Below are 57,671 nucleotides of genomic sequence, written 5' to 3' on the forward strand. Positions count from 1 at the left end.
TCTCATCTGGTATTTTATTACTATTGTTAAATAACTTAAAATGGATGAAAATAAAAAAATCCATAATAAATATCAATAAAAACAACGTAATAAATATCGGAGAGAATTATTCATTTATTGTTTTTTATAAAAAAACATTCAAAGAGTGGGTACAATACTTACGCAGCATAGTTAAGGAGAATAATAAACTTCACATACTCACGCCAATCGTTTACTCATTATGCATTTACATTATTAACTTTTTCACTCTTAAATTAAATATCATTATAACTTCACTTTTTATATTAGGAAGTGTTATATATCTTCAATTGAAGTTATCAAGAAAGAGACATCATTCTCTTTTTAAAAAAGATTTCCCAGAGGTTCTATTAATGATAAATATGGCATCAGGTAGCGGAGCCAGTATTAATCATGTACTAGAACGCTGCGGGCAAGAAGTTAGTGGACCATTAGGACATGAGCTCGTTCTTATTTGTCGCAGACTTAATCTTGGTGAGTCACCAGAAACTGTTTTTTATGATGCCTATCAACGTTTCAATTATCCTGAATTCTACTTTCTCATTACAATTATTTTGCTTAATATTCAACAAGGTGGACAATTAAAAGAATTAACGAGTAGATTATCCCAAGTGATATCAAAAAATAAAACCACTGAGCAGAAAAAATCTGTACTGACCGCTCAAACTCGGATGTCAGTCAATATTATATCTGCCATGCCCGTTGCATTCTCACTTTTACTCTATTTTATTGATGCCAAAAACATAGAATCAATGTGGGATAACCCTATAGGAAGAATGATCTTTTTTTATATAATCACCAGTGAGGCCATTGGTATTTACGTAATAAGAAAAATGCTTAGGAAAACACTATGAGTATATTTTTTATTTCATTATCAATTTTGGGAGTGGCTATTTTCCTTACAACTAAGTCCAGAGAAAACAAAATATTAATATATAATCGAATAAACAATAAATCACAAGAAGAAAGAGACAGTAAAAATGAAAAAAACAGCAATGAAAAAAATATTTCTTATCTTATAACAATACCATTAATTCTAGACAAGGCTATTTACTCTAAATTAATTATTATATTAACTAGTTTTATCATAGTAATCCCATTACTATTAACAAATATAATAGAAACTAACATTGACACTTTTATCATCATTGGATTAATAACCTTGATGACTACTTTATATCTACCAAAAGTACTTATAAATAAAGTTATCATCAGAAGAACTGAGTCTGTACTTAAATCACTACCTTTCTTTATTGATATTACTGCAGCATGCGTTCAGTCTGGCATGACAATCGATAATTCTCTAAGTTATGCAGCGAAAAAGTTTGAATTGATAAATCATGACTTAAGTCTGATCATGATTAGAATGATAAAGAGAGCCGAAATAAATGGACTGGAATCAGCAATAAAAGAACTTCATCACTCTTCTAACGCCCTGGAAATAAAAATGTTTTGTAGCGCTCTTCAATACAGCATTAGTTTTGGATCAAGTGTTTATGATCAGCTGATTAACTTATCTCAAGATATGAGAGAAATGCAATTATTGGTCACAGAGGAGAGAATTAGCAAATTATCAGCAAAATTAACCTTCCCACTATTTTTATTTATTCTCATTCCATTTGTCGTTTTAGTTATATCCCCCAGCGTATTGGAGATACTCGCATATGTACAAAAAATTTAATACGTCCATTATTGTTTCAACTTTCATACTGCTAATAAGTGGTTGTTCTTGGAATGATAAGACGAGTAAGGACGAATTTACTTATCGTGAAAGTATTTTAACTAAAGCAAATAACCATAGTGGCTTAATTACCTTATATCGTGATAAATTAAAAATAAAAGAAGATGATAACATCAGATTAAAATTAGCAAACTCTTATTATCTATCAGGTGATAGTAAGTCCTCTCTATATTATCTCAAACCAATAGCGCATAAGCAGAGCGAATCTATCTATTTATTGCAAGCCAAGAGCCTTATTAAGGAGGGTAATAATACAGATGCACGCATTATTGTAAATAAACTATTGAAAATCTCACCTAACAGTGCTGAAGCACATAATATTAATGGTATTATTTTAGCCAATAGTGGTGAAATGGCTAAAGCTGAGAATGCTATTGAGAGATCACGCGCTTTATTTATCTCCGATGAAACCGCGATGAATAATCTTGCCGTTATCGCCATACTCGATAACCGTTATGCAGATGCAGTAAGAATATTATTACCGAGTTACCTTGCCGGTAAAAGGAACAGTTTAATGTTACATAACTTAGTTTTTTCACTAATTAAACTTGGTGATAAAAAATACGCGAAAAAAATAATTACTGCTGAAAAAATCTCGAAAGAACCCGATGAGTTGATATTAGCCATTAGTCAGATTAGCAGCCCATATCAAGATAAATTATCCGACGGAATAGAATAATGCGTAATTTAACCATTCGCCTTGTTAACTCGAATAAAGGGTCTATTACTATAGAGTTTTCAATAACGTCTCTTATATTTATATTTACACTGCTATTTAGTGCGGAAATTTCACGTCTATTTTATATTTCTGCCAGTTTAGATTTAGCTTTTTCTGAGGCTGTAAAATCAGCTAAAAATAAGCAAAGAAATGAGAATAGCCGTTATAACACTGTATTGAAGGCAAAGTTACTCACACAACAAGGGGTGTTAGGCTCTTTTATCACAAAGACTAACTCAGTAAAAACAAGTGTTAAATTTAGTCAAGATATACATGATATTATTAATAATAACATGTCAAATGACGATACACTGCCACTGGCAAAATATACTGTCCGTTATTCATATCAGCCCATTTTTTTTCCTATTCCATCTTATTGGGGTAAGACTCTACTCTCACGAGAGGTTATTTTTGTACAGGAAAATTAGTCAAAAAAATATCATTGCAGATACTCGCGGTGCAGTAATTATTGAGTTTATCTTTGTTTTTTTAATCATCGCTCTTTTTATAAAGTTAATCATCTCGATGGCTGAACATTACTCAACTATGGGGAAACTAGATCGAACTTCATATTCATTAGCCGGAATTATTCGTGAAAGATCACAATTATATGATGGTGATAATATATTATCCCAAGAGCAAGTTAATCAATTAAAGAGGCTTGCAGACAATATGTTACTTAGCGCCGGTAATTCTAATCGTGATTTTGCAATAAAAGTAGAAACCGTACATTTCAATCCAACAGGATCATCTGCTATTGAAAATAAAATAATAGATAATACGAAAAGTTTATCATTTGGTGTCGGTGCTTGTGAGCCGAAAAAACCACTTAGAGAGTTAATACAATTATCAACTTTCAGTAATGCAGGTAGATGGATACCTCTCTATCGGGTCACACTATGCTCTCTTAATACATCTTGGTACAACAGACTATTAAACCAAGAAGGATCCGATAGTGCCATAAAATCATCTTCTATCACAGTGGAAAGGTGACTCAGTCATATTTCATATACACAGCGTAATAATAAAGGCTCTTTATGTTAAAAAATAAGACTCACTATCTAAGTTTCAATAAACTATTTATTTTCATAAAAAATGAGAATGGCGCTATATTGTTATCATTTATTTTCATTCTACCTATTTTTATTGGGTTGGTTTTTTTATCTTTTGAAATTTCTCATTTTATACAAAAAAAAGCTCGACTCTCTGATGCCATTGAGCAAGCAACATTAGCGCTAACAGTTGATAATGATGAATCGCCAGATGACGATAATATAAAGAAAGAAAAAAATAGCAAATTTATCATTAATTATGCAAAAGCATATTTACCCAATGAGAAATTTTCAAAACCAGTAATAAATATAACCAGTCATTCAGACTATATTAATTACCAGGTAGATATGACGATATATTATCCCACAAAAATATTAAATAAAATATTTCAAACAGTCTCTCCAGAGGTTAGTATCAGTGATAATGCCAGGGCCTTAAAATATACCACTACGGATTCAAAACCCACAGACGTGGTATTTGTCGCTGATTACTCAGGTTCAATGAATGAATATTTCGATGAAAGTGATGAAAGTGATGAAAAGAAAATTGTGGCATTAAGACGGATATTTAAAGATATACAAAATGAAATTAAATATAATAACGTAAATATTGACATTATTGGTTTTGTACCTTTTTCTTGGGGAACTAAAAATTTTTATAGCAGTACTTTGGCGAATATGGAAAAAGAATCATTTTGTCACTTCCCATTTGTCCCAAACCAGTTTAGTCCCAGCAGCGACTACTTAGCAAAATATAACTTTTCAGAGAAATATAACATTTCTGATTTAAAAAAATTCCCAGAATTAAAAAATCTTGATATCGTTGACAGAATTAAAAATGGTGAATGTACTTACAATAATTACAGAAAAATCATCAATGAGATAAATGATAAATTACATTATGAAGTGGATTTAGATGAATCTTATGTTAATGAAATTTACGACTCCCTTGATCTCGCCTGTAATATGGCTTATTTTGATGAAATAGCTGATATAGTTGAGAGTAATATTGACTATACGAAAACTCTTGAGTCAATAAATAAAGCAGATAATACCATTAACATAAAAATGGTAGACATGCCTAACAACAGTATATGTCTAAGGGGGTCAAAGGCTTTTACTTTTGATAGACATAATCGTAATAATACATCGATATCCAAAATATTAGGCACCAGGGCTACTGGAGGAACATTAATAAGTTCAGGTATATTAACAGGGAATAATATATTCTTAGAAACAGACAATAGCTATAATAAATTAATGATTATTATTTCTGACGGGGATGATTCTAGACAAACAGATAAAGAGAAAAGGTATTATAATATTAGTAAGAATCTTATTAAAGATGGAATGTGTGAGAAAATTAAAGACAATGGCATAAAAATGGCATTTATCGCTATTGGATATGTACCAAGAGAAGATATTGATTGGAGAAGGTGCGTAGGAGAAGAGAATTTCTATTTCGCTAAAAATGCACATGAGCTGGAACTAGATATTCGCCAGGCATTAGTAGGTGTTGATTCTGAAGTAGGCCGTAATATACCGAAAAAATGATATCAGGCGCGGTAATCTTCGCCGCGCCTGCAATTGACTATTTTGTACCGCCCGCTTCCATACCAACTAACCCGACCTTGAGATAACCTGATTGACGCAGTGCATCCATCACACTCATCAAGGTTTCATAATCCACCACTTTATCCGCCTGGAAGAAAATAGTAGTTTCTTTGTTAGATTGGGTCACGTTATCCAGCGCTGCCGCCAATGTATCGCGGTCAACCTGCTGGTCACCAACATAAAGCTGGTTATCCGCTTTGACGGTCAGAAATACCGGTTTCTCTGGTCGTGGCTGCGGTACTGCTGAAGATGCCGGTAAATCGACTTTGATATCAACAGTTGCCAATGGTGCAGCCACCATGAAGATAATCAGTAATACCAGCATGACATCAATAAAGGGCGTCACGTTAATTTCGTGCAGCTCACTACTTTCATCAAGGTTATCGTTCATCCGCATGGCCATAAATCACCCCGCACGCAATTGGTGAGGTAACTTAGATGACTTTGCTTCAGCAGTGCTGCTCAAATCAAGATCACGGCTTAACAATAGCAGAACCTGCGCGGCAACATCTCCAACCTGAGCACGGTAAGAACCTATCAGACGAGCGAAAATATTATAGATGACCACTGCCGGGATGGCTGCCACTAAGCCCAGCGCTGTCGCCAGTAAAGCTTCAGCGATGCCCGGTGCAACAACCGCCAAATTGGTGGTCTGTGAATGAGCGATGCCGATGAAGCTGTTCATGATGCCCCAAACCGTACCGAACAACCCGACAAAGGGTGAGATTGCCCCGATGGTTGCCAGGAAGCCATTACCTTTACCCATTTGGCGACTGATTGCAGCAACACGGCGCTCGAGGCGAAAAGCGGTACGCTCTTTAATGCCATTATTGTCGTTTGATTCCGCAGATAGCAGGCGCTCGTTTTGTGCTTCACGCAGCAATAGGCCGCTGATACTGTCTGTGGAGAAGGCCTCTGCCCGCTCAGATGCAGTATCTAGATCCGTAACCGCACCGATAACTTCATGCTCTTGCTGTAAGCGACGACGTGCGCGGAATAACTCGGTGCCTTTGGAGAACAAAATGGTCCAGGTCACAATTGATGCCAATACCAGACCAATCATGACACCTTTAACCACTACGTCAGCATGCTGATACATGCCCCAGACAGAGAGGTCCATCGCCAGCCCTTCTGGTGCAGGGGCCGGCAGTGGCTGAATCCTAGGTGCAGATGTGGCTGCTTCTGTATTGGCAGGAGTGGCCGCTACTGGAGTAATTTCCGGCGTTGGTAACGGTGTTGATGTTGCAGTTGTTGGTGTCGCAACAGATGCAGCAACTGCGCCACTGTTGCCAGGTGCTGCGAATGCATGGCCGGTTAATCCTGCTACCAGCAATAATGCCATCGCACTTTTCATCACTCGGCCTTGCGCGAATGATTTATCTTTAATCTCTTTGCCAGCTGTTTTCACGCTGTGCCTCCACCCAATATGCATATCAATTTAAGGACGAAATCAGCTGCCGATCATATCAAACAAACGGGGGATTGATAGTAATTATCATTAGTATTTGAGCCTATTCTTTGAGAAAAAATAAGAATTCCCCTGATATCAGGGACTACAAGGCATGACAATCGGATTACTATTCTTGGCTGTACAGCCTGAGTGACATGAAATGTAAAGTTAGAGGAGGTTAATCTCTAATTATAATTCCTTAATAAATACCCTATTTCGCCACTTACACAGCATTTTGCCATGGCAAACCCACAGAAAACAGCGGGTCACCCTCTTGAGTTATTTTCATGGTGAAAGCTGCTCTCACACCACAATCATCATGCTAACGTAAGGAATACATTCCAATAATGAATGCTATCCAAAGAATAACTGGCTCAGATTATAAAAAGGTGGCAACGCAATCATGTCTGCAAATAAACCAACGACAGAAAAACTGGAAACAACCTTAGTTAGTGCTGGCAGGAGTAAGAAATTTACCCAAGGCTCGGTCAATACCGTTATCCAGCGAGCCTCTTCGCTGGTTTTTGACTCAGTGAAAGCGAAAAAACATGCCACTATTAATCGCGGAAATGGCGAGCTATTTTATGGCCGTAGAGGCACGCTGACCCATTTCTCCCTGCAAGAAGCAATGACAGAATTGGAGGGTGGCGCAGGTTGTGTGCTTTATCCTTGTGGTGCCGCGGCTATCAGTAATGCCATTTTGTCATTTGTCTCAACCGGCGATCATGTGCTGATGACCGGTTCTGCTTATGAACCCGCGCAGAGTTTTTGCGATAAAATTTTATCGCGCATGAATGTGACCACCACCTATTTTGATCCCATGATAGGGGCCAAGATAGCCTCGCTGATTACTCCACAAACAAAAGTGGTGTTCCTCGAATCACCTGGCTCTATCACCATGGAAATACAAGATATTCCCGCTATTGTAAAAGCCATTCGGGCGGTATCTCCTGAGATGATTATCATGATGGATAATACTTGGGCGGCTGGTGTGCTGTTTAAAGCATTGGATTTTGATATTGATATCTCCATCCAGTCAGGTACCAAATACATTATTGGTCATTCCGATGCGATGCTGGGGATTGCTGTTGCCAATGCTCGCTGTTGGGAACAGCTGCGGGAAGACTCTTATCTGATGGGACAAATGGTTGATGCCGATACCGCCTATCTTGCCAGCCGTGGTTTACGCACTCTCGGTGTACGCTTAAAACAACATGAAAAAAACAGTATTGAAATTGCGAACTGGCTGACTCAGCGCCCAGAAGTTGCTGTGGTTTATCACCCGGCGCTACCGGGCTGTAAAGGCCATGAATTCTACAAACGGGATTTCACCGGCTGCAATGGTTTGTTTTCTTTTGAATTAAAAGAAGAACTCACTCAGGAGCAATTAGAGGCTTATCTTGACCACTTTACCCATTTCAGTATGGCTTTCTCATGGGGCGGTTTTGAATCTTTGATTCTGGGTTATCAACCCAAAGATATTCGTGCAATCCGTAAGTTCGAAGCAGAAGGCATAAAAGGGACACTGTTTCGCCTTCACATTGGCTTGGAAAATGTGCAAGACTTGCAGAACGATTTGGTGGCGGGGTTTGAACGCATTAAAGCAGTGAAGTAATCGCTACCGCACGACATAATTTGTTAATGCGCGGTGATAATAACCGCGCATTAATCCTCTCTTACACAAATAGTGTCAACGACACGTATATACCTACCCAAAAATTTAGTTATTGAGGATAAGATCAATGTGGGTCTGTGCCATTACGGATACACTATGCAAGACCTCACAACAATATCCTCACACGATAGGCAAACAGGAACAGAAATGGATGTATTACGCGAAATCCTTCATGCCTTATGGCAGCAGGATTTTAGTAAACTTGCCGACCCGAATGTGATTTGGGTTATTTACGGCATTCTCTTTACCACCCTCTTTTTAGAAAATGGTTTACTGCCAGCTTCTTTCCTCCCTGGTGATAGCTTGTTGCTATTGGCAGGTGCATTAATTGCCAAGGGTGTTATGGGGTTCTTACCCACAATGATAATTTTGACCGTTGCCGCCAGTCTGGGTTGTTGGCTAAGTTACCTACAAGGGCTGTGGCTCGGTGATACTAAAGTGGTAAAAAGATGGTTGTTACAGTTGCCTGTTCATTATCGACAGCGCGCGCATAATTTGTTTGTTCGCCACGGTTTAGCGGCCCTCATTATTGGCCGGTTCTTAGCTTTTGTGCGGACTTTATTGCCAACATTGGCAGGTATTTCCGGTCTGAACAGCGCACGTTTTCAATTCTTTAACTGGCTCAGTGGGCTGCTCTGGGTGGGCAGTGTCGTGGGGCTGGGCTTTGCTCTTAGCCAGATTCCATTGGTTAAGCATTATGAAAATCAGGTCATGACGGCACTGATGATTCTGCCCATTGTCTTGCTACTGTTGGGGCTGGTTGGCACGCTGGTTTTAGTCTGGTGTAAACGTAAAAGTGTGACTGAGTAGCGGCCCTGCTCTGGGCTCGCTGTCTCTATCACTTAACGGTGCGCTATGCGCCGTTTTTTGTCGATGTAAAAGCTGGCGCTAAGTCAACCGGCGCGCAGTTTGGCAAGCTCTTCACTGGGAGTCACGCCAAAATAGCGTTTAAACTCACGGCTAAATTGCGAGGCACTTTCATACCCCACTTTATTGGCTGCTGTGCTGGCTTTTAGCCCATCGTGCAACATCATCATTCTTGCACGGTGCAGTCGGTAAGATTTCAGATATTGTAGGGGCGAGGTATTGGTAACGGCTTTAAAATTATGATGAAACGCCGAGATGCTCATATTCACATCTGCAGCTAATTGTTCAACATTCAAGTTCTCGGCAAACTGATTTTCGATGCGCCGTAGTGTCTTGGTAATTTGGTTGAAGTGCCCATGGCGGTTAACCAATGCCTGCAATGCCCCACCACACTGACCGCACAGCACATAGTAGATAATTTCCCGAACAATTTGTGGGCCAAGAACTCTGGCATCACGTGGGTTGGACATCACATCCATCAGGCGTTCAGTTGCGCACAGCATCTCTTCAGTCAATGCCGATGAGTTGACGCCGGATGTATTACTGAACGGTTTATCCAGCTCGTCATCACCGATATCTATAATAAGGTCCTGTAGCATCTGATTATCTATATGAATATAAATCCCAGCCAACGGTATTTCAGGGCTGGCAAAGGTTTCACATTCAAAAGGGAGAGGTACAGTCAGAATAAGGTAGTTTTTCGGATCGTACTGAAACACTTTACTGCCCAGATAACCGATTTTATGCCCCTGAAATATAATCACCACACTGGGAGTGTACATTACAGGGGTGCGCGGCTGGTGAACGGTGGAGTATAGAATGCTCACCTTAGGTACAGCGGAAGGTGTTAAACCATTGCCCTGAGCCAGATGAGCAATTTTCCCCGCCATCTGCGCCTGAATATCAGTAACCTCAACCATGGTGCCTCGCCTGCTTCTGTTATCTAAAATAATCTGACATAAATTATGCAGAATTTTGCACATTTTCTACAGTGGTTTGGAGAAATAGGCAAGAGCTAGGCAGAAATGTGCATTGAGGTATAGCATCAGGTTACCGACAATAGCTACCAATAAAATTAGCAGCGTAGTCACTGCTGTTTGTTCATCACCCATAAGCTGGAAGATAAATCATCATGCAAAATTTTACCCTTCATACCCCAACAAAAATCCTGTTTGGTACTGGTCAGATAGCGCAACTGAGTAAAGAAATTCCTGCAGATGCACGTATTTTAATCACCTATGGTGGCGGCAGCATCAAACAAAATGGCGTGCTTGATCAAGTTCATCAGGCACTAAAAGGCTTTGATTTTATTGAGTTTGGTGGTATTGAACCCAATCCTACCTACGAAACCCTGATGCAAGCTATTGAGGTTTGCCGCAAAGAAAAAATTAACTTTTTGTTAGCTGTGGGTGGCGGTTCAGTGTTGGATGGCACCAAATTCATTGCGGCTGGCGTCAATTATCCACAAGACCCATGGCATATTCTGGAAACCATGGGCAGAAATATTACCGAAGCCATCCCTATGGGCTCAGTACTGACGTTGCCTGCTACTGGCTCTGAAGCTAATAATGGTGCAGTTATCAGCCGTCGTAGCACTGGTGATAAACAGCATTTCTTCTCACCACATGTGCAGCCACTGTTTGCTGTGTTGGACCCTGAGGTCACTTATACCTTGCCGCCGCGCCAGGTTGCCAACGGTGTGGTCGATGCTTTTGTTCATACTATTGAGCAATATCTGACTTACCCGGTAGATGCAAAAGTACAGGATCGTTTTGCTGAAGGTTTGCTGTTAACACTGATTGAAGACGGCCCGAAAGCCTTGAGTGACCCGAAAAATTACAATGTGCGAGCCAATATCATGTGGAGCGCCACTATGGCATTAAACGGTCTGATTGGTGCTGGTGTCCCGCAAGACTGGGCAACCCATATGCTTGGCCACGAACTGACAGCACGCCACGGGCTGGATCATGCCCAAACCTTAGCGGTGGTATTGCCTGCACTGTTGGTTGCCAAAAAGCAGCAAAAACACGCTAAATTACTGCAATATGCAGAGCGCGTCTGGGGCCTGCATGAAGGAACTGAAGAGCAACGTATTGATGCAGCCATTGAAGCGACCCGCCATTTCTTTGAAAGCATGGGCGTGGCAACTCACCTGTCCGCCTACAAACTCGATGGCAGCTCAATTCCAGACCTTATCAAAAAATTGGAAGAGCACGGCATGACGGCGCTGGGTGAACACGGTGATATCACTTTAGCCGATAGCAAACGTATCTACGAAGCTGCGGTCTAATAAACAGAGCTACAGCGACTAAACTTACCTCATTGGTCACGCAAATAGGCTGATACAGCCCAAATCTATACCCAAAAAATGACGTTGCAGGGAGCTAATTTCCTGCAACGTCAAGTACCAAGGGTATTCAGCTAAGGAGATAAACATGGCAACGCAACCCATTATCAAACTGCACGATGGAAATCTGATGCCACAACTCGGCCTTGGCGTTTGGCAAGCAAGTATTGAAGAAACACAGCTTGCTGTCAGCAAAGCGCTGGAAGTGGGCTATCGTTCAATTGATACGGCGGCTATTTATAAGAATGAAGTCGGTGTTGGTCAGGCGCTGAAAACAGCTAACATTCCCCGTGATGAGATATTCATTACCACGAAACTGTGGAATGACAGCCAGCGTAATCCAAAACAAGCTCTGGAAGAGAGTCTAGAGAAACTGCAGCTCGATTATGTCGATCTCTATTTGATTCATTGGCCGGATCCGACACAGGATCGCTATGTCAGTGCCTGGCGCGAGCTGATAGCACTGAAAGAACAAGGTTTGATCCGCAGTGTCGGGGTCTGTAACTTCACAATTCCTCATCTGCAACGGCTAATTGATGAAACCGGCATAGCCCCGACCGTCAATCAGATTGAGCTACATCCACTACTACAGCAGCGGCAGATTCATGCCTGGAATGCCACACATCACATTGCTACCGAATCCTGGAGCCCGCTGGCACAAGGTGGCGATGGGGTGTTTGATCAGGCTGTTATTCGTCAACTCGCCCAGAAATACAGCAAAACGCCAGCACAGATAGTCATCCGTTGGCATCTGGACAGTGGGCTGATTGTTATCCCAAAATCAGTTACCCCCGTACGTATCAGAGAAAACTTTGAAGTGTTTGATTTTAAACTGCACAAAGATGAACTGACGGCCATTTCAAAGCTGGATAGCGGGAAACGCTTAGGGCCAGACCCGGATGTTTTCGGGTCTGACAGCTAATTCATTCAGCTTAATGATGCTTAGTTTTCCCTCTGGCAGTGCCAGCAGGTTTATTTACCGGCGCTCTGTTTGTGCCGGTTTTGTTTGCACCCGTATTGTTTGCACCAGTTGGTTTAACTGCCGCTTTAGCCGCAGACGCGCTATTAGCCGCTAGCGGTTTTTTACCTGCAGATGTGGCATTTGCTCGCCCAACAGGCTGGCGCTGACGAGTGATTGGGGTGTGCTTGGTCAGTGCCGGAGTATGCTGACGGAATGCACGGCGTGCCTCACGCTGCTCTTCCAGAGTTGGAGCCGGAACCAAGCATTCACGGCGACTGCCAATCAAATGTTGCAGCCCCATATCTTCTAATGCCGCACGAATCATCGGCCAGTTAGCCGGATCATGATAACGCAGCAATGCTTTATGTAACCGCCGTTGGCGATCACCTTTAGGAACAACCACATCCTCACTCTTGTAATCCACTTTCCCCAACGGGTTCTTACCGGTGTAATACATGGTGGTGGAGTTAGCCAGCGGTGATGGATAGAAGTTCTGCACCTGATCCAAACGGAAGCGGTTTTTCTTCAGCCAGAGGGCCAAATTAACCATATCTTTATCTTCAGTCCCCGGATGGGCGGAGATGAAATATGGAATCAGATACTGCTCTTTACCTGCCTGCTTAGAATAGGTATCGAACAGCTCTTTAAAACGCTGATAACTCCCCATTCCCGGCTTCATCATCTTGGAAAGTGGCCCTTCCTCGGTATGCTCCGGGGCTATTTTCAAATAACCGCCCACATGGTGGCTAGCCAATTCTTTGATATAGCGCGGATCTTCTACCGCCAGATCATAGCGAACACCAGATGCAATCAGGATTTTTTTGATCCCTTTCAAATCACGTGCGCGTCGATATAAAGAGATGGTCGGCTGATGGTTGGTGTCCATATGTGGGCAAATTTCAGGATAGACACAAGAGGCACGGCGACAGGTTTGTTCGGCGCGTGGCGACTGGCAACGCAGCATATACATGTTTGCCGTCGGGCCACCAAGATCAGAGATAATACCGGTAAAACCAGGCACTTTATCGCGAATTTCTTCGATTTCACGAATGATAGAATCTTCGGAACGGCTTTGAATAATGCGCCCTTCGTGTTCGGTAATCGAACAGAATGAACAGCCGCCATAGCAACCACGCATAATATTGATGGAAAAACGAATCATGTCGTAGGCTGGAATCGGTGACTTCCCATAAGCCGGATGCGGTACTCGCTGGTAAGGCAACGCAAAAACACTGTCCATCTCTTCAGTGCTGAGCGGAATCGCTGGTGGGTTGATCCAAATATAGCGATCGCCGTGTTTTTGCATCAAAGCCCGCGCACAGCCAGGGTTGGTTTCATGATGTAAAATCCGCGATGTATGGGCATACAACACTTTGTCTGCTTTCACTTTTTCATAGGATGGCAGCAAGACATAGGTCTTCTCCCACGGCTTTGGCTTAGCGGCTCGTACAGTCACTGGCTTAGCTTCTGGCTCCGGTACGGTATCCGTAGCACAGGGCAGATCATCACCATAAGGGTTGGGAATAGCTTCAATACGGCCCGGTTTATCCAAACGAGTAGAATCTACCCCGCTCCAGCCCGGCAATGCGTTTTTGCGCATCACAACGGTGTTTCGCACATCCTGAATATCTGCAATTTTCTCACCATTGGCCAAGCGATGAGCCACTTCAACCAGCGGCCGCTCACCATTGCCATACACCAGCATGTCAGCTTTCGCATCCACGATAACCGAGCGGCGCACGGTATCTGACCAATAATCATAGTGAGCAATGCGGCGCAAGCTGGCTTCAATACCGCCGAGTAATACTGGCACATGGCTGTAAGCTTCTTTGCAGCGCTGGCTATACACTAAGGTGGCACGGTCTGGCCGCTTGCCACTCTGATTATCCGGCGTATAAGCATCGTCATGGCGCAATTTGCGGTCAGCAGTGTAACGGTTAATCATCGAGTCCATATTACCCGCAGTGACGCCAAAGAATAGATTCGGCTCACCCAACCGCATGAAATCGTTCTTATTTGTCCAATCTGGCTGAGCAATGATGCCCACGCGGAAACCTTGGGCTTCCAACATGCGGCCAATAATGGCCATGCCAAAACTTGGATGGTCAACATAGGCATCCCCAGTGATGACAATGATGTCACAGCTATCCCAGCCTAATATGTCCATTTCTGCGCGAGACATCGGTAAAAATGGCGCAGTGCCATAACATTCAGCCCAATAAGGCTGATAAGAAAACAGGTCACGCTCTGGCTGGATCAGGCTGGTACTCATGGCAACACTCTTTGAATTGGGGAAAGTTGAGGTGGTTCGGGTTAAGAAATCATCACCGGGCGGCGATTATACGCATTTATCCATGAAAAGAGGAAGGATATCTATTTTGAATGTGGGGATCCGTTGATGGGGGCCGAATTATGTTTCGGTTTATAATCGTATAATAATATGGTTCGGTTGACATGAGATTAGTGGCTACCTTACCTCCGATGCCTCACCCGTCAAAGGGGTGAGTCCCAAGGATGGGACGAATATCCGGCGAAAGGGGCTACCGAGCTGGGAGCGAGTCATCGATTAGCCTGCAAACTGCCGGAGGGTACTGTGTTTCGCGCAAGCCGCAGGTGCAGGAGGGCCGGCTTACCCTCCTGCTCGGTTGAGGTGGCGGAGATAAGTTGATCACTAAACGAATATCAACCGAAACCAAATCCGGTTGAGGGCAGTGAAACTTTAACAACCAAACTTACCCACCCAAACCTTAACCGACTGTCGGTGCTGCCTGCGTCACTAACTGCCCTGCTGAACCGCGGTCTGCCATCTCAAGGGTCTGGCTGTGGAACAAGAACGGGAAATGCTCGGAGGAAACCTGATTGAAATACACCAGTAACTCTACGTCACCATCCACCCAAACCGTGTCTTTCCAACCACGATCCTCCGCCATTGCTGGTGCACCATTCACATTTTTTACCAGGAATGAAACGCCCTGAATATGGAAAGCTTGTGGCATATCCGCATGCAACGTCCAACGCTCCCAAGTGCCTTGCTGAGCTTGAGCATCAACCCGGTTCATATCCCAGATAACACCATTAATACCAGGCAAGTCATCACCCAAGCGGAATTCACGGGAACGCACCACACTGCCGTCTAAAATCTGATCAGATAGCAAACGCATTGGCAGATTATCAGTCACCAGTGGCAATAAACCGGTCGGTTTTAGTGTCAGCACCAAGGTAGAAATCAAAATACTTGATGGCTCAAATAACCCACGCAGACGGTCCATAATCCCGGCGGACTCGCCCGCTGTAATGGACACTTCGTTACCCTGCGACATATCAATCACCACTTCACGTCGCTCACCCGGCGCCAGTGAGAGTTGCTGCACTGCAACCGGGGCAGGCAAGAAACCCTGATCACTGGCAACAACATGAAGTGGACGCCCATCACTGAGCTGCAAGGTATAGCGACGAGCATTGGAAGCATTCAGTAAACGTAAGCGCACCCAACCACGAGAAACTTCAACAAACGGGCTTTGCACACCATTTACCAACAATGTATCCCCAATAAAACCGCCTTTAGCGGGTGGGTCATATTGTGGGACGCCAAAGTTATCTAGCCGTTTATCCTGAATAATAATAGGGAAATCATCCACACCATAGTGGCTCGGTAGCGGCATCGCTTTGCTGATTTCATCTTCCACCAGCCACATACCGGCCAGCCCGTTATAGACATGAGGTGCCATACGGTTCGGGGTATTGGCATGATACCAACAGGTGGCGGCGGGTTGTCGCACCGGCAAGACTGGCGACCAATCGCTCCCCGGGGAGATCATGCGCGCAGCACCGCCCATCAAGGTACCAGGCACTTGCAGCCCACTGATCGTCATGGATACCGGTTCAGTCAAACGGTTGCTGTAAATGAGCTTAACATCATCACCGCTGAACACCCTGACTGTCGGCCCCAGATACATCCCGTTGATACCCCATACCGCAGCTTTTTGCCCACCACTGAAGGCCCAATGTGCCCGCTGTAAAGTCAAAAACAGCGGTTGACCACGACGAGACTCAAGTAAGGGGGGGACAGGTAAAGAGGGTTGTTGGGTACTATTAGCCTGTGCCCTCAATGGCAACGAGCCTGCGCCTAGCGCTAAACCCGTAGCCTGAATGAACTGGCGACGACTGAGTGACATATCTTCTCCGTGAAAACCACAATCAAACCTACTGCAATATTTTGCCTGACTGCGAATAACGCTGAAGGACGGCAAAACGCTCACGACCAGAGTCGTTTAAATGAAAAAACACAATTTACTTCAAGCCAAATAATCAGCGCAGAATAACGGATTCGTGTACGCGGATAGATTATTTTTTTGTTGCAGCCTCTTGGGCTATTTCCGCATCAAGCTGTTCAATTTTAGCCAGCATCAAATTGCGGCAATGCTCCGACAACTCGCGAACACGTTCTTTGCCATAGCCACTGGTATCTACTGGCGGCATGATTTCTACAATAACTTTGCCATTTGACCAACGGTTTAAGTTGATATGGTTAGTACTGGAAACACAGATTGGTACAATCGGCACTCCAGCGGCGATAGCAGCATGAAAAGCGCCCGTCTTAAACGGCAATAAACCACGGCCACGGCTGCGAGTCCCTTCTGGGAACATCCAGATAGAAACATTTCTTTTTTTAACCTGTTCAACTACTTGAGCAATAGTACCATGCGCCTTAGCACGGTTATCACGATCGATTAGTAGGTTGCCGGTCAGCCAATATAATGGGCCAAACAAAGGTACCCACAGCAGGCTCTTTTTACCCACAGTGACGGTACCTGACTGAACCACATTCGACATCGTGACCATATCGTAATTATTTTGATGGTTAGCGATGTAAATGCAAGTTCCATAATTTGCCGCTTCTGGGGGAATTCTCTGTTCAACGGTAATCCCAAATAGCACTGACATCCGGCCAAAGAGATGAGCAAACGTCGCCAGATTGCGCGGGTTTCGTGGACTAAACAGGCAATAAATTGAGCCAAAAACACACACTAGAAAACAATATAAAACAGCCAGCACAGTGCGCAAAATTAATAACATAACAACCTCTTAAACACTTACTTATAGACACCTAATCGGCGCTAGTATAACGGCTTCCAGGCAAAACACCGCGCAGATTCCTAACCATAATGATGTTACGCGACAGCGCACGCAAATTGCGTACGCCGCCGGTTACATTGACTCGCTGTGATGCTAATGACGCTGAATATTACTCTTCATTGTCGGTAGGTATTGCCCGCTCAGGTGCATCAACATCTACACGATCAATACGTTGCAAACCACGAGGTAGCGGTGAGCCTTTCCGGCCACGTTCAGCACGGAATTTCTGCAAATCCTCTGGCCGCAAGGTTAGCTTACGTTTACCGAAATGAAGTGTAATTGACGTTTGAGGCGGTAAGACAAATAGCCACACCAGACGATCTTTGCCCGCCGCTGCATCTGCCGCCGGGATTGAGACTATCTTATTACCCTTACCTTTTGATAATTCAGGCAGATCTGCAACTGGGAACATCAACATACGTCCAGCGGCAGTGATGGATAACAGCATGTCATCCGGCCCATAAATCTCTAATGGCGGTAATACCTTGGCATTTTCTGGCAAGGTAATCATCGTCTTACCCGCGCGGTTCTTGGCCACCAAATCATTGAAAGTACATACAAAGCCATAACCGGCATCTGATGCCATTAATAATTTTTGGCTGTCTGGTGCCATCAATACCTGTTCAATGGTTGCTCCCGGCGGCGGTGTGAGCTTCCCGGTCAGCGGTTCACCCTGCCCACGCGCGGAGGGCAGTGTCAGTGGGTCTAATGCATAACTACGGCCAGTTGAGTCAATAAAGACCACCGGTTGATTGCTCTTGCCTCGTGCTGCGGCGCGGAAACTGTCACCCGCTTTATAACTTAAGCCCGTCGGATCAATATCATGACCTTTGGCACTGCGCACCCAGCCCATCTCAGACAACACAATAGTTACTGGCTCTGAAGGGACAATATCATGCTCACTCATGGCTTTGGCTTCACCACGTTCAGTCAACGGCGAACGACGATCATCACCATAGGCTGCTGCATCTGCCTGAATTTCTTTCTTAATCAGAGTGTTCAGTTTGCGTTCTGAGGCCAGTAAGGCCTGTAGTTGATCACGTTCTTTGGCTAACTCATCTTGCTCACCACGGATCTTCATCTCTTCCAATTTGGCTAAATGGCGGAGTTTCAGTTCGAGGATCGCTTCAGCCTGAGTTTCAGAAATCGCGAAGTGCTGCATCAGCAGCGGTTTTGGTTCATCTTCAGTACGAATGATATGAATAACTTCGTCGATATTCAGGAAGGCAATTAATAAACCTTCTAAAATATGCAGCCGTTTAAGTACCTTTTCCAGACGATAATTCAGTCGGTTACGTACTGTTTGACGACGGAACACCAACCATTCGGTCAGGATCTCCAGCAACCCTTTTACTGATGGGCGATGATCCAGTCCGATCATATTCATGTTAATACGGTAACTTCTTTCCAGATCTGTGGTGGCGAACAGATGGTTCATCACTTGATCCAGATCGACACGATTGGTACGTGGAACAATTACCAAACGTGTCGGATTTTCATGGTCAGATTCATCACGTAAATCCTCAACCATCGGTAATTTTTTGGCACGCATTTGGCTGGCAATCTGTTCCAGCACTTTGGCACCCGAAACCTGATGAGGTAATGCGGTGATGACCGCGCTGCCATCTTCTTTCTTCCACAATGCCCGCATACGTACTGAACCACGGCCATTCTGGTAAATCTTACGAATCTCATCACGTGGAGTGATGATTTCTGCTTCGGTTGGAAAATCAGGTCCTTGCACAAACTCCAGTAGCTCATCAAGAGAGGTCGCTGGTTTATCGATAAGTGCAATCACCGCTTGCGCAATTTCGCGCACATTATGCGGTGGAATATCGGTTGCCATACCTACGGCAATACCGGTCGTCCCATTGAGCAGAATATTCGGCAGGCGGGCAGGTAGCATTTTCGGCTCCTGCATGGTTCCGTCAAAGTTCGGCACCCAGTCAACCGTACCTTGCCCCAATTCACCCAGCAAAACTTCAGCATATTTGGATAAACGAGATTCGGTATAACGCATCGCGGCAAAGGATTTAGGGTCATCCGGCGCACCCCAGTTCCCTTGACCATCAACCAATGGGTAGCGATAAGAGAATGGCTGCGCCATCAATACCATAGCTTCATAGCAGGCACTGTCACCGTGTGGATGGTATTTACCCAACACGTCACCCACAGTACGGGCAGATTTTTTAAATTTTGCGCTATTGTTTAACCCCAGTTCGGACATGGCATAGACAATGCGCCGTTGCACCGGTTTCAAACCATCGCCGATAAACGGTAACGCCCGATCCATGATGACGTACATGGAATAGTTCAGATAGGCGTTTTCAGTAAAGGTGTGCAGCGGTAAGCGTTCTGCACCGTCATGAGTCAAATCACTCATTACTCAATTATCCTCAGACTCTGGTGGCAATCACTGTACGTCAAGATAGACACCGCTAGTTCATTGTAGATTTCTGCCCGCGATAGTACCTCATCTGCAGGGTTACTGTCACAACCCACAGATAATCTCAATCTTTCATCCATGCCACATTATCTCTTAGGGCAAACCTGTTATTAGTCACCGACGACGGTGTGGCACAAGACAAACCTCAACAGCAAATAATATCGATGATAACGATTTGACCAACCTGCATGCAATTCAACAGCATAGCGTAAATGCCTTTATTCAGGACACACCGAACGACGGTAAAGATAAAGTCCAGTAAATAACCGCTGTATCAGCGGGATAGCCATAAGATATGACGAAAACCGGCAATATCCTGCCCTACAACACCTTTGGTGACGGATTATTTATGCATGAAATAACAATGATGCAAGGTATTGGGTTGGCAATTATGGCTCTGAGTGTCGGGATCGATTTCTGGTTGGAAACGCTGCATATCTTCCGACCATTAACTGTTTATACCTTAACGAGGCGATTCTCGGCGACGGGTTTCTACCCTATCAAATTCAATGCAAGTTCTTCGCATATTTGCGACTAAAACGATTCAACCAAAGAGCTTTGTTGCTTATTTAGCAACAGTGTTATGCATTATTGTCCATTTTTCTCTGGCATCAAAATCGTTAGCATACTCAGCATTCCGGGTTGGGCAGTTTCAAGCCCCCACTTCAACAGGATTACATCAATGAGTAACATATTAATTATTAATGCAATGAAAGAATTTGCGCACTCCAAGGGGGCGCTAAATCTTACTCTCACTAACGTAGCTGCTGATTTCCTACAGGAAAACGGCCATCAGGTTAAAGTCACAACTGTTGACCAAGGTTATGATATTGAAAGTGAAATTGAAAATTACTTGTGGGCTGATACGGTTATTTATCAAATGCCCGGTTGGTGGATGGGTGAACCCTGGATTTTGAAAAAATATATCGATGAAGTCTTCACCTATGGCCATGGACGTTTATACCAAAGCGATGGTCGTACCCGCTCCGATGCCAGCAAAGGCTATGGCTCTGGTGGTTTAATTCAGGGTAAAACCTATATGCTTTCAGTCACCTGGAATGCGCCACTGGAAGCCTTTACTGACCCCAATCAGTTCTTCGAAGGCGTGGGTGTTGATGGCGTTTATCTGCATTTCCATAAAGCCAATCAATTCCTTGGCATGAAGCCATTACCAACATTTATGTGTAATGATGTGATTAAGCAACCTGATATTGAGGGTGATATTAGCCGTTATCGTCAGCACCTGGCGGAAAATTTTAACCGCCAGACGGCGTGATTTCATACCATTACAAGCTGGGTCATCACATAAGTTGGGATAATAATGATTACTGTTTTTGCCGAGATAAAAGTTATACCGGGCCGCCGCCAGGCAGTATTGCAGGCCATTGAGAAGCTGCAGCCTGCTGTACTGGCGGAAGAGGGCTGCGGTGGCTACGCACCAATGATTGATGTGCCGACCCAGCTTGACTGGCAAAAGAAGTCGCCAGATTCTATCTTCATGATGGAAAAGTGGCAGAGTGTTCAGCATCTGGAGCAACATTTGCAGATGGAACATATGCATCTGCATCGTGAAGTGGTTAAAAACGATGTGCTGGATGTGGTTATTTATATTCTAGATAACGCTTAGTCGGCTTTATTGAAGTTGCAGTACCCACGCTGCAACTTCAATTGCTTTAGCGATGGCGAGATTACAGCGAGTTAGCGGTTATCTTTAAGCCAATGGCTCATTTTGATCTGCTCACTGACATAATCCAGAAAACAGGTAATACGCGCCGCAAGCTGGGTATTACGGTAATAAACCGCATTGATTGGCTGCCAGGTTTCCAGAATTTTATCGGCCATTACCTCGACTAAACGCCCCGCTAATTGATCCGCTTGGGTCATAAAATCAGATAACTCGACTATTCCCTCGCCCTGTAACGCCAGTAAGCGCAGGGTTTCACCACTGGATGCGGCTAAATTAGGCGTGATTGACGAACGTCCGCCCGGTAAATGGGGCAGCGACCACTGGTTAAGAAACTCCGGCTGAGTAAAACCAAGCAAGCTGTGATTTGCCAGCTCGTCAATGGTGTGAGGGGTGCCGTGTCGTTGTAGATAATCAGGGCTGGCGAGGATGCGTACGCGGCTGGCACCCAGCAAACGGGCATGGATAGTCGAGTCACGCAGCGCACCGATACGAATGGCAATATCGGTACGTTGTTCGAGTAAATCGATATTAAGGTCGTCGGTATTCAGTTCAAGAATAATTTGCGGATATAAAGCCCGAAAACCGCTGATCATCGGCACAATCACATGCTGCATAAAAGGTGCTGCCGCATTGACACGCAGCCGCCCGGCAGGTTTTAAGCGCCGTAGGGCTATCTGTTCTTCTGCGTCATCCACAGCACCCAAAATCTGCCGCGCATGGCTGAGGAACAATTCACCCTCTTCAGTTAGCTCCAATCGCCGGGTGGTACGACGCAACAATGTTGTGGCAAGCTTTTGCTCCAGCCGACTCAGGGCACGGCTGATACCCGATGTCGTCTGGCTGCGCTGTTCCGCAGCCGCCGTAATTGAGCCGCAGTCAACGACCGAGGTAAAAGCCTGCAACTCTTCTAACGTCACTTTCATCGATTAAACCTCGATTTCAGCGGTATCCCCTTTCTCCTGCAGCCAATTGCGGCGATCTTCGGAGCGTTTTTTCGCCAATAGCATATCCATCATTGCCATGGTCTTATCAATATCATCATCACCGATAGTCAACTGCACCAAGCGACGAGTGTTCGGATCCAAGGTAGTTTCACGTAACTGCAGCGGGTTCATTTCGCCCAGCCCCTTAAAGCGCTGCACATTTGGTTTACCGCGTTTACGTTTTAGTTGCTCCAGAACACCGGCTTTCTCTTCTTCATCCAGGGCATAAAACACTTCTTTACCCAAATCGATGCGATACAACGGCGGCATGGCAACATAAACGTGGCCATTACGTACCAGAGCTCGGAAATGTCGGACAAACAACGCACACAGTAGAGTCGCGATATGCAAGCCATCGGAGTCCGCATCCGCGAGGATACATATTTTACCGTAACGTAATTGGCTCAAATCTTCGCTGTCAGGATCAATACCAATAGCCACAGAAATATCATGAACTTCCTGTGAGGCGAGGACTTCATCTGAAGAGACTTCCCAAGTATTGAGGATTTTCCCTTTTAGCGGCATGATCGCCTGATACTCACGGTCGCGTGCCTGTTTGGCAGAACCCCCTGCGGAATCCCCTTCCACCAGAAACAGCTCTGTCATGCTCAAGTCTTGCGAGGTACAGTCAGCCAGCTTGCCGGGTAATGCCGGACCACTAGTCAGTTTCTTACGCACCACTTTTTTCGCTGCTCGCATACGACGTTGGGCGCTGGAAATAGCCAGCTCAGCCAACTGTTCTGCCGCTTGCACGTTCTGATTCAGCCACAGGCTAAAAGCATCTTTTACCACGCCAGACACAAAAGCCGCGCACTGACGTGAAGAGAGTCGCTCTTTGGTTTGACCGGCAAATTGTGGGTCCTGCATTTTTACTGACAATACGTAAGCACAGCGATCCCAGATGTCGTCTGCCGAGAGTTTGACGCCGCGTGGCAAGATATTGCGGTATTCGCAAAACTCGCGCATGGCATCAAGCAAGCCCTGACGTAAGCCATTAACATGGGTGCCGCCTTGCATAGTCGGGATCAGGTTGACGTAACTTTCAGTCAGCAGTTCGCCGCCTTCCGGTAACCATAACAGCGCCCAGTCGATAGCTTCGGTATCACCGGCAAAAGAGCCAACAAACGGCACTTCTGGCAGCGTAATCAAACCATTCACTGCTTCCATCAGATAATCGGTCAAACCGTCGGCATAGCACCAGCGCTGCTCGGTATTATTCACCTGATCTTTAAAGACGATCTCCACACCTGGACACAGTACCGCTTTGGCTTTTAGCAAATGCGACAAACGGGACACAGAGAAACGCGGGCTATCGAAGAAAGAAACATCTGGCCAGAAATGCACACTGGTGCCGGTATTACGCTTACCGCAGGTGCCAATGACCTGCAAATCCTGCACTTTATCGCCATTCTCAAAAGCAATGCTGTAAATTTGGCTATCGCGACGCACGGTGACTTCCACGCGTTTGGATAAGGCGTTAACCACTGAAATACCGACACCGTGTAAACCACCAGAGAACTGATAGTTTTTATTAGAGAATTTGCCGCCTGCATGTAACCGACACATAATCAGTTCAACCGCTGGAACACCTTCCTCTGGATGGATATCAACCGGCATCCCGCGACCATCATCAATTACTTCAAGTGATTGATCGGCATGCAAGATCACATCAATACGGCGAGCATGTCCTGCCAGAGCCTCATCGACGCTGTTATCAATAACCTCTTGACCAAGGTGGTTTGGTCGCGTGGTATCCGTGTACATTCCCGGACGACGACGCACTGGTTCTAAACCGCTGAGTACTTCAATGGCATCAGCGTTATAGCTGGATTCAGTCATGGTTTGATTAATATTCGGCTAATGGTTGGAAGGCTAGACATGCCCGACAGGCCATAATGACCTGCGGTACAATACCCGCAGTTTGGGTGGAGCTTAAACCACCAGATATCAAGCGGTTGCTAGCCCTAAAAAAGTTACAATCGGGGAGAAATAATGATCAAAGCCAACAAAGGCGTGATTCCCACCTGATTCTACTGTTTGCCGACAAGGGGTGTAATAGGCAACCGCTTGACGATAGTCGAGGATCTCATCCCCGGTTTGCTGCAATAACCAGAGTAAATCCGGTGATGCCAGCTTTTCAATCTGCATCGCTTTCAGATCATAAATATGTCGAGACTCTAACACATATTGTTGCCCGGTGTAGGGGTTCTCATTTTCGCCCAGATAATCGTTGAGCAGCTCAAATGGCCGCACTGCCGGGTTAACCACCACCGCAGGAATACTAAAACGCTGGGAAAGCCAGGTGGCAAAATAACCGCCAAGGGAGGAGCCAACAATACCAATGGATTGCCCGGCTTTATCCATCACAATGCTCTCCAGCATTTCTGCGGCCTCCGCCGGATAAGGCGGTAATTGAGGGGTCAGCATCTCAATGTGAGGATGGTGCTCCTGCAACCAGCTTTTAAAAGTGGTGGCTTTCGCCGAGCTGGGGGAGCTATTAAAGCCGTGAATATATAAAAGCGTACTCATCAATAACCATCCGAGTCCATGTCCGGGCAGAACTCATCACTGGCTAACCGACGAACCTCAGTTTCAAGTATTCCATCAGGCAGTAAATCGAGGTAGCGCCATCCCGGGGCCACAGTATCAAGCGTAAAATTAGTACAGTGTGGTTTGAACTGCACACAAGTAGAAGGGCTGGCGAGCAAACGCTTACCATACCAGTCGAGATCCAAATCCTGATGAATATGGCCACACAGCAAAGTGGTAACACGCGGATAGCGCGTCAGCACCGCCGCGAGCATGTGTGCATTACGCAGGCTGTGCTGATCAAGCCAGGTGCAACCAGATGGCATTGGATGATGGTGTAATAATACCAACGTATAGCGTTCTGAATGTGTTACCAGGCAACGTTCCATCCACTCCAACTGATAGTCACTCAGTTCACCGTAAGGCACACCAAAAACTTGGCTGTCTAATAACAGAATTTGCCAATTATCACCGACCAGAACATGCTTTGAAGGCGCAATACCCGAATCTGCCAAGGCATCGACCATAGCAGGTTGAAAATCATGATTACCGGGGAGCCATACACAAGGTGCAGGCAAGCGCGAGATGCCCTTGGCAAAATTCTGATAAGCAGCAACAGAATGATCCTGAGCCAAATCACCGGTCGCAACAATGAGATCAAATGGGCGCTGTTCAGCAATAATCGCATCCAACACAGCGCGATAGCTGCGGGAAGTATTTATACCCAGCAAGGTCTCATATTCCCCCGCAAAGAGGTGAGTATCTGTTATTTGTAAAATTCTGGCCTTGGCCCCACTTGCCATAGGCAGTTTAAACAGGCTTTCCAAATGGTGTCCTTGTTTTTGCACCCTTCCCACCAGATTTATCCGGTATCTTTACCCTCTGTCGGTCAGGCTATAAGTCTGTCTAACAAACCGGAACTGCCACGGCTCCATGCGCCAAACAATAGCGCAACCAGTCAGCAAGAAACTGGTTAATTTGATGCTTTTCGTCCCGCTGATGCAACTTTTTATTCGGATAATCATAACTTGCTTTAAAGCGGAAGATCTGCTGACTGGCACACACTTCCGCGACCTGCGCATCATGATAGAGCCGTACCACCATAGAAGGCAGGCTCCAGTGACTAACCGCGGGTTCGGTTTGAACTATCTCAACGACAGAAGTGTAGCGGGTCGATTCAATAATTGTCAGTTGATAACTGGCGCCATTAACCTGATAAGCCACGCTTTCACCCACTTCATCAACACGCGGAATCAAACGACGCAATTGCGCGAAATTTGTTTCGCATACTCGCATCATTTCAGGGAAATCAGGTGTGTAGCGCTTAACCATTATTATGCTCACTTTTTTACGACTGCCATTCTTCTCTTAGGGATTGATGGTGCAATGCCAACCATTGTAATGCAATGATGGAGGCTGCGTTATCAATAGCACCTTCTTCAACCCAACGACAAGCCTGCTCGCGGCTGACAACATGAACCCGAATATCTTCATTTTCATCCGCCAGCCCATGAATACCACTCGCGGTAGTTGCATCGACTTCACCCACCATAATGGATAAACGCTCACTGGTCCCACCTGGACTGGCCAGATAACTGAGCACCGGTTTACAGCGGCCAATATGAATTCCCGCCTCTTCCTCAGCCTCACGACGTGCCACGTCTTCGACACTTTCGCCGTCTTCAATCATTCCGGCTATCATCTCTAATAACCAAGGTGATGGGCTGCTGTCAATGGCTGCAATCCGCAGTTGTTCTACCAGCACCACTTCATCACGCACCGGATCATAAGCTAATAGCACCGCAGCATGGCCACGCTCAAAAATTTCGCGTTTAACTTCCCCACTCATTTCGCCATTAAATAGACGATGGCGAAACCGATATAAATTCAGTGAAAAAAAACCACGGTACAGTGTTTCACGTGCAATAATTTCCACATCATTCTTGTCGAAAGTCACCGGTGAGGACTTTGCTGAAGATGGTGCTGATGTCATTGAATGCTCTCCTTACTTAAGTATCTAGCCTGAATTGTGATTTTTGATGACACCTCGATGACATCACACAGGGCCGATAACGGTGCAGTGATACTTTTATTAGTCATGCCTTTTTATTAAAAATATCACCACGTCATGGACTTCACGCCATATCCTGACAGACTTAACGCAGGCTACAAGATTTTAAAATAACAGGCATCATTAGTTGATAAAAATCGGCTAACAGATAGAAATAAGTTCGTAAACTGAGATTAGCGGTTTTCTAGCAGTGGCTTGATAAGTGATTATTTGATAAACATGGCGCGATACAGATTAGTTGTCTGAATACTCATTTAGGTTTGTGATAGATTTAAGTAAATTTAGGCGAGATGGCACAATCAGCCACCTTATCCCATTGGCAGACTCTGATAGAATCGGCAACAATTCGTCTATCGACAGCTACCATAGTAATATTGCCGCACAACTGCTGCACAACAAGGACTGCAAATGAAGAAACTGCTCCCCCTTCTTATCGGGCTGAGTCTGGCTGGTTTCAGTAGCATGAGCCAGGCAGAGAACTTGCTGCAAGTTTATAAGCAAGCCAGGGATAGTAACCCGGATTTACGCAAATCAGCGGCTGACCGCGATGCTGCATATGAAAAGATTAATCAAGCTCGCAGCCCGCTGTTACCACAGCTTGGTTTAGGTGCTGGTTACACCCACACCAATGGTTTCCGTGATGCTTCTGATAACCCAGATAGCAATGCCACCTCAGGCTCACTGCAACTGACTCAAACTATTTTCGACATGTCCAAATGGCGCGCGCTGACCTTACAAGAAAAAGCCGCAGGTATTCAGGATGTTACGTTTCAGACCAGTGAACAAAAACTGATTTTGGACACAGCAACAGCTTATTTTGCCGTCCTGAACGCCATTGATACCCTGTCTTATACTGAAGCACAGAAACAGTCGGTCTATCGCCAGTTAGACCAAACAACCCAGCGTTTTAATGTGGGTTTAGTGGCAATCACTGACGTACAGAACGCCCGTGCCAGCTACGACACTGTCTTAGCAGATGAAGTGACTGCCCGTAATAACCTGGATAATGCGCTGGAAAACCTGCGCCAAATTACAGGTGTTTATTACCCTGAGCTGGCATCACTGAATGTGGACCGTTTGAAGACTGAGCGCCCACAAGCTGTCAATAACCTATTGAAAGATGCTGAGAAACGTAACCTTTCTTTGCTTTCTGCCCGTTTGAGCCAAGACTTGGCGCGTGAGCAGATTAAATCAGCAGAAACCGGTTATATGCCAACCATTGATTTGACTGCATCGTCTTCAGTCACCAATACCCGTTACAGCGGTGGCACACCAAGCACTCAGCAGCTGAACTCTGATGCGGGTCAAAACAAAATTGGCGTGCAACTGAGCTTACCGCTGTACAGCGGTGGAGCTACCAATTCTGCGGTAAAACAAGCACAGTATAATTTTGTTGGTGCCAGTGAGCAGCTAGAAAGTGCCCACCGCAGTGTGGTGCAAACGGTACGTTCCTCATTCAATAATATCTCAGCCTCAATCAGCAGTATTAAGGCTTATGAGCAGGTCGTCATTTCAAACCAAAGCTCATTGGATGCAATGGAAGCCGGTTACCAGGTGGGTACTCGTACCATTCTGGATGTGTTGACTGCCACAACTAACTTGTATCAATCCAAGCAGCAACTCGCCAATGCGCGTTATAACTATCTGATTAATCAGTTAAATATAAAATCCGCATTAGGTACACTGAACATGAACGACCTGATGGCGCTAAATGGTGTGCTGGATAAACCAGTCCCAACTTCAGCCGCCAGCCTGGCGCCGGATAATGCTAACCAGAATGCTTATGCTGAAGGTTCTAGCACTCAGCCAGCACCACGTGCCACTACAGTTAGCCAGCCGACTACTGCCGCGACACGTAACGGTAATCCATTCCGTAACTGATTTTCAGTGATTTGAACTCTCCGGGCGCAGTTTCAAGAAGCTGCGCCCGACTTATTTTCCCTGACTCCATCATGGTACTACCCAGCATTTTTCAGCAATGAAAAAAGCGCGGTAACTCCCAGCTTTTCGTATAACTTTGTAAAGTCTGCTCTTCACTGCCCCTCACGCTTTAATTTCATACACATTTCCCCTATTCTTAGAGCACTTACTGGGAATGGGCATTAAACGCTCGGAAATGAGACAAATAACGATGAAACGGACTCAAAACATCAATCAAGAGACTTTCCGTAAATCCTGGCGCAGTTATCGCCTTGCGCCTGTAGCTTTAGCCGTCAGTGCCGTATTTATGCTGGCTGGCTGCGAAAAAACCGATGAAACCGTCTCTTTGTATCAAAATGCTGACGATTGCTCTCAAGCGAATCCATCAAAGAGCGCAGAATGTACCACTGCTTACAACACAGCATTGCAGGAAGCGGCTAAAACAGCCCCTAAATATGCTTCTCGTGAAGACTGTGTTGCTGAATTTGGTGAGTCGCAATGTACTCAGGCTCCAGCTCAAGCTGGCATGGTACCTACATCTTCATCTTCTTCTGAAACCACAGCGGCAGCACCACAGCAAAGTGGCAGTATGTGGATGCCATTAATGGCCGGTTATATGATGGGCCGGATGATGGGCGGCGGAGCAAGCCAGCCTTTATTCACCTCTAAAGCCCCTAATAGCCCGGCCAATGGCAAGTTTGTCGATGCGACAGGTAAAAACTTTGGTTCAGCCACTACTGGCCGCACCATGACGGTACCGAAAACCGCCATGGCTCCGAAGCCTGCGGTGACGAATACCATCACCCGTGGTGGTTTTGGTGAGTCAGTGGCTAAGCAAACTTCGATGCAACGCAGTGCAGCAACCTCATCTAAAACTAGCACGCGCAGTATGGGTGGCTAAGGTCTGATTAATGAAACGTTTAGCGATTAGCGAACGCCCGGACTGGCGCGAAAAAGCCACTGAATTCGGTTTCCGTTTCCACACCATGTATGGCGAGCCGTACTGGTGTGAAGATGCCTATTACGAATTCACCCTGGCACAAATTGAAGAGCTGGAAGATACCACGGCAGAATTGCATCAAATGTGCCTGCAAGTGGTTGAGAAAGTGGTCAATAGCGACCAACTAATGGCAAAATTCCGCATTCCTAAGCATTGCTGGGATTTTGTTCGCAGTTCATGGCGAACTAACCAGCCGTCGCTCTATTCCCGGCTTGATCTGGCCTATGACGGTGTGAATCCAGCAAAATTACTGGAAAACAATGCGGATACCCCAACCTCATTGTATGAAGCCGCCTTTTTCCAATGGCTATGGTTAGAAGACCAGATCAACGCAGGCAATTTAAGTCAGGATTCTGACCAGTACAACAGCATGCAAGAAAAGCTAATTGAGCGTTTTGCTGATTTGCGGGAAAACCATGGTTTTAGTCTGCTGCATCTGGCCTGTTGTAAGGACAGTGAGGAAGATCGCGGCACCGTGCAATATCTGCAAGATTGCGCACTGGAAGCCGGTCTGCCGACTGAATTCATGTTTATGGAAGAGATAGGCTTAGGAGAAAAAGGGCAATTTACCGATCTGGATAATCAGGTTATCAGTAACTTGTTCAAGCTCTACCCGTGGGAATTTATGTTCCGCGAAATGTTCTCCACCAAGTTGGAAGATGCGGGCGTACGTTGGCTGGAACCTGCCTGGAAGAGCATTATCTCCAATAAAGCGTTGCTCCCTTTGCTGTGGGAAATGTTCCCTAATCACCCTAACCTGTTGCCTGCTTATTTTGCTGAAGATGACCATCCTGCGATGGATCATTATGTCATCAAGCCGTTATTCTCACGGGAAGGTGCCAATATTCAGATAGTTGAAAACGGCAAAGAAGTGGCGCGTGTTGATGGGCCATACGGCGAAGAAGGCATGATTGTTCAGCAATACCATCCATTGCCTCAGTTTGGTGACAGCTATACGTTGATTGGCAGTTGGCTGGTTAACGATCAGCCCTGTGGTATTGGTTTGCGTGAAGATCGCGAATTGATCACCCAAGACCTATCGCGTTTTTACCCCCATATCATTTTGGGGTAAAAGCACGCCATTAAAGTAAGGGAAAGCATCGGCTTTCCCTTAATATATCTAGCAAGTTGTTCTTATCATTCAGTGACTAATGGGATGGTTATCCCGCATCGTTACAAACTATTAGGTACATTTCCCTCATCAGCCCCAGAGAGGCGTAGCGAGCTAAGTCAATCTGAGTGCGCCCAGCGCGGAGTGCCCCGGAGTGTACATGTAGTAAACGAGGAGGCCGAGCAGCTAATAATGCTAAGGATAAAACCCAAAACCATTGGTGTTATAGCCAGGCAGCAAGAGAGTGAAGCCCATAGAGCTTACCCAAGTCATTGATTTTGGTGAAATAAAGTAGCTAACAGCGCTATAACGCCAAGGTGCAGGGTATTTAGCCGACTTGTACCGACAACATACTCAACGACCCCATCTCAATCCCATCGGTTGGGATTGAAATCGGTTCGACGCCATCCCAGCTCCCCAAAACATACAGCAATGGCAAATAATGTTCAGGTGACGGATTTGATAACTCAGCCCCTTCATGCTGCATAAAGTTAACCAATGGGTGATTGTCACCTTGATAATTCAGGTTATCCCGCACAAATTGGTTGAAGGATTCGGCCCATGGATACGGACTACTCTCCCCTTGCCATCTAACCATCCGCAAGTTGTGCACCACGTTACCACTGGCGACAATCATCACGCCCTGCTCACGCAGCACCGCCAGTTTACGGCCTAATTCATAGTGATATTCTGCCGGTTGCGTACCATCAATACTCAGTTGCACAACAGGAATATCAGCCTCAGGGTACATCTTAATCAATACCCCCCAACTGCCATGGTCCAATCCCCACTCACTGCTATCAGCTCGCACGGCAATCGGTGCCAGTAATTGCTGAATTTGTGCCGCCAGCGCAGGGGAACCCGGAGCCGGATATTCAGTATCAAACAGTGCCTGTGGGAATCCACCAAAATCATGGATGGTCCGGGGTTTCTCCATAGCAGTTACCGCAGTTCCGCGGGTATACCAGTGGGCAGAGACCGCCAGAATCGCCTTAGGGCGTGGTAATGACTCACCCAGCGCACGCCATGCCTGGGTATAACTGTTGTCTTCCAGCACGTTCATCGGGCTACCGTGGCCGAGAAACAGCGCAGGCATACGAGAGGTGTTCATAAAAAATCCTTACTGTTAATAAAAAAGGGGCGCTAAACCATAGGAAGTAGATTACGCGCTTTTTTTTCATTACACAGCCGGATAACAATGATGAAGATATTCAATAAATTTGAATAGATAAAACAGCAGGGAAAATACGCTAACGAAGGTTTGGCGGCAGAAAATAACCGGGCGGCGACCTATTCAAGATAATAGCGGCAACCCGGCTGTAAACTAGCTTATCAACAGGCAATATCAGCTGATATTGCCATCAGAAATCAGCTGGCTTTTTTGGCTTGAGACTGAAGATACTCAGCCAGATCATCAATTGTCACCACTGGCATATCATGCAATTTGGCGAACTCAATCACTTCTGGCGCATGTGCCATGCTACCATCGTCATTGGTCAGTTCACACAAAACGCCGGCAGGTTTGAAGCCAGCTAGTGTGGCTAAATCAATGGATGCTTCGGTATGACCACGGCGAGATAATACGCCACCCGGTTGACCGCGCAGCGGGAATACGTGGCCCGGACGATTAAGGTCAGCAGGTTTAGCATTATCAGCAATTGCCGCACGGATAGTCGTCAAACGATCAGCGGCAGAAACCCCAGTGGTCACACCTTTAGCCGCTTCGATTGTCACGGTAAATGCAGTTTGGAACTGGCTAGAGTTATGGCTGACCATCATTGGCAAGTCAAGCTGTTGGCGGCGTTCGTCAGTGATACACAGGCACACAATGCCACTGCCGTGGCGGATAGTCAGTGCCATTTGCTCAACAGTCATTGCTTCAGCAGCAAAAACCATATCGCCTTCGTTTTCACGACTTTCGTCATCCAACACCATAACACCGTGGCCATTACGCAGCGCGTCGATAGCACGTTCTACACGCTCAACAGGCGTGCCAAAATCTGATAGAAGGGTCTGATTCATGGTAAAAAAACCTCATTAAAATTATGGATTACCAGAATCAGGGCGGTCTTGAGGAGTATATGGCCATTTTCTCTATATCAATAGAAATAGCCGAAATAACGCAAGCGAGCCATAGGCCCGGCATATACCGTTACTCTCTCCCATCCGGACTATAACCGTCGGCCCCGGAATTACACCGGGTCTGCTGACCTCTACCCCGCACTCTTTAACAAGAGAAACAGCGTGAGCGCTCGCGGGCTTTTGCACCACGACACAGGAATGCCGCAACACAATTTACCGCCGGTGGGGACTTGCACCCCGCCCTGAGAATAAGCCCTATGACTATAGCGCTATTGATTCGTCGGGGCAATTACCAAAATGGTGATATGCGGAGGTTTATACAATTGGCATCTGGCATTACACTAGAAGGGGTAACTACACATCTAATTAGGGAAACACCATGATTGACCCGAAAAAAATTGAACAAATCGCCCGCCAGGTGCATGAGTCTATGCCGAAAGGTATTCGCGAATTCGGGGACGATGTCGAAAAGAAAATCCGCATGGTTCTGCAATCGCAGTTAACCCGCTTGGATTTGGTTAATCGTGAAGAGTTCGACATACAAACTCAGGTATTGCTGCGTACTCGAGAAAAGCTAGCTTTGCTGGAACAGCGTATGGGCGAGCTGGAAGCCAAACTCAACAGTGCTCCAGTTTCTGTTGATACGCCAAAAGCTGTCGACGACAAAACGGGCGAGTAATATCCCCTTGATGACTAGGGCGCCCTATGGCGCCCTTTGTTTACTACTGTATTACTGATGCCCGCGTTCGGGACATTAATATCCATAACAGCGAAAACATCAGTAAAGCGTATAAACTTTTCCAACCAATCATGACCAGCAATACACAACACAGAATACTGCCAATCACTGACATCACCCGCGAACGCCCACTTAACAAGCGAATCCCCGCCAACATGCACAACAAATAAATCAGTACAAAAATACCATTGGCATAAACAATCAATAGGTCCAATGGCAAAGATAGCCAGTAAATCAGCAGCGCGAAGGCCAGACAACTGCCAACCACCGCGGTGAGTGCATTCACCGGTGTCTTCCCGACGGAGAGCTGTGCCAACTTACTTTGCGGGCGAATCTGAGCTTGCGACCACACCATACGAGCGAAACTTTGAGTATAAATATTAACGCTGGCAAAGCAGGCTAAATAGCCAATAATGCAGGCTACCCACAGCGCATGCGCACCAAAGAGTTGCACCACAATCCCCGGTAATGAAGCAGCGGCGGCCTGCTGTTCGCCATAAGCGTGGAAATGTAACACAGCCACGGTACATCCCCAGTAAACTGCGCCGGCCACCAGAAGCCCAACTATTAGGGCGCGGGGGAAATCACGTTCAGGATGACGAAATTCTGTTGCCAGATGCGCGAAGGCTTCCAGTCCCACAAAGCACCAGAACATCACAGCCAGTGCACTAAACATATTTGGCGGGGAGATATCTTGTAATTTCGGCCAAGGTATCTGTGATGGGTGAATATCCCCCTGCCACCAGATTGCCACCACCAGCGCGATAACCAGCAACGCAATTAAGGTTTGCACATTGGCACTGGACCCTGCACTGCGGGTTCCCAGTAGCCAAATGACCAGCAGGGTCACCAGTTGCACCATCAAAAGCCCGGAATCACTCCAGCCAAAAGTCGCTTGCCAAAAACCGGCGGCAATTTGTAACGCGGCCGGTAAACCCACGGGGATGACGGATAAAAATAGCCAGCCAGTGACTTTCCCAAGTTTAGGTCCAAAGGCCATAGTAACGAAATGAGCCGCGCCCCCCGCACTGGGGAAGTGGCGACCTAAAGCGGCAAAAGCGATAGCAATAGGAAAAACCAGCACAATCAATACCGGCCAGGCCCACAGGCTGTCGTCACCTGCCAGCATTGCCGCCAAAGCGGGGACGGCAAAGACACCGGTCCCTAGCAGTGAGGTGGACAGTAACCCGACTCCTTGTGCGAGGCTTAACTCCTGTTTTAGTCCCACTTCACCGCCTTTTTCTATACCTAATCTAATACCCAAAGCCATTGGAGTGGCAGGTAGCCAGCAAGCAAATACATCCCGATGAGCTTACTCAAGTAAGTTATTCGGGTAAGTGCACGCAGCTAACGCCCCTGCAACTTCAAGGCCGAAGGATATCTAGCCGCGGCCATTCTTGATTGACTGAATAATATTAGTGGTAGAAACACCATCTTCAAAATTCAGTACTTTAACTTCACCACCTGCGGCCCAAACCTCTGCGCTACCTGCAATCTCATCAGGTTTATAATCGCCGCCTTTCACCAGCAGATCCGGTAAAATATCAGCAATTAAGCGCTGTGGTGTATCTTCTTCAAATGGCACGACCCAATCCACGGCTTCCAATGCACCCAAGACAATCATGCGCTGATCCAGTGGATTCACCGGGCGTTTTTCACCTTTTAAGCGTTTGGTCGATGCGTCGCTGTTAACCGCGACAATCAGACGATCGCCCAACTTGCGGGCATTAGCTAAGTAGGAAACATGACCGGCATGCAGAATGTCAAAGATACCGTTAGTCATCACCACTTTTTCGCCGCGCTGACGGGCCTGCATTACCGCTTTTTTCAGCTGCTGCTCATCCATCACGCCGAAACCGGTCTCTGCACGGCCACGGATAGCATTTTCCAGCTCAATTGGCGATACCGTTGAGGTACCCAATTTGCCGACCACAACGCCAGCAGCAGCATTCGCCAAGAAGCATGACTCTTCAAGGGTATTTCCCGCCGCCAATGCAGCCGCCAGCACACCAATCACCGTGTCGCCAGCCCCGGTCACATCAAATACTTCCTGGGCCTGAGTGGGTAAATGTAATGGTGGTTTACCCGGCTGAAGCAGAGTCATCCCCTGTTCGGAGCGAGTCACCAGCAAGGCTGAAAGTTCAAAATCAGCCACCAGTTTCATACCACGGCTAACTAACTCTTCTTCGTTCTTACAGTGGCCCACCACCGCTTCAAACTCAGATAGATTAGGTGTCAGCAGGGTCGCACCGCGATAACGCTCAAAATCGCTGCCTTTAGGATCGATAAGAACTGGAACGTTTGCTTTACGGGCCAACTGGATCATCGGCTGCACGCTGTTGAGCGCACCTTTGGCGTAGTCGGACAGTACCAGAGCGCCAATCTGCGGCAGCGCTTGTTGGATGCGCTCAAAGATAGGCTGCGGATCGACACCGTCAAAACCTTCTTCAAAATCCAGGCGGATCAGCTGTTGGTTACGGGACAGTACCCGTAATTTGGTAATAGTCGGGTGAGTCGGTACCGAAACAAAATCACAGCGCACCTGAACTTCATTCAGCTTGCTGGTCAATGCTCGCGCGGCATCATCAATACCGGTCAACCCAACTAAACGGGAAATAGCGCCAAGGGAGGCGATGTTCATCGCCACGTTAGCAGCACCACCGGGACGTTCTTCGATGGTATCAACTTTCACGACCGGCACCGGTGCTTCTGGTGAAATTCGGCTGGTTGGGCCATACCAATAACGGTCTAACATGACATCACCAACGACTAATACACCGGCGCGGCGAAAATCAGGCAGCGTGACTTTCATACGTTAGCCCCCCAAAGTGAACTGTTATTAACCCCGAAAACACACATCCCTTCGCTCCAATTTTGTGTTTGTACTACCCAATAGATTTCAAGTTGCCGCCAACACCTCTGCGACTTGAAAGATGATGGGTATATATGGTGCTGGATAATATCACAGACACCTTATATCCCATTAATAACTGGAATTTATACGCTCGTTGGCGCAGCAACCAGCCATTTACGCCAACTGGCGGCCACTTGTGCTCTTTCTGTGATAAAGCTATCAACCGGGACTTTGCTTGACTGCTCCTGCAGTGCCAGATGATGAATTTCATCACGCATGGTGACATAAGCACGTGTTAATGCTGCGGCCTCCTCCGGCGCCATAATGTCGTAATTGGCCATGAGCTCAAAAATTCGTACATTATCAGACCAACGGGTCAAACGTGGTTCAGTGGAGGCATAGCGCAATACCAGATACTGTGCGATAAACTCAATATCGGTTATCCCACCTTCATCTGCTTTGATATCAAAGATATCACGCTGTTTACTGCCCAAATGAGTGCGCATTTTCTCGCGCATTTCGCGCACTTCTTGCTGCAATTGCGAGGCCTCATGAGGGCGGCAAAGAATTTGCTGGCGGATAGCATCAAATTGTTGGTGCAGTGCCGGGTCGCCATAGACAATGCGGGCACGAACCAGCGCCTGATGCTCCCAAGTCCAGGCTTCATTCTGCTGATAATCGGCGAAAGCTTCGATGGTACTGACCAACATGCCAGCTTCACCGGATGGCCGTAGCCGTGCATCGACCTCATACAAAATGCCCGATGAAGTGCGGGTACTGAATAAATGCATGACGCGCTGCGCTAGACGTAAATAGAACTGGCGGCCATCAATACTGCGCTCACCGTCAGTCATCACATCCAGTGGGCAATCGAGTAGGAATACTAAATCCAGATCTGAGCTATAGCCCAGTTCCCAACCGCCCAGTTTGCCATAACCAATCACCGCAAAACCACGGCCCTCGCGCTGTTGCAAATGGCTCGGCTGACCATAGCGAGCCACCATCTGCCCCCAAGCTTGTTGGATAACCGCATCAATGATGGCTTCAGCCAAGTAAGTTAAGTGATCACTCACTTTCATTACCGGCAGAGCCTCGGTGATATCACCGGCAGCAATACGCAATTGTTGGGCTTGTTTAAACTGGCGTAAAGCCTCCAGTTGCTGCTCTTCGTCGTCTTCAGGCACCCGTAGCAAATATTGACGCAATTCATCGCGGTAAGCGCCGGGTTCCAATGGCTGATAAAACGATTGTGGATCAAGTAACTCATCCAATAACAGTGGGTAACGAGCCAGTTGGCTGGCGACCATCGGAGAGGCTGAGCACAAGCGGATAACATGTTTTAGCGCCGCATGGTACTCCACCAGCAATTCCAAATAAGTAGTGCGAGTGACAATACTCAGCAGTAATTGAATCAAGCGACTAAGGGCAACATTGGCATCTGGACGTGGACACACTTCGGCAAACAACCTTGGCATCAGTTGATCCAGGACCTCACGACCACGCGGACCAATGGTGCGTTTATCGACGTCGTGGCGGAAATCATTCACAGTGGTCAGCAACTGACCGCGAGCAGTTTCGTCTAAGTGCGGCGTCAGTGGTGCTAAATCTCCCTCTTCCAAAGCATCCTGCCACAGACTTTTATACAAACCATGGCAAGGATCTTCGCCGATATCCGGGGTATCGTCGCCAATTAGATCATCAAAAACCACCCGCACAGCCTGCATATGCTGCTCTAAAGCACTATTCATGGCCGCCCAGTCGGCATACCCCATGCCCCAAGCCAATCGGGCCTGATTCAGCGCATCACTGGGTAAGGTCTGGGTTTGCTCATCACCAATGGCTTGCAGTAGATTTTCTAAACGGCGCAAAAACAGGTAGCTACCACTGAGATCATTCACCTGCGCTTCGGGCAGCAAACCCAAATCTGCCACGGCCTGCAAGGTCGGCAACAAAGCGCGCTGTTGTAAGCGAGGTTCACGACCACCACGAATAAGCTGGAAAACTTGCGTGATAAATTCTATTTCACGAATCCCGCCAGCACCCAGTTTGATATTGTCTTTCAAGCCGCGACGCCGAACTTCACGCGCAATCATCCCTTTCATATTGCGCAGCGATTGGATCACACTGAAATCGATATAGCGCCGGAAGACAAAAGGCCGCAAAGTCTGGCGTAACTCTTTGCTGTAGTGGTCTTCAGCACCGCCCATCAGGCGAGCCTTAACCATGGCATAACGCTCCCAGTCACGCCCCTGCTCTTGGTAATAATCCTCCAGCGCAGCGAAACTCAAGACCAAGGGGCCGCTATCGCCAAATGGACGTAGCCGCATATCCACCCGATAGACAAAACCGTCTATCGTTTGCTGGTCCAGCGCCTTAATGAGCCGCTGCCCTAAGCGCGTGAAAAACTGGGCATTATCGAATTGCCGGCGTCCCCCCTGAGTCTGGCCGTTTTCCGGGTAAGCAAAAATCAGATCGATATCTGACGAGAAATTAAGCTCACCGCCACCTAATTTCCCCATACCTAAAATCAGCAGCGGCTGCGGCTCACCCAGGCTATTACTCGGAGTACCAAACTCCCGGCAACAAGCCTGATATAGCCAGTCGCGCGCGGCAATAATCAAGCTTTCAGCCAACCAACTTAGCTGCTGCAATGTATCCGTCGTGGTGCTGGTTTGTAGCGCCTGTGACCAAGCGATACGTACCATCACTCGGCGGCGAAACAGCCGCAAAGCCGCTAATAACGCGGCTTCGTCTGGCACGTCAGCCAGCGCCTGGCTTAACCATTGGGGATAAAATTGCCACTCATCGGGTTGCGGCGGTTGCTGATGCAACTCGTCCAGCCATTCAGGGTGAATCAGTAACATGTCACTGACAAAATCACTCAGCGCTAATACCGCAATATCTTCTTCACGCAAACTCGGTGGAGCCGGTAACTCACAAAAACGCTGTTGGACATTCTGCGCCTGATGCTGTAATTCCGAAGAGAGTGGCAACATATCAAATTCCCTTAACGAGCAGAGCCATTACGCCAAAAAGCGGGCTGAGATAAGGCTTCCTTGCGGGCGGTATCACGCCAGTGCCCTTGACGTTCCATAATGGCCTGCTGCAAACCAAACCAGCCATCAATGTATGGATGCCATTCATTCTGTGGATAGAAGCCAGATAGCAATTGGAAAGACATAATCTGCCGATTTAAACGCGGAAGCTGTGCCAGGTAGCCATCATCATCCAGATTGTGAGCAAAAGCCTCTTTCAAGTCAGCAGCACTGCGGCTCAGCATAATGTCGCAGAAACGCTTAAATGAGCCATCGAATTTGGCCTGTGCTTTGGCATCCATAAATGGTCGCCAGCCAGAGGTAACCAGCCACGATGTGAGCACTAACTTACATTTCAGATAATCGGCGCTGTAACAGAGCAACTCGGCATTGGCATTTTTCGGCTCTAACTGTGGCTCCAATGCAATCAACAAAGCCCGTAATTCGGTACTGGCTTTGCGTGGTACCAAGCCACCAAAAATAGCCAATGACTGGCGTATCATTGCTAATGCTTCAATAATCATTGCCTTGGCCGCAGACTCACCGCGCAACCATAACTCCTCATGGTATTGCCAGTGATCCAATGCCATTTCCAGCCCGGCGACCATTCCCTGCTCTACCGTCGATTTTGGCGCTGGCTGCAATACCAATACTGGACGCAATTCACGTGGTGGATTGCCTTGCGCTAAATGATAACCACGAGCCGCTTTACTCAAATTCCCCTGACGTAACCCGCCGATTGGTGCCAATTCAGCCGCCAGTGCCAGTAAATCTGCCTGATTGCCTTGTTTTAGCTCCAGCTCGATTTCACTCAGTGGCTCCAACAGATCGACAGCTTTATCTGCACTGTTAGACGAAATTGTTCCTTGGTCGAGAGCAAGCTCTATCTCACTCTCACCGTAAGTAATTACCCACTTCTCACGCGTGAAATCCGTGCGGAACAGAGGATGTAATTCTGCTTGTAGCGCCTCAATATTCCAGCCTTCAGGCCAGATATCGGCAGGGAAACGCGCCAGATCTAATTTGTCGCTATCAATATCGACATTATATTCAGGCCGTTTATGTAAACCGCCAACTACTTTACCGCCGGTTTTCACCGTCATTTCATAACGACCATCATAGCCACGAATACGTAGGCCAATGTCATGTTGGCGCAAACGGTTATCCGCCGTTTCAAAGTAGATATTGGTCAATGTTTGTGGGGCTGAATGCTGGTTGTGCCAAGCGGTAATTCGCTCCGGCAAAGCAGCAATGGCCGCAGGAGTAGCAATAAATTTTAATTCTATTTCAACGGTCATAATTTCATTCACACCGGTATGTTGCGAGATTACGGGCATTATGCCTCTTTCGCGATGATTTGCCTGTTTTACACAGATAAGCTCGCGTGGCAGCCCCAAGTCAAACCCTATTTTAACCTGTTTTGACAGGTCTACCCTAAGGCTTCATAAGACAAATTTTCACCGCGGTAAAAATGAGCAATAAAATGGCTAAAGCCGCGCTGGCTATGAGAGTAAGATAGTTCTCATTCCGGTTTATGCGTTGCGTCGGCAAACTGAACACACTACTATCGTCACATATATTCACTCATAAATGACTCTCTAATGCAGAAATTACGCCTAATTTGCCTCGCCATGCTAAGTCTCACTCTTTCTCTGAGCGCTTACGCAGAAGAAAAACGCTACATCTCTGATGAGCTGGATACCTACGTTCATAGCGGCCCCGGTAACCAATACCGTATTGTCGGTACGCTAAAAGGTGGGGATGAAGTTACCCTGATAAGCGTTAATGACGACACAAATTATGGTCAAATTCGCGATAGTAAGGGTAAAACAACGTGGATTCCGTTGGATCAACTGAGTGAAACTCCTAGTTTGCGTGTTCGAGTACCTGACCTTGAGCAGCAGGTCAAAACACTGACCGACAAACTGGCTAATATCGATAATAGCTGGAATCAGCGCACCGCAGAAATGCAGCAAAAAGTGGCAGCCAGCGACAGCGTTATCTCCGAACTACAAAAAGAGAATGAGTCCCTGAAAAACCAGTTAGTGGTTGCTCAGAAAAAAGTCAGCGCAGTGAATCTGCAATTGGATGACAAACAGCGCACTATTATTCTGCAATGGTTTATGTACGGCGGCGGTGTCGCGGGCATTGGCTTGCTGTTGGGTCTGATACTGCCTCATCTGATCCCTAGCCGTAAAAAGAATAACCGCTGGATGAACTGATATCCGCGTTATGTAAAGAATTAATTATAGGCCGCCTCTCGGCGGCCTTTTAGTCAGTCTGTTCCCCTCGCCCAACTATACTGAACTGACTGCTGGTAATTTTGACGGCCAGTTATAGAATCGTCGCCATCCTAGCTTTTAGCTTTAGCGCTATAACATCAAAAATGAAGGGTTTACATGGAGATTTATCTGGTTGGCGGTGCCGTCCGCGATAGCTTATTAAACCTGCCAGTTACTGAACAGGATTGGGTCGTTGTAGGTGCGACGCCAGAACAACTGCTGGCACAAGGCTACCAACAAGTGGGTAAAGATTTCCCGGTATTTCTTCACCCTGTTAGCCATGAAGAGTACGCACTGGCGCGTACCGAACGTAAATCGGGCCAAGGTTATACCGGTTTTACTTGCTACGCCGCACCCGATGTAACATTGGAAGAAGACTTACTGCGCCGTGATTTAACCATCAATGCGATTGCCCGCAGCAGTAATGGCGAGCTATTCGATCCTCACCATGGCCAACAAGACTTAACAAATCGAGTGTTACGCCATGTCTCTGACGCTTTTGGTGAAGATCCACTCCGTGTGCTGCGAGTTGCGCGTTTCGCAGCTCGTTTTGCTCATTTGGGTTTCACTATCGCCCCAGAGACGCAATCGCTGATGGCAGCAATGGCTGAGAGTGGTGAGCTTTCTGCGTTAACGCCAGAACGGGTCTGGAAAGAAACCGAGAAAGCACTGAAAACACAAAGCCCGCAGATCTATTTTCATGTATTACGTGATTGTGGCGCATTGGCAGTGTTATTCCCAGAGATTGAGCGCTTGTTTGGTGTTCCGGCCCCGGAAAAATGGCATCCGGAAATTGATACAGGCATTCACACATTGATGACACTGGCTATTGCCGCCCAACTCAGCCCTGACGTTGACGTGCGTTTTGCCGCACTTTGCCATGATTTGGGCAAGGGTTTAACACCGAAAGAGTTTTGGCCTCACCACCATGGACATGGCCCGACGGGAGTCAAATTAGTCGAGCAATTATGCCAGCGCTTACGCGTACCGAATCCGGTACGCGATTTAGCCAAACTGGTGGCGGAATACCATGATCTTATCCATACGGTGAATAAACTCCGCCCTGAAACTCTGCTTAAGCTATTTGATGCAATCGATGTGTGGCGCAAACCAGAGCGCCTTGAGCAGATGATTATGACCAGCGAAGCAGATGCCCGAGGCCGCACCGGTTTTGAAGAAAATCCTTATCCACAAGGCGATTATTTACGGGCTGCATTCCATATTGCGAACAGTGTATCGGTGCAGGAGGTCGTTGCCAGCGGGCTACAAGGCTTGGCAATTCGTGACGAACTGAAGCGCCGCCGTCAGTTGGCTTTGGCACAATGGAAGTCCACTCAAGAAGTGCTTCCACAATAAATCACTATCATACTGAAACAAAAAAGCCCTGAATAATCAGGGCTTTTTTGTAGCACTCGATGACTAAACCACTACATAAAGACCCAATACACCGCTGCCGCAACAACAAAGCGATAAATGGCGAAAGGCACAAAAGAGATGCGCTTAATCAGCGACAAGAAGGTTTTGATAGCAATCAGTGCGACGATAAATGCAGTGATAAACCCAACGGCAAACATCGGTAAATCGCCCAACGTCAGGAAATGCAGGCTTTTGTATAAATCTAATGCGCTGGCCCCAAGCATCATTGGAACTGCCAGAATAAAGGAGAATTCAGAGGCTGCGTAGCGATTTACCCCAACCAACATCCCGCCGGAAATAGTGGCTCCTGAGCGAGAGAAACCCGGCCACAATGCCAGGCACTGGAAGCAACCAATAGCAAAGGCTTGGCGGTAAGTAATATCATCCAGCCCTACAGCTTTCGGATTTTTAGGTTTAAACCACTCTGCGGCCAACAAGAGCAAGCCGCCAGCCACTAATGCATACATGACACTGTGCGGGTTAAATAACGATTTGATGACATCGTGGAATACCAATCCCAAGCCAACTGCCGGGATCATCGCCAGTAAAATATGGCCCAATGTCAGGTGACCACTGGTTTTTCCCTCGTGAGGGACTTTACCAAAATGGATGCCAATCAGGCCGAATAAGCGCCGCCAGAACACCACCACCACGGCCAGAATCGACCCTAACTGAATAATAACTTCAAAGGTTTTTGCTTTATCGCCGGTAAAGCCTAATAGCTCACCAACAATAATCATATGCCCAGTAGATGACACTGGCAGAAACTCAGTAAGCCCTTCCACCACACCCAAAACAAAAGCCACAAACAGCGAATACATATCCGTCATCTACGATACCCATGCCATGTAATAGAGATCATAAAAAAACGGCAGTGCTGAAAACTGTATCGATAGTGGCTAAAACAATATCGATAGTTAACAAAACAATGCCGTTTAAATTCAATATTAATTAATTTATCACGTCATACGATGCAATCAGACCACATTATTGGTTCAGGGTTGCAGTTTTATGTCACTACAGCGAAAAAATTATGCCATCAGTACTACGGTGAATCAGTTAGACCGTAAACCACGTTCAATCACCACGCCGACATTCCTAGCTTGGGCAACTGCACCCGGTTTGCTGACTTTAATCCGCACCCAAGGTGAATTAAAGCGCTGTAGTAATAGCTCGGCTATCTCTTCTGCTACCCGTTCCACCAATGCAAAACGCTGTGACTCTACGTGTTTTATGACGGCATCACTGATATCAGCATAGCTCAGGCAATCATTGACATCATCACTGACGGCCGCCTTACGATTATCCCAGCCCATTTCGATATCGAACACCAGCTTTTGCTGAATGGTCTGTTCCCAGTCATACACACCGATAGTGGTTATGACACTGAGTTCTTCAATAAATACGATGTCCATCACGTCATTCTCTGTTTTTGCGCCTGCCGGATACCACTTCCAGCCGAATATGCGTATTATCCACTGATGTTGCGATTAAAACGATCATTATTCAACAGGGCGGTGTTATGAGTGCTATCGCGCTTGGCATGATTATCTTCGCGTATTTGTGTGGCTCTATTTCCAGTGCAATCCTGGTATGCCGGGTTGCCAAGCTGCCAGATCCGCGTGAGCATGGCTCCGGTAATCCCGGTGCCACCAATGTACTGCGCATCGGTGGCCGCGCCGCAGCGGCAACAGTACTCATTTTCGATGTATTGAAAGGTATGTTGCCGGTTTGGATAGCTTATCTGCTGCACGTTTCGCCACTGTATCTTGGTCTGACCGCCATTGCAGCCTGTCTTGGCCATATTTACCCAGTATTTTTCCACTTTAAAGGGGGTAAAGGCGTCGCCACTGCATTTGGTGCCATCGCCCCTATTGGCTGGGATCTCACCGGTTTAATGACCGGTACTTGGTTACTGACAGTGTTATTGAGTGGTTATTCATCTTTAGGGGCCATTATTAGCGCCCTGATAGCCCCCTTCTATGTCTGGTGGTTCAAACCTCAATTTACCTTCCCGGTCGCCATGCTTTCCTGCCTGATTTTGATGCGCCACCACGATAATATCCAACGCTTATGGCGCGGCAAAGAAAGTAAAATCTGGGATAAACTCAGAAAGAAAAAACAGAAAACTCCAGCCGAAGAAGCCGCAGAATTGGAAGAGAAAGAAGATTAATTTTATTGGATGAGCTCGCAGCCTCTGCCAAATTCAGAATGGCTAAGCGAGCGCAAGGCAAGGTGCAAAGCAGTGAAAAACGCAGTGGACTTATAGTCCATGAGTATTTTGAATGACTGCGGCAACACAGCCGCAGCCCCGCTCAGCCTTTCTTATCAGACTTTCGGCAACTCACTCAAAGGCCAGCGCGGTCTTACCGACACAGCCAACTCGCTATTCACGCCGCTTTTCAACCGAATCAAACCTGCATAGGCGATCATCGCCCCATTATCGGTGCAAAATTCTGGTCGGGCATAAAATACTTCACCGCCGCGTTTTTGCATCATTTCTGCCAGTTTTGAGCGCAAGGTACGGTTAGCACTCACGCCGCCAGCAATGACCAAGCGCTTATAGCCGGTTTGATCCAGTGCTCGTTTGGATTTGATTGCCAAAGTATCAACCACCGCGTCTTCAAAGGCACGGGCGATATCTGCACGTGTCTGATCATCATCACCGTTGGCACGAATGGTATTCGCTGCAAAAGTTTTTAGGCCAGAAAAACTAAAATCCAGCCCTGGGCGGTCAGTCATTGGCCGTGGGAAAGTAAATCGCCCTGCGGTACCCTGCTGCGCCATACGCGACAACATTGGCCCTCCGGGATAATCCAGCCCTAACAATTTAGCTGTTTTATCAAAAGCTTCCCCAGCGGCATCATCAACCGACTCACCAAGCAATAGATACTCACCAATGCCCGTCACACTGATTAACTGTGTGTGACCACCGGAGACCAGCAGTGCAACAAACGGGAACTCTGGTGCATTATCTTCCAGCATGGGAGCCAACAAGTGGCCTTCCATATGATGAACCGGCACTGCAGGAACCCCCCAGGCAAAAGCTAATGCGCGACCAACAGTGGCCCCAACCAGCAATGCACCGACCAACCCTGGGCCTGCGGTATACGCCACACCATCAATGTCTTTGGCGCTCAGATTAGCTTCTTTCAATGCAGCCTGAATCAATGGCACAGTTTTGCGCACATGATCACGGGAAGCTAATTCAGGCACTACGCCACCATAATCAGCATGCAATTTAACCTGACTGTACAGTTGGTTAGCTAATAGACCGGTTTCATCGTCATACACTGCAATTCCGGTTTCATCGCAGGATGTTTCTATACCCAAAACTCGCATTACATTTCCCATCATTCACGTGCGGCCGACAGTTTAGCATAACCCAGTCGCGCGTCATGATTTCTGATCCTAAATTGAACGTAAAAGCGGCATTCAGGCACGTTGATAAGGTGAATGTTGTTGATAGTTTTCACATTTGAAAAGAATGTTGATAAATTCGCTCAATGGCTCTGTTTAGTATATAATCAGCGGCCGTCGCACTCTCGGCACCAACTTTCTTGTAAAGAACGGGGGCGACATCACAGGGGCGTGCCTGTTTCAATTTGCTGTGGTGCTTTACAAAGCAGCATCCATTGAAGTAAAATTCCGCACCATTTTGAGAAGGCTGGCGATTGGCCAGCAGCAAACCGATTTCTATTGAGGTGAGAGGCACATGCCGGTAATTAAAGTACGTGAAAACGAGCCGTTCGACGTAGCTCTTCGTCGTTTCAAACGTTCCTGCGAAAAAGCAGGTGTTTTAGCTGAAGTTCGTCGTCGTGAATTCTATGAAAAACCGACTACCGAACGTAAACGCGCTAAAGCTTCTGCTGTAAAACGTCACGCGAAGAAATTGGCTCGCGAAAACGCACGCCGCACTCGTCTGTATTAATTCTTCGGGGGTAACCCCACCGCGTAGTTTTTTATGTTCTAAGAACGCGCAGATCGAGTAGTTGCATACGAAGGCCGTGCTTTCCGAAAGGAATGCGCGGCTTGTTCTCGTTTATGGACTGACCGAATAGGGGCTTATGGCTGGACGAATTCCACGGGTATTTATCAATGACTTGCTGGCTCGCACCGACATCGTCGATCTTATCGATGCTCGGGTAAAGCTAAAGAAGCAAGGCAAAAATTATCACGCGTGCTGTCCGTTCCATCATGAGAAAACTCCCTCATTCACCGTTAATGGCGAAAAGCAGTTTTATCACTGTTTCGGCTGTGGTGCGCATGGTAATGCTGTTGATTTCTTGATGAATTACGATCGACTTGAATTTGTCGAAAGTATTGAGGAATTAGCCACTATGCACGGGCTGGAAGTGCCTTATGAGGCAGGAACCGGTACTACCCAGATAGAACGTCATCAGCGACAAAGTCTTTATCAATTGATGGAAAGCCTGAGTGCATTCTATCAACAGTCACTCAAGGGCCAGACAGCTAATCAGGCACGCGAATATCTTAAACATCGCGGTTTGAGTGAAGAAATCATCCAACACTTTGCTATCGGTTTTGCCCCCCCAGGTTGGGACAATGCCTTAAAACGTTTTGGTCGCGATGGTGAGAGCCGCACTGCGCTGAACGATGCTGGGATGTTGGTGACTAATGATACAGGGCGAACTTACGATCGTTTTCGTGAGCGCGTCATGTTCCCTATCCGCGATAAACGCGGGCGGGTTATCGCCTTTGGTGGGCGAATTCTGGGTGACGGAGTGCCAAAATACCTCAACTCCCCGGAAACAGAAATCTTTCATAAGGGCCGCCAGTTGTACGGCTTGTATGAAGCGCAAGTGAACCACCCTAACCCCACCCGACTACTGGTGGTTGAAGGTTATATGGATGTGGTGGCACTGGCGCAATTTGGTATCGATTATGCTGTTGCCTCACTGGGTACAGCCACGACCGCGGAACATATTCAATTATTATTCCGCGCGACGGATAACGTAATTTGTTGTTATGACGGAGATCGGGCCGGTAGAGATGCAGCTTGGCGCGCATTAGAGACGGCTCTGCCCTATCTAAATGATGGGCGTCAGCTACGCTTTATGTTTTTGCCCGATGGCGAAGACCCGGACACTCTGGTACGTAAAGAAGGGAAAGATGCATTCGAACGGCGGATGGAGGAGGCGCAGCCACTCTCAACTTTCTTGTTCGAAACATTGATGCCGCAGGTTGATTTGAGTAGCCCAGACGGGCGCGCCAAACTCAGCACGCTGGCTCTCCCTCTGATAAGCCAAGTACCAGGTGAAACTTTGCGTCTTTACCTACGCCAACAGCTAGGTAACAAGTTAGGTTTGCTCGATGACAGCCAGCTTGACAAGCTGATGCCGAAACAGGCTGAAAACATAAATAGCTACCAGCCGCCCCAGCTAAAACGCACAACCATGCGTATACTTATAGGGCTACTGGTACAAAACCCGCAACTGGCGACACTTATCCCCTCATTGCAGGGTGTAGAGCAAGCCAAGTTAGCCGGTTTACCGTTATTTATTGAGTTGGTTGAGACGTGTTTAGCCCAGCCGGGGCTGACAACCGGTCAGTTATTGGAACTGTATCGTGATAATAAATTCAGCCAACAGCTTGAAACTCTCGCAACATGGAACCACATGATTGTTGAGGACATGGTCGAACAGACTTTTGTCGACACGCTAACCAGCCTGTATGACTCCATATTGGAGCAACGTCAGGAAACACTAATAGCGCGTGATCGTACACATGGATTAAACGCCGAAGAACGTAAAGAGCTTTGGTCTTTGAATCTGGCTTTAGCCAGAAAAAAATGAAATACCTAACGGCTTAAGTGCCGATAAATGTGGGGGCGAATCCCCACAATATGCCGTCATAGCGGGCAGCGGCGACAAAAAAACAGCCCCAAATGCTATTGTTGGCGGTTTCGCCGACCGACACCAACCCAAATACTCTGAAGTGTGGATACCGTCTTATGGAGCAAAACCCGCAGTCACAGCTGAAGCTACTTGTCACCCGTGGTAAGGAGCAAGGCTATCTGACCTATGCTGAGGTCAATGACCATCTGCCGGAAGATATCGTCGATTCCGATCAGATCGAAGACATCATCCAGATGATTAATGACATGGGCATACAGGTGCTGGAAGAAGCGCCTGATGCCGATGATTTAATGCTGGCCGAGAACACCACTGATACCGACGATGACGCGGCTGAAGCTGCTGCACAGGTGTTGTCCAGTGTTGAATCCGAAATCGGGCGTACTACCGACCCGGTGCGTATGTATATGCGCGAAATGGGTACCGTTGAGCTATTGACGCGTGAAGGCGAGATTGATATTGCCAAACGTATCGAAGACGGCATCAATCAGGTGCAGTGCTCTGTTGCTGAATACCCTGAAGCGATTACTTATCTGTTAGAGCAATATGATCGCGTCGAAGCGGGTGAATCTCGTTTATCTGATTTGATCACCGGCTTTGTTGATCCAAACGCCGAAGAAGATATTGCGCCGACAGCAACTCACGTTGGTTCTGAATTATCCACTGAAGAGATGGATGATGATGACGACGAAGATGAAGACGACGACGAAGAAGAAGACGATAACAGTATCGATCCAGAGCTGGCACGTCAGAAATTCAGCGAATTGCGTGAGCAGTATGAAAATGCGCGCCTGGAAATCAAGAAAAACGGCCGCAGCCATGCAAATGCTGCAGCTGAGATTCTGAAACTTTCTGAAGTGTTCAAGCAGTTCCGCCTGGTACCGAAGCAGTTTGACTATCTGGTCAATAACATGCGTGCCATGATGGACCGAGTTCGTACTCAAGAACGTATCATCATGAAACTGTGTGTTGAACAGTGCAAAATGCCGAAGAAAAACTTCGTGACTCTGTTTGCTAGCAATGAAACCAGCGATACCTGGTTTGCAGCCGCAATTGCCATGGGTAAACCATGGTCGGAAAAACTGAAAGATGTATCGGATGATGTTCAACGCAGCTTGCAGAAACTGCGCCAGATCGAAGAAGAAACCGGTCTGACAATTGAGCAAGTAAAAGACATCAACCGTCGAATGTCTATCGGTGAAGCGAAAGCGCGTCGTGCCAAGAAAGAAATGGTTGAAGCTAACCTGCGTCTGGTTATCTCTATTGCGAAAAAATACACCAACCGTGGCCTGCAATTCCTTGATTTAATTCAGGAAGGCAACATCGGTTTGATGAAAGCAGTAGATAAATTCGAATACCGTCGTGGTTATAAGTTCTCAACGTATGCCACTTGGTGGATTCGTCAGGCCATCACCCGCTCTATCGCGGATCAGGCACGCACCATCCGTATTCCGGTGCATATGATTGAGACGATTAACAAACTCAACCGTATCTCACGCCAGATGCTGCAAGAGATGGGCCGTGAGCCAACACCAGAAGAGCTGGCTGAACGTATGCTGATGCCGGAAGACAAGATTCGTAAAGTGCTGAAGATTGCGAAAGAGCCGATCTCAATGGAAACCCCGATTGGTGATGATGAAGATTCACATCTGGGCGATTTCATTGAAGATACCACTCTGGAGCTGCCGCTAGACTCTGCAACCTCTGAGAGCCTGCGTTCTGCCACTCACGACGTGTTAGCTGGCCTGACAGCGCGTGAAGCGAAAGTTCTACGTATGCGCTTTGGTATCGATATGAACACTGACCACACGTTGGAAGAAGTGGGTAAACAGTTCGACGTAACCCGTGAGCGTATCCGTCAGATCGAAGCTAAGGCATTACGTAAACTGCGCCATCCAAGCCGCTCTGAAGTGCTGCGCAGCTTCCTTGACGATTAATCGTCAGTTGCGGTGATAAGCACACAAAAAACCCCGGCATGCCGGGGTTTTTCTTTTTAGCCAAGTCGCCAGCATTTAGCTAATATCCGTGCGGTCCAACCTGCCATGTCCGTAAAAAACCTTAATTTTGCACATAAAACACCCATCTGATTCTTCAGCTCTAGACCGCAGGATAAAAACTACCGTATAATCAGCGCCCAAGTCTGGCCCCTTAGCTCAGTTGGTTAGAGCACGCGACTCATAATCGCTTGGTCACTGGTTCAAGTCCAGTAGGGGCCACCAAATTTAGTCAGGAGTTAGATGAGCAATCGTCTGACTCCTTTTTATTTAGTTTGAATGACCCACAATGCTCTCTGCAGGATAAAAACCATAAAAAGAGGTGCCGCTCTCACTGGCACCCCAATCGTCATAGAAGAATAATAGGTTTAAGGATAGAGCTTATATTTCTCGCGTAGTTTTAAATAATTATCAATACCGGGCTGCCAGTTAGATTCCAGGTAATTCACTGTTTCATCTATGGATAATTTCCTTTCTGTTGCTTCTTCCATTAATTTAACCAGATTGCGTGTACCCGTTAATTTAGCGAGCCATAGCGGGCGGATTAAAAAGTACTCCTCCTGATAATCCAGATAATCTGCTTCCTTCTGTGGCGAGATAACCATTGGATAGCCCGCATCTTTAAATTTGAACCACCATTCGACAAAATAACGTATCGTCGGTTGCATATCGGTCATCTCAGTTGCCGAAAATCTCTCGCCACAGACCTCTTTACCGGCTTGCGGCCATCCTGTTTTCTGCTGTTTAATATCAACGTCATAGCAGGTATTGATATAAAACTTCTTGGATGGAAACCCCAATTGTTCAAAAGGATGGTCTGACCCTCGGCCCATATTGACACTGGTGGCTTCAAATATTCCTAAAGAAGGATAAAGATGAATAGCCAGGTCACTGCGTAAATTTGGAGAAGGTCTTACCGGCAATGAATAAGGTGACTCATGGGTATAATTCCCCATGGCAATAACCGTCAAATCCTTTGGCGGAAACTGATAAGCTTTGACGCCAACAGCTTTCCAACTGGCATCATCGAAATGTGTTAACCAGCCCTCATTGACTATCATCTGGGCAAATTCTCCCGACGTCAGTCCATGCACCATAGGCACAGGATGCATCCCTATACCTGAGATATTCTCTTCTGCAAGAATAGGTCCATAGACATAATTACCGAGTGGGTTAGGCCTGTCGAACACCATAAATTGTTTATGGTACTTTTGCAGGCTTTCCAGCATATGATGCATGGATATGGTATAGGTAAAATAGCGGACACCAACATCCTGCAAATCATAAATAACGATATCGACATCAGATAATTGAGTCTCGGTCGGATGTGCTCGCACCCGCCCATCTTTATCCCGCCCATACAAAGAAATAATAGGGAGGCCACTCTGCTTATCAATATGATTATCATCACCTAGCCCAGCATCTACATTTCCGCGTATACCATGCTCAACGGAAAATAACGTTGTTACAGTAAAATGGAATTTATCCTGCTCAGATAACAGTTTGTCGATGGTATGACGCCCTTCTCTGTTAATAGAACTTTGGTTTACCATTAAGCCCACTCGCTTATTTTTAAGCTGCGGCCCATAAACATTTTCCTGATCGACACCTAAAATAATTTTTTGCGATACTTCAGCATAACTGGCATTGACCATAAAAAATGAATACAGACATAATAATATTTTCAGGAAATATCTCATTCCTTATCTCTCACTATTAAATGAATGAATACTCTGATACAACTTACTTGGTATCAGAAGTTATGCCTTAATTCCACTGCCCAGAACCAAAAGTTGTTGCTGGTCTTATTGTTATTTGTCCATGTTTGCTCTGGACGGTAATAGGTATCTGCAAATATTGAAGTCTGCTTTGTCAGCGGATAGAGTACCTGTAAACCATAGCGGCTACGATTTTTTTCCTTATACAGGGTTTCATGATTATTTGAGTCACGGAAACTCTGGGTCCCCTTGACCAGAGCCAAACGTGTATAAGGCATAAGTAGCAAGCCACTGTCGAATTTATAACGATAAATACCCCATAAGAAATGCTCTTTGTTATACAGAGTATTAACCAATTGCTCATCAATATATAAATAGTTTAGCCAGAGTGAATTCTTCTGGTTAAAGGTGAAATTTGCACCCGCAAAATGCTCATTGATTTGGCTCCAGTCTCGTTTATATACACCATAGTTCCCTTTTGCACGGGCATAATCCAACTTACGGTCGATCAAACGAAATGATAAGCTAGCATTAAAACTCAGGTTTTCTGAGTATTTATAGTATGCCTGTGGCCTAATCCAGATCTCATGTCGCTCTTCACCTTTGCGGATATCTCCCTTATATTCTGGTTCAGCTAGGGCTGGATTATTAATTGATGCAAAATGCCAGTTATCATTACGATAACCAAAGCGTAATTTTGTATTACCGCTCTTACCATCATAGGTGAAAGGAAAGGTTCTGGTTACTCCTGCCTGCCAACGTGTACGGTCATACTCTGGATTATTATCCAAATATGTTTTTAAGAACTGAACATCATATAGCCATAGTGATTCATTCTGGTAAATATAGGCACCGACATAAGGCGATGTTGCCATACTTCCTTTAATAAACTTCCAGCTTTCATCACTGTCTATTTCTTGTTCTGCACCTATATAGGTGTCAAAATTCCACGTTTTTTGTTTTAATTTATCTTGTGCTACTTTTTTTTCTTGTTCTATCTGCTGGATTCGTTTATTTAATTTAATAATTTCCTGATCATAATCAGTTTCAAACTCATCTGCAAATACAGGCATGCACATCGTTATGGCGCTAAATACCACAAGTCCTTTTACTATATTCATTTTGGCCTTCCATGAAGTTTATAACATTGTTAATCCATAACCACGCGGATAGAGTATTTGACTATTATCTGGCGTTCTAATATCTACTGGTAATTTCCCATGAGGCTCCGCCAGAATATCTAATTTTCCTTTCGGCCCCTGGAATAGAGTGCGTAGTCCACTGCGGATGTTGGTTTCCAGACTATTACGTACATTGTTGGTGACATCAAACCCAGTGATACCATAAATTGCAATATTAGCTTTAACATTAGATAAATAGGCAATGTCGTAAGGATTTCTGCTGGATATAACAACCAAAGGAATATTTTCTTTATTTGCCACATCGATAATCCGCTGTGCATTGACAGGATTAAGCTTGAGATTATAAGTAGCAAGAATAATAAGATTCTGACCTTTAATCTGCTTAGCTATATCTTCAAGAGTAATATCATCTTTATCCAGCTTAACGACTTCATTTTTAACATCGAAAATAACATTAAATTTTTCTGCAATCTCATAGAGATGCTTTGCAATGAGTTCGTTACGTGGTTTTTCATCAGAGAATACTATTATATTGTTATGTGGCTTAATGTGGTAAGGCAAAATATTATCATTTTTAATCAGCGTAATAGCCTGTTCAGAGATGAAATTCTCAATATCTTTGTGGTTTTTCGATGCAACAATCTTTTCAGCGATAGCAACTTCATGAGGCTCCGGAGAAATACGCTTATTGAGTTTGGTATAAATAACTCGTTGGGCTGCATCTTCAATACGCTGTTTAAGCACAGGATCATTTATCGCTTCTGCTTTTAAATAACGGTAAAGCGCATTGAGTTGCTTAACACTGGCGCTATTTTTTATTTCCATTGGCATTAAAACAATATCATTTCCCGCTATAATCGCCTGTTTGATAGACCAATTTCTGTCAAAATTACCTGTAATAGCCCCCATATCCATCGCATCAGTTAAAATCAAACCATCATACTTAAGCTGGTTACGCAAAATGCCGGTTAAAATCGGCTCTGATAATGTAGCTGGGGTACCAATTTTCTCGCCTTTAATATTCGTCAGCATGGAGTTATCGAGAGCGGGAACTACAATATGAGCCGTCATAATTGCATCAGTGACAGGCATAACTTCAATAAATGGCTTCAGTTCTACCTGTTGCCATGCAGCTTTATCAATATTGACGGTCGGAAGCGCAAAATGGGTGTCTGAGGTGACATTACCATGGCCAGGAAAATGTTTGAGCGAAGTCAGCACATTAGATTTATGAATACCACTGATATAACTGCGTGCCAACTCCCCCACCAGTACAGGATCGTTGGAATAAGAACGAACACCAATAACAGGGTTATTCTGGTTATTATTCACATCGACTACAGGACCAAAGTTAAAATTAAAGCCAAGACTGGATAATTCGTAACCATGGATACTTCCAGCTTGTTGCGCTAATTTTGCTGATCCTGTCGCACCTAGCGCCATATTTCCTGGCATTTCAGTACCGACTCGTAATCGGGTAACATATCCCCCTTCCTGATCAGTACTGATAAATAGCGGGAAGTTACTCCGTGCACGCTGTAGATTATTAATTAATTCAACTGTCTGTGGAGTGTCAATCAAGTTTTCTCTAAAAAGAATAATGGAGCCCAAATGATAATCGTGAATCATTTTACTGACGGCAGTATTGATTTCAATAAAAGGCTTTTTAACATCGTTGTTATCATTGCTCCATGAACGAATATCCACCATCAATATTTGCCCCAGTTTTTCTTCAAAACTCATGGTAGAGAGGATTTTCTCAGCGGATGTTTGAGGTGATAACCACATCTCTTTAAGTTGTGAGTCTGGAATAACATCTGCGTAAGCACAACTACTAAACAAGAGAATCGCGGGTGTAATTATTTTCATTAATTCCTCCGTTATTTACGTTTGCCGGGGGATTTTACTTTTTAGTTCATGTAATAAAGTGATAATTATCACAGTTGATTGATTCGTTATTTCTCACGAAAAGGAATATTATTATTCCTTTTTTTTACATTCATTTGCAGAAGCCTGATGCAAAAGGCGATAAGGTAAGGAATAACTTTTCAATATCAGGAATACTTATTATTAACTTTTTCCAAATGTAACTATTTAATATCCACCCGTCGCCTGATATTGTAGGAAGCTTCTTACAAAATGGACACTATGTAAAGGGAACATGGCAATGAGATAATTAAAATATATTACCTTCATTGCCTAAAATTAGGTTAACCAATGGCTGTTTACATCAGTCATCTAAATTATTGATAGTCATGCTTGCATTTAAAATCAATGGCTTAGCCATTTCCTGTCGCAACTGCATCAATGCCAGAAAAATCAGGTCTGTCAGGGTATTTTGAGCCGTACGCGAAGAGATTGAAGAGCTGCGCCACTCATTTTCATCAGAAATACTTTCAAGAACATAATCTGCAATTTTAGCCAGTGGAGAGACTTTGCTACCCGTAATCGCTATCACGGTTGCCCCTTGGGCTTTTGCCATTGTTGCAGCAATTCTCATATCCTTCCTTCTGCCGGTGAATGACAAAACAATCTGCACATCTTTAGGCGTCAGAGTGAGAGCAGCCGCTATCTGAACATGAAGGTCGGCCTCAACAAGAGTCACTATACCTATCTTCTGTAGTTTGTAACTCAGGTCTTTTGCTGTAAGTCCTGAGCCCCATATCCCAACTATTTGTACCCGCTGGGCGGTATTAATAAGAGACACAATATGCTGGAAAACTGAAAAATTTATCTTCCGAGTTGTCTCCATAATGGATGCCGTCTTCTCATGCGCAAGTTTTTGTGCCATTACCATCAGTGAATCTTCAGATGAAATAGCATTATGCAAAGCTTTATGTGGATAAGATTTAAATAAGTTATTCCGGCTTAGTTCCTCACTGATGGCAAGTTTCAGGGCAGGAAAACCTTTCATTCCTATCTTTTGACTAAATTTAACGATTGCTGACTGGCTGACTCCTGCCTCGTCTGCAAACTGAGAGGAGGATATGCTGAGTATAGATTGCGGATTATCAAGAATGAATTTCGCTATTTTTTGTTGGTTTTCTGCCAGTTCCGGCAGTAACCAGGTTATTTCATTCAGAATCGACATTAAGTTTTCCCTGTAAAAGATATTAGATTATTCCAGCACCCGCATCTTTATGAATCTGATGTAACTGCATAAATATGATGAAAATTAATTTTTTATTTGTTGATTTTTATCGGTGC

49 protein-coding genes, 1 tRNA gene and 1 riboswitch are annotated in these 57,671 nt (G+C 46.0%); of the genes, 24 read left to right on the top strand and 26 right to left on the bottom strand.

The genetic code is table 11. The features are described from left to right. From DJ58_RS0121805 to DJ58_RS23410, 6 genes are all read left to right on the top strand, one after another. A partial coding sequence (locus DJ58_RS0121805) for a type II secretion system F family protein (RefSeq protein WP_032913238.1) occupies positions 1-872 on the top strand: 872 nt, incomplete at its 5' end. Further along, a complete protein-coding gene (locus DJ58_RS11875; RefSeq protein ID WP_032911228.1) occupies positions 869-1,699 on the top strand; it encodes a type II secretion system F family protein in 831 nt (276 codons plus the stop codon). The genes DJ58_RS0121805 and DJ58_RS11875, both read left to right, overlap by 4 nt. Next, positions 1,683-2,438, top strand: a complete 756-nt coding sequence (locus tag DJ58_RS11870; protein ID WP_032911229.1) for a tetratricopeptide repeat protein — start codon at positions 1,683-1,685, stop codon at positions 2,436-2,438. The genes DJ58_RS11875 and DJ58_RS11870 overlap by 17 nt, the downstream gene beginning before the upstream one ends. Continuing rightward, positions 2,438-2,905 (top strand): TadE/TadG family type IV pilus assembly protein, encoded by a 468-nt coding sequence (locus tag DJ58_RS23405; RefSeq protein ID WP_032911230.1) that lies wholly within the window; start codon positions 2,438-2,440, stop codon positions 2,903-2,905. The genes DJ58_RS11870 and DJ58_RS23405 overlap by 1 nt, the downstream gene beginning before the upstream one ends. Beyond that, the gene (gene tadF / locus DJ58_RS11860) at positions 2,889-3,470 is read left to right on the top strand and encodes a tight adherence pilus pseudopilin TadF (protein WP_032911231.1); all 582 of its coding nucleotides are present in this window, start codon (positions 2,889-2,891) and stop codon (positions 3,468-3,470) included. Before DJ58_RS23405 ends, tadF begins: the two co-directional genes overlap by 17 nt. Before the next feature lie 44 nt (positions 3,471-3,514). Then, positions 3,515-5,083, top strand: a complete 1,569-nt coding sequence (locus DJ58_RS23410; protein ID WP_004709727.1) for a TadE/TadG family type IV pilus assembly protein — start codon at positions 3,515-3,517, stop codon at positions 5,081-5,083. Positions 5,084-5,120: 37 nt separating this feature from the next. Here the strand turns inward: DJ58_RS23410 and exbD are convergent, their stop codons facing one another. Continuing rightward, a complete protein-coding gene (gene exbD, locus DJ58_RS11850) occupies positions 5,121-5,546 on the bottom strand; it encodes a TonB system transport protein ExbD (RefSeq protein ID WP_004709729.1) in 426 nt (141 codons plus the stop codon). A 3-nt stretch (positions 5,547-5,549) separates the two neighbouring features. Then, complete coding sequence (exbB, locus tag DJ58_RS0121810) at positions 5,550-6,551, bottom strand: tol-pal system-associated acyl-CoA thioesterase (RefSeq protein WP_004709730.1); 1,002 nt, start codon at positions 6,549-6,551, stop codon at positions 5,550-5,552. A gap of 445 nt (positions 6,552-6,996) precedes the next feature. Here exbB and metC point away from each other — a divergent pair, with 445 nt between their 5' ends. Next, positions 6,997-8,208: a cystathionine beta-lyase gene (gene metC / locus DJ58_RS11845; protein WP_004709732.1), complete on the top strand. Its 1,212-nt coding sequence runs from the start codon at positions 6,997-6,999 to the stop codon at positions 8,206-8,208. A gap of 207 nt (positions 8,209-8,415) precedes the next feature. Further along, on the top strand, positions 8,416-9,078 hold the full coding sequence (locus tag DJ58_RS11840; protein WP_004709734.1) for a DedA family protein: 663 nt from the start codon (positions 8,416-8,418) through the stop codon (positions 9,076-9,078). 83 nt (positions 9,079-9,161) lie between these two features. Here DJ58_RS11840 and DJ58_RS11835 read toward each other — a convergent pair whose 3' ends face one another. After that, positions 9,162-10,055 (bottom strand): AraC family transcriptional regulator, encoded by an 894-nt coding sequence (locus DJ58_RS11835; protein ID WP_004709735.1) that lies wholly within the window; start codon positions 10,053-10,055, stop codon positions 9,162-9,164. Between the two features lie 212 nt (positions 10,056-10,267). Between DJ58_RS11835 and yqhD the strand changes: the two genes are divergently transcribed. Together yqhD and dkgA are read left to right on the top strand one after the other, a co-directional pair. Then, positions 10,268-11,425 carry an alcohol dehydrogenase gene (gene yqhD, locus DJ58_RS11830; protein WP_004709738.1) on the top strand — a complete coding sequence of 386 codons (1,158 nt, stop codon included), beginning with the start codon at positions 10,268-10,270 and terminating at the stop codon, positions 11,423-11,425. A 145-nt stretch (positions 11,426-11,570) separates the two neighbouring features. Continuing rightward, positions 11,571-12,404: a 2,5-didehydrogluconate reductase DkgA gene (dkgA, locus tag DJ58_RS11825; RefSeq protein WP_032911232.1), complete on the top strand. Its 834-nt coding sequence runs from the start codon at positions 11,571-11,573 to the stop codon at positions 12,402-12,404. A 10-nt stretch (positions 12,405-12,414) separates the two neighbouring features. Here dkgA and DJ58_RS11820 read toward each other — a convergent pair whose 3' ends face one another. The 4 genes from DJ58_RS11820 to parC form a co-directional block, all read right to left on the bottom strand. Further along, the gene (locus DJ58_RS11820; protein ID WP_032913239.1) at positions 12,415-14,715 is read right to left on the bottom strand and encodes a YgiQ family radical SAM protein; all 2,301 of its coding nucleotides are present in this window, start codon (positions 14,713-14,715) and stop codon (positions 12,415-12,417) included. 475 nt (positions 14,716-15,190) lie between these two features. Then, on the bottom strand, positions 15,191-16,618 hold the full coding sequence (ftsP, locus tag DJ58_RS11815; protein ID WP_004709749.1) for a cell division protein FtsP: 1,428 nt from the start codon (positions 16,616-16,618) through the stop codon (positions 15,191-15,193). A 169-nt stretch (positions 16,619-16,787) separates the two neighbouring features. Next, complete coding sequence (locus DJ58_RS11810; RefSeq protein WP_004709750.1) at positions 16,788-17,519, bottom strand: 1-acylglycerol-3-phosphate O-acyltransferase; 732 nt, start codon at positions 17,517-17,519, stop codon at positions 16,788-16,790. Positions 17,520-17,688: 169 nt separating this feature from the next. Beyond that, positions 17,689-19,962, bottom strand: coding sequence for a DNA topoisomerase IV subunit A (parC, locus tag DJ58_RS11805; protein WP_004709752.1), 2,274 nt, complete (start codon positions 19,960-19,962; stop codon positions 17,689-17,691). Between the two features lie 358 nt (positions 19,963-20,320). On the opposite strand from parC, the gene DJ58_RS24135 reads away from it, so the two are divergent. The 3 genes from DJ58_RS24135 (at position 20,321) to DJ58_RS11790 (ending at position 21,652) form a co-directional block, all read left to right on the top strand. Further along, positions 20,321-20,563: a hypothetical protein gene (locus DJ58_RS24135; protein WP_004709754.1), complete on the top strand. Its 243-nt coding sequence runs from the start codon at positions 20,321-20,323 to the stop codon at positions 20,561-20,563. Between the two features lie 144 nt (positions 20,564-20,707). Then, a complete protein-coding gene (locus DJ58_RS11795; protein ID WP_004709756.1) occupies positions 20,708-21,301 on the top strand; it encodes an NAD(P)H-dependent oxidoreductase in 594 nt (197 codons plus the stop codon). Positions 21,302-21,346: 45 nt separating this feature from the next. After that, on the top strand, positions 21,347-21,652 hold the full coding sequence (locus tag DJ58_RS11790) for a putative quinol monooxygenase (RefSeq protein ID WP_004709758.1): 306 nt from the start codon (positions 21,347-21,349) through the stop codon (positions 21,650-21,652). 71 nt (positions 21,653-21,723) lie between these two features. On the opposite strand, the gene DJ58_RS11785 is transcribed toward DJ58_RS11790, so the two are convergent. The 6 genes from DJ58_RS11785 to nudF all read right to left on the bottom strand — a co-directional run bounded on the left by DJ58_RS11785 (position 21,724) and on the right by nudF (position 27,217). Further along, positions 21,724-22,635, bottom strand: coding sequence for a LysR family transcriptional regulator (locus DJ58_RS11785; RefSeq protein WP_004709760.1), 912 nt, complete (start codon positions 22,633-22,635; stop codon positions 21,724-21,726). A 3-nt stretch (positions 22,636-22,638) separates the two neighbouring features. Continuing rightward, positions 22,639-24,534 carry a DNA topoisomerase IV subunit B gene (gene parE, locus DJ58_RS11780; protein ID WP_004709762.1) on the bottom strand — a complete coding sequence of 632 codons (1,896 nt, stop codon included), beginning with the start codon at positions 24,532-24,534 and terminating at the stop codon, positions 22,639-22,641. Positions 24,535-24,642: 108 nt separating this feature from the next. Beyond that, the gene (yqiA, locus tag DJ58_RS11775) at positions 24,643-25,224 is read right to left on the bottom strand and encodes an esterase YqiA (RefSeq protein ID WP_032911233.1); all 582 of its coding nucleotides are present in this window, start codon (positions 25,222-25,224) and stop codon (positions 24,643-24,645) included. Next, complete coding sequence (cpdA, locus tag DJ58_RS11770; protein WP_032911266.1) at positions 25,224-26,051, bottom strand: 3',5'-cyclic-AMP phosphodiesterase; 828 nt, start codon at positions 26,049-26,051, stop codon at positions 25,224-25,226. Before cpdA ends, yqiA begins: the two co-directional genes overlap by 1 nt. Positions 26,052-26,130: 79 nt before the next feature. Continuing rightward, positions 26,131-26,556, bottom strand: a complete 426-nt coding sequence (locus DJ58_RS11765) for a DUF1249 family protein (RefSeq protein ID WP_004709765.1) — start codon at positions 26,554-26,556, stop codon at positions 26,131-26,133. A gap of 16 nt (positions 26,557-26,572) precedes the next feature. Further along, positions 26,573-27,217, bottom strand: a complete 645-nt coding sequence (gene nudF / locus DJ58_RS11760; RefSeq protein ID WP_004709767.1) for an ADP-ribose diphosphatase — start codon at positions 27,215-27,217, stop codon at positions 26,573-26,575. Between the two features lie 486 nt (positions 27,218-27,703). Here nudF and tolC point away from each other — a divergent pair, with 486 nt between their 5' ends. The 3 genes from tolC (at position 27,704) to DJ58_RS11745 (ending at position 31,287) form a co-directional block, all read left to right on the top strand. Further along, positions 27,704-29,176: an outer membrane channel protein TolC gene (gene tolC / locus DJ58_RS11755; protein ID WP_004709768.1), complete on the top strand. Its 1,473-nt coding sequence runs from the start codon at positions 27,704-27,706 to the stop codon at positions 29,174-29,176. Between the two features lie 250 nt (positions 29,177-29,426). Further along, positions 29,427-30,116, top strand: a complete 690-nt coding sequence (locus DJ58_RS11750; protein ID WP_004709769.1) for a DUF1190 family protein — start codon at positions 29,427-29,429, stop codon at positions 30,114-30,116. Between the two features lie 10 nt (positions 30,117-30,126). After that, on the top strand, positions 30,127-31,287 hold the full coding sequence (locus DJ58_RS11745; RefSeq protein WP_004709771.1) for a glutathionylspermidine synthase family protein: 1,161 nt from the start codon (positions 30,127-30,129) through the stop codon (positions 31,285-31,287). A gap of 367 nt (positions 31,288-31,654) precedes the next feature. Here the strand turns inward: DJ58_RS11745 and ygiD are convergent, their stop codons facing one another. Further along, positions 31,655-32,437: a 4,5-DOPA-extradiol-dioxygenase gene (gene ygiD / locus DJ58_RS11740; protein ID WP_072088250.1), complete on the bottom strand. Its 783-nt coding sequence runs from the start codon at positions 32,435-32,437 to the stop codon at positions 31,655-31,657. A gap of 257 nt (positions 32,438-32,694) precedes the next feature. Continuing rightward, complete coding sequence (gene ribB / locus DJ58_RS11735; protein ID WP_004709775.1) at positions 32,695-33,348, bottom strand: 3,4-dihydroxy-2-butanone-4-phosphate synthase; 654 nt, start codon at positions 33,346-33,348, stop codon at positions 32,695-32,697. 128 nt (positions 33,349-33,476) lie between these two features. Next, a riboswitch (FMN riboswitch) is annotated at positions 33,477-33,662 on the bottom strand. Positions 33,663-33,787: 125 nt separating this feature from the next. On the opposite strand from ribB, the gene ubiK reads away from it, so the two are divergent. Beyond that, on the top strand, positions 33,788-34,087 hold the full coding sequence (ubiK, locus tag DJ58_RS11730; RefSeq protein WP_004709777.1) for a ubiquinone biosynthesis accessory factor UbiK: 300 nt from the start codon (positions 33,788-33,790) through the stop codon (positions 34,085-34,087). Between the two features lie 43 nt (positions 34,088-34,130). Here ubiK and yjeH read toward each other — a convergent pair whose 3' ends face one another. The 4 genes from yjeH to DJ58_RS11710 all read right to left on the bottom strand — a co-directional run bounded on the left by yjeH (position 34,131) and on the right by DJ58_RS11710 (position 41,334). Continuing rightward, positions 34,131-35,417, bottom strand: a complete 1,287-nt coding sequence (yjeH, locus tag DJ58_RS11725; protein WP_004709779.1) for an L-methionine/branched-chain amino acid transporter — start codon at positions 35,415-35,417, stop codon at positions 34,131-34,133. Between the two features lie 111 nt (positions 35,418-35,528). Continuing rightward, entirely contained in the window at positions 35,529-36,959 is a 1,431-nt protein-coding gene (hldE, locus tag DJ58_RS11720; protein WP_004709780.1) for a bifunctional D-glycero-beta-D-manno-heptose-7-phosphate kinase/D-glycero-beta-D-manno-heptose 1-phosphate adenylyltransferase HldE, read from the bottom strand. Between the two features lie 185 nt (positions 36,960-37,144). After that, on the bottom strand, positions 37,145-39,997 hold the full coding sequence (glnE, locus tag DJ58_RS11715) for a bifunctional [glutamate--ammonia ligase]-adenylyl-L-tyrosine phosphorylase/[glutamate--ammonia-ligase] adenylyltransferase (protein ID WP_004709782.1): 2,853 nt from the start codon (positions 39,995-39,997) through the stop codon (positions 37,145-37,147). 11 nt (positions 39,998-40,008) lie between these two features. Next, a complete protein-coding gene (locus DJ58_RS11710) occupies positions 40,009-41,334 on the bottom strand; it encodes a CYTH domain-containing protein (RefSeq protein WP_032911268.1) in 1,326 nt (441 codons plus the stop codon). Positions 41,335-41,637: 303 nt separating this feature from the next. Between DJ58_RS11710 and DJ58_RS11705 the strand changes: the two genes are divergently transcribed. After that, positions 41,638-42,258 (top strand): TIGR04211 family SH3 domain-containing protein, encoded by a 621-nt coding sequence (locus DJ58_RS11705; RefSeq protein WP_004709786.1) that lies wholly within the window; start codon positions 41,638-41,640, stop codon positions 42,256-42,258. Positions 42,259-42,435: 177 nt separating this feature from the next. Continuing rightward, positions 42,436-43,674 carry a multifunctional CCA addition/repair protein gene (locus DJ58_RS11700; protein WP_004709787.1) on the top strand — a complete coding sequence of 413 codons (1,239 nt, stop codon included), beginning with the start codon at positions 42,436-42,438 and terminating at the stop codon, positions 43,672-43,674. Between the two features lie 71 nt (positions 43,675-43,745). On the opposite strand, the gene bacA is transcribed toward DJ58_RS11700, so the two are convergent. Both bacA and folB read right to left on the bottom strand, forming a co-directional pair. Continuing rightward, on the bottom strand, positions 43,746-44,564 hold the full coding sequence (gene bacA, locus DJ58_RS11695; protein WP_004709789.1) for an undecaprenyl-diphosphate phosphatase: 819 nt from the start codon (positions 44,562-44,564) through the stop codon (positions 43,746-43,748). Between the two features lie 225 nt (positions 44,565-44,789). Then, positions 44,790-45,149, bottom strand: coding sequence for a bifunctional dihydroneopterin aldolase/7,8-dihydroneopterin epimerase (gene folB / locus DJ58_RS11690; protein WP_004709790.1), 360 nt, complete (start codon positions 45,147-45,149; stop codon positions 44,790-44,792). 107 nt (positions 45,150-45,256) lie between these two features. Here folB and plsY point away from each other — a divergent pair, with 107 nt between their 5' ends. Further along, positions 45,257-45,907 (top strand): glycerol-3-phosphate 1-O-acyltransferase PlsY, encoded by a 651-nt coding sequence (gene plsY / locus DJ58_RS11685; protein ID WP_032911234.1) that lies wholly within the window; start codon positions 45,257-45,259, stop codon positions 45,905-45,907. Between the two features lie 155 nt (positions 45,908-46,062). Here plsY and tsaD read toward each other — a convergent pair whose 3' ends face one another. Beyond that, positions 46,063-47,076 carry a tRNA (adenosine(37)-N6)-threonylcarbamoyltransferase complex transferase subunit TsaD gene (gene tsaD, locus DJ58_RS11680; RefSeq protein WP_004709794.1) on the bottom strand — a complete coding sequence of 338 codons (1,014 nt, stop codon included), beginning with the start codon at positions 47,074-47,076 and terminating at the stop codon, positions 46,063-46,065. 373 nt (positions 47,077-47,449) lie between these two features. On the opposite strand from tsaD, the gene rpsU reads away from it, so the two are divergent. The 4 genes from rpsU to DJ58_RS11660 all read left to right on the top strand — a co-directional run bounded on the left by rpsU (position 47,450) and on the right by DJ58_RS11660 (position 51,829). After that, a complete protein-coding gene (gene rpsU, locus DJ58_RS11675; protein ID WP_001144069.1) occupies positions 47,450-47,665 on the top strand; it encodes a 30S ribosomal protein S21 in 216 nt (71 codons plus the stop codon). Positions 47,666-47,801: 136 nt separating this feature from the next. After that, on the top strand, positions 47,802-49,550 hold the full coding sequence (gene dnaG / locus DJ58_RS11670; RefSeq protein ID WP_004709796.1) for a DNA primase: 1,749 nt from the start codon (positions 47,802-47,804) through the stop codon (positions 49,548-49,550). 158 nt (positions 49,551-49,708) lie between these two features. After that, positions 49,709-51,547 (top strand): RNA polymerase sigma factor RpoD, encoded by a 1,839-nt coding sequence (gene rpoD / locus DJ58_RS11665; RefSeq protein ID WP_004709799.1) that lies wholly within the window; start codon positions 49,709-49,711, stop codon positions 51,545-51,547. 205 nt (positions 51,548-51,752) lie between these two features. Next, positions 51,753-51,829: transfer RNA gene (locus DJ58_RS11660), tRNA-Ile, on the top strand. A gap of 143 nt (positions 51,830-51,972) precedes the next feature. Here the strand turns inward: DJ58_RS11660 and DJ58_RS11655 are convergent. From DJ58_RS11655 to DJ58_RS11640, 4 genes are all read right to left on the bottom strand, one after another. Further along, positions 51,973-53,304: an exo-beta-N-acetylmuramidase NamZ family protein gene (locus tag DJ58_RS11655; RefSeq protein ID WP_004709801.1), complete on the bottom strand. Its 1,332-nt coding sequence runs from the start codon at positions 53,302-53,304 to the stop codon at positions 51,973-51,975. A gap of 53 nt (positions 53,305-53,357) precedes the next feature. After that, complete coding sequence (locus DJ58_RS11650) at positions 53,358-54,443, bottom strand: hypothetical protein (RefSeq protein WP_032911237.1); 1,086 nt, start codon at positions 54,441-54,443, stop codon at positions 53,358-53,360. An 18-nt stretch (positions 54,444-54,461) separates the two neighbouring features. Beyond that, positions 54,462-56,333 (bottom strand): glycoside hydrolase family 3 protein, encoded by a 1,872-nt coding sequence (locus tag DJ58_RS11645; protein WP_004709805.1) that lies wholly within the window; start codon positions 56,331-56,333, stop codon positions 54,462-54,464. Between the two features lie 361 nt (positions 56,334-56,694). Next, positions 56,695-57,555 carry an SIS domain-containing protein gene (locus tag DJ58_RS11640; RefSeq protein ID WP_004709807.1) on the bottom strand — a complete coding sequence of 287 codons (861 nt, stop codon included), beginning with the start codon at positions 57,553-57,555 and terminating at the stop codon, positions 56,695-56,697. Positions 57,556-57,671 lie beyond the last annotated feature (116 nt).

The organism is Yersinia frederiksenii ATCC 33641 (assembly GCF_000754805.1).
GTDB lineage: Bacteria > Pseudomonadota > Gammaproteobacteria > Enterobacterales > Enterobacteriaceae > Yersinia > Yersinia frederiksenii.

Bases quoted from the DNA above. Each gene is read 5' to 3' on its own strand.
- glnE (WP_004709782.1), bottom strand. From the start codon at position 39,997: ATGTTGCCACTCTCTTCGGAATTACAGCATCAGGCGCAGAATGTCCAA.
- DJ58_RS23405 (WP_032911230.1), top strand. From the start codon at position 2,438: ATGCGTAATTTAACCATTCGCCTTGTTAACTCGAATAAAGGGTCTATT.
- bacA (WP_004709789.1), bottom strand. From the start codon at position 44,564: ATGACGGATATGTATTCGCTGTTTGTGGCTTTTGTTTTGGGTGTGGTG.
- DJ58_RS11650 (WP_032911237.1), bottom strand. From the start codon at position 54,443: ATGAATATAGTAAAAGGACTTGTGGTATTTAGCGCCATAACGATGTGC.
- rpoD (WP_004709799.1), top strand. From the start codon at position 49,709: ATGGAGCAAAACCCGCAGTCACAGCTGAAGCTACTTGTCACCCGTGGT.
- DJ58_RS11785 (WP_004709760.1), bottom strand. From the start codon at position 22,635: ATGAAAGTGACGTTAGAAGAGTTGCAGGCTTTTACCTCGGTCGTTGAC.
- DJ58_RS11705 (WP_004709786.1), top strand. From the start codon at position 41,638: ATGCAGAAATTACGCCTAATTTGCCTCGCCATGCTAAGTCTCACTCTT.
- ribB (WP_004709775.1), bottom strand. From the start codon at position 33,348: ATGAATCAGACCCTTCTATCAGATTTTGGCACGCCTGTTGAGCGTGTA.
- tolC (WP_004709768.1), top strand. From the start codon at position 27,704: ATGAAGAAACTGCTCCCCCTTCTTATCGGGCTGAGTCTGGCTGGTTTC.
- DJ58_RS11795 (WP_004709756.1), top strand. From the start codon at position 20,708: ATGAGTAACATATTAATTATTAATGCAATGAAAGAATTTGCGCACTCC.
- dkgA (WP_032911232.1), top strand. From the start codon at position 11,571: ATGGCAACGCAACCCATTATCAAACTGCACGATGGAAATCTGATGCCA.
- metC (WP_004709732.1), top strand. From the start codon at position 6,997: ATGTCTGCAAATAAACCAACGACAGAAAAACTGGAAACAACCTTAGTT.
- hldE (WP_004709780.1), bottom strand. From the start codon at position 36,959: ATGAAAGTCACGCTGCCTGATTTTCGCCGCGCCGGTGTATTAGTCGTT.
- DJ58_RS11700 (WP_004709787.1), top strand. From the start codon at position 42,436: ATGGAGATTTATCTGGTTGGCGGTGCCGTCCGCGATAGCTTATTAAAC.
- yjeH (WP_004709779.1), bottom strand. From the start codon at position 35,417: ATGGCTTTGGGTATTAGATTAGGTATAGAAAAAGGCGGTGAAGTGGGA.
- DJ58_RS11840 (WP_004709734.1), top strand. From the start codon at position 8,416: ATGGATGTATTACGCGAAATCCTTCATGCCTTATGGCAGCAGGATTTT.
- ygiD (WP_072088250.1), bottom strand. From the start codon at position 32,437: ATGAACACCTCTCGTATGCCTGCGCTGTTTCTCGGCCACGGTAGCCCG.
- DJ58_RS11875 (WP_032911228.1), top strand. From the start codon at position 869: ATGAGTATATTTTTTATTTCATTATCAATTTTGGGAGTGGCTATTTTC.
- tsaD (WP_004709794.1), bottom strand. From the start codon at position 47,076: ATGCGAGTTTTGGGTATAGAAACATCCTGCGATGAAACCGGAATTGCA.
- DJ58_RS23410 (WP_004709727.1), top strand. From the start codon at position 3,515: ATGTTAAAAAATAAGACTCACTATCTAAGTTTCAATAAACTATTTATT.
- DJ58_RS11820 (WP_032913239.1), bottom strand. From the start codon at position 14,715: ATGAGTACCAGCCTGATCCAGCCAGAGCGTGACCTGTTTTCTTATCAG.
- DJ58_RS11645 (WP_004709805.1), bottom strand. From the start codon at position 56,333: ATGAAAATAATTACACCCGCGATTCTCTTGTTTAGTAGTTGTGCTTAC.
- DJ58_RS11745 (WP_004709771.1), top strand. From the start codon at position 30,127: ATGAAACGTTTAGCGATTAGCGAACGCCCGGACTGGCGCGAAAAAGCC.
- DJ58_RS24135 (WP_004709754.1), top strand. From the start codon at position 20,321: ATGACGAAAACCGGCAATATCCTGCCCTACAACACCTTTGGTGACGGA.
- ftsP (WP_004709749.1), bottom strand. From the start codon at position 16,618: ATGTCACTCAGTCGTCGCCAGTTCATTCAGGCTACGGGTTTAGCGCTA.
- nudF (WP_004709767.1), bottom strand. From the start codon at position 27,217: ATGACATCAGCACCATCTTCAGCAAAGTCCTCACCGGTGACTTTCGAC.
- DJ58_RS11640 (WP_004709807.1), bottom strand. From the start codon at position 57,555: ATGTCGATTCTGAATGAAATAACCTGGTTACTGCCGGAACTGGCAGAA.
- ubiK (WP_004709777.1), top strand. From the start codon at position 33,788: ATGATTGACCCGAAAAAAATTGAACAAATCGCCCGCCAGGTGCATGAG.
- parC (WP_004709752.1), bottom strand. From the start codon at position 19,962: ATGAGTGATTTGACTCATGACGGTGCAGAACGCTTACCGCTGCACACC.
- DJ58_RS11750 (WP_004709769.1), top strand. From the start codon at position 29,427: ATGAAACGGACTCAAAACATCAATCAAGAGACTTTCCGTAAATCCTGG.
- exbD (WP_004709729.1), bottom strand. From the start codon at position 5,546: ATGGCCATGCGGATGAACGATAACCTTGATGAAAGTAGTGAGCTGCAC.
- DJ58_RS11835 (WP_004709735.1), bottom strand. From the start codon at position 10,055: ATGGTTGAGGTTACTGATATTCAGGCGCAGATGGCGGGGAAAATTGCT.
- rpsU (WP_001144069.1), top strand. From the start codon at position 47,450: ATGCCGGTAATTAAAGTACGTGAAAACGAGCCGTTCGACGTAGCTCTT.
- dnaG (WP_004709796.1), top strand. From the start codon at position 47,802: ATGGCTGGACGAATTCCACGGGTATTTATCAATGACTTGCTGGCTCGC.
- plsY (WP_032911234.1), top strand. From the start codon at position 45,257: ATGAGTGCTATCGCGCTTGGCATGATTATCTTCGCGTATTTGTGTGGC.
- DJ58_RS11710 (WP_032911268.1), bottom strand. From the start codon at position 41,334: ATGACCGTTGAAATAGAATTAAAATTTATTGCTACTCCTGCGGCCATT.
- DJ58_RS11655 (WP_004709801.1), bottom strand. From the start codon at position 53,304: ATGAGATATTTCCTGAAAATATTATTATGTCTGTATTCATTTTTTATG.
- yqiA (WP_032911233.1), bottom strand. From the start codon at position 25,224: ATGAGTACGCTTTTATATATTCACGGCTTTAATAGCTCCCCCAGCTCG.
- parE (WP_004709762.1), bottom strand. From the start codon at position 24,534: ATGACTGAATCCAGCTATAACGCTGATGCCATTGAAGTACTCAGCGGT.
- DJ58_RS11810 (WP_004709750.1), bottom strand. From the start codon at position 17,519: ATGTTATTAATTTTGCGCACTGTGCTGGCTGTTTTATATTGTTTTCTA.
- DJ58_RS11790 (WP_004709758.1), top strand. From the start codon at position 21,347: ATGATTACTGTTTTTGCCGAGATAAAAGTTATACCGGGCCGCCGCCAG.
- folB (WP_004709790.1), bottom strand. From the start codon at position 45,149: ATGGACATCGTATTTATTGAAGAACTCAGTGTCATAACCACTATCGGT.
- yqhD (WP_004709738.1), top strand. From the start codon at position 10,268: ATGCAAAATTTTACCCTTCATACCCCAACAAAAATCCTGTTTGGTACT.
- DJ58_RS11765 (WP_004709765.1), bottom strand. From the start codon at position 26,556: ATGGTTAAGCGCTACACACCTGATTTCCCTGAAATGATGCGAGTATGC.
- DJ58_RS11870 (WP_032911229.1), top strand. From the start codon at position 1,683: ATGTACAAAAAATTTAATACGTCCATTATTGTTTCAACTTTCATACTG.